Source organism: Nonomuraea sp. NPDC003201, from assembly GCF_053590415.1.
In genome coordinates, this window is record NZ_JBSFTC010000029.1 from 1 (window position 1) to 57,671 (window position 57,671).

Consider the following 57,671-nt stretch of genomic DNA (forward strand, 5'->3'; position numbering starts at 1 on the left):
GGAACGAGATCGCCGAAGGCAAGCGTTTGCTCACCTCCGGCCGGTTCCTGACGCTCACCGGAGTCGGCGGGGTGGGCACGCGGGCCGGCGAGCCGTCGATCGAGCTGGACGGGGTGAGCTTCGCCTACGATGAGCGGCCGCTGCTGCGGGACGTGAGCTTCACCGTCGCGCCCCGCACGGTGACCGCGCTGGTCGGGCCCTCCGGGTCCGGCAAGACCACGCTCACCCGTCTCATCGCCCGCTTCTGGGACGCCTCCGCCGGGTCGGTCCGGGTCTGCGGGAACGACGTGCGCGACTACCCGCCCGAGGACCTGATGGCCCAGCTGTCGATCGTGTTCCAGGACGTGTACCTGTTCGAGGGCACGCTGGAGGACAACATCCGGCTGGGGCGGCCGGACGCCACGGACGAGGAGGTCCGCGAGGCGGGCCGGCTGGCGCGCGTCGAGGAGATCGCCGCGCGGCTGCCCGGCGGCTGGCGGGCGAGGGTCAGCGAGGCCGGGGCGACCCTCTCCGGCGGCGAGCGCCAGCGGGTGTCCATCGCCCGCGCGATCCTCAAGGACGCGCCGATCGTGCTGCTGGACGAGGCCACCGCCGCGCTGGACCCGGAGAACGAGTCCGCTCTGATGGACGCGCTGGCCACGCTCGCCCGCGACCGGACGCTGCTGGTGATCGCGCACCGGCTGACCACGATCGCCGCCGCCGACCAGATCGTCATGCTGGAGGGCGGCGTGATCGCCGAGCGCGGCACCCACCAGGAGCTGCTGGACGCGGGCGGCCGGTACGCTGCGTTCTGGGAAGAACGCGCGCGGGCCCGCGGCTGGCGCCTCGTACGCGCCTGACCGGTGGACGGCCCGGCGCGACATGATCGACGGCGGTAGGGGGCTCGATGGGTGAGGAGACGACGGCGCGGGAGTGGCGCGTGCTGGGCCGCCCGCGGGGCCGCCCGCCGCGCATCACCCGGCCCGACATCGCCGACGCCGCGCTGGCCGTCGGGTTCGACAACCTGACCCTGGCCACCGTGGCCGACCGCCTCCGGGTCGCCCACTCGGCCCTCTACCGCCACGTGGCCGACCGCGAGGAGCTGGTCGTCGTGGCCATCAACCGCGCGATCGGCAAGGCGGACTGGCCGGAGCCGACCGGCGAGTGGCGCTCGGACCTGGAGGGGCAGGCCGGGGCGCTGTGGGCGCTGCTGGAGGCGCATCCCGGCCTGATCAAGGAATTCCTCAAGCTCAGGCGCTTCCCCGACGAGGTGATGCACCGCTTCGGCGCGGCCGTCCAGCGCCTGATCGGCTACGGCTTCGCGGTGGAGGACGCGTTCCTCGCCGTCGACACCGTCTTCGACCTGGCGATCGACGTCTTCGGCAGGGGCCAGCAGCTGGACGCGCCCGCGGGCGCGGCGAAGGTTCGCGACAGCTCGGCCGACGCCTGGGCCGAGGCGGTCGGCCCGGAGGTGGCGCCCGTCATGCGGCGGGCGCTGTCGGAGCCGGCCTCCGTGTGGTTCAACCGCAAGCTCGGCCTCGTCCTGGACGGCATCGCCTCCGGCCTGGCCCCCTAGATCGTCCTTACAACCAGCTGGCGCGGACGGCGGCGGCCGAGGCGTCGTCCGGCGGGGTCGCGAGGGCGCCGGAGTGGACGCCGTCGAGCAGGCGGGCGACGGTCCCGACGATCTCCTCGGCACGCTCGCGCAGGCCGGCCACGTCCGCCGGGCTCACCTCACCGCGGTCCACCCCGACCTCGTCGAGCACGCCTTCCAGGTCGGCCAGCCGTCCGCTCAGCCACTTCAGCGGCTCGCCGGAGAGCTCCTTGTCGAACACCCGCCGCCCCGGCTCCCACCCGTCGATGCCGGGGTGATGGTGGGTGCGGTCGAAGCTGCCGGGTGCGCTGTTGACCGACTCCAGCAGGTCCACCCGCCACAGGGGGCGTTCGACGGTGATGGGCCGGGCCGAGTAGATCGACCCGTTCAGCTCGCCGGGATGCAGCTTCCGCAGCTCCAGGCGCACGCCGCGCTCGGCGCCCTCCTGTCCCCTGATCGGGTCGGGGTCGACGAAGTAGATGTCGCTGACCGCCACGCCGATCCGTTCGAAGCCGAAGACGTAGAGCATGGGGAACCACTCCTTCATGAAAGCCGGGAGTCGGGACCTTCATGGACGTACCCACTTGAAGCCCCGGCGATCGCTCAGTGGAGCCGGTAGTGGATCTGCCCCGCCGGTTCGGCCGGGCCCCTGCTCAGCAGGAGCGTGCCGAGCCAGATGAGCGCCATGCCGACCGGCGTCAGGGCCGGTTCGAGCACCCCTCCGATCAGCACCGCCACGCCCGTGGCCGTGACGGCCGCGCTCAGGACCGTGACCCGCCGGAGCGCGGCGAGCACGGACGCCAGCGCGACCAGGGCGGCGAAGGCGGCCCCGTAGACGAACGGCTCCCACGCCGCGACGCGCGGGCTCTCGAACCTGTTGTAGAGGTCGACGGCGAGACCGACGACGTTGGCGGCCGTGCTGAGCAGCGCCACCGCCGTGGCGGCGTCCGCCGCCGCCCGCCACCCGCCCGTCACGGGCCCCGCCATGCGGCGCAGCGCCAGGAGCATGACGCCGAACATCAGGAACCCGGCCAGCAGGACCGCGTGCGCGGCCGCCCACCACGGCCCGCCGACGGCGTCGGCGCCGGGGAGGCGCGTGAGGAGACTGCCGGCGAGCAGCGCGGCGGGGGCCGCGGTGAAGGAGATCTGGGTGAGGCGGTTCATGAGGCCCACGATGCCTCCTCGGGTCAGGGGCGCTCATCGGTGATCGCCCCTGACTTTCCCCTGATCTCCCCGGTCAGGCGAAGTAGCGCAGCCAGACGTACGCCCAGGCCATCAGCGTGCTGATGACGGTCACGACGATGCCGTACCGGGTGAACTGCCAGAAGGTGATCTTGTGTCCGGAACGCGCGGCGATGCCGAGGGCCACCACGTTCGCGCTGGCCGCCACCGCCGTGCCGTTGCCGCCGAAGTCCGCGCCCAGCGCGAACGCCCACCACAGCGCCTGCCCGGTGCTCGGGTCGGGGATCTGCGCGACCACGCCCTCCACGATCGGGGCGGTCGTGGCGACGTACGGGATGTTGTCGAAGAACGCGCCCAGCACGCCCGAGCCGAACAGCAGCGCCGTCGCGGCGACGAAGTAGTCGTCGCCCAGCGCGCCCAGGGCCCACGTGCCGATCGCCCCGATGACACCCGTGTGGACCAGGCCCGCGACCATGACGAACAGGCCCATGAAGAAGACCAGCGTGGGCCACTCGACCTCGCGCAGCACCTCGTTGACGTCCGTGCGCGAGACCATCAGCATCACCCCGGCCCCCACGAGGGCCACGATCGACGGGTCGACGTGAGCCACCGCGTGCAGCGCGAACCCGGCGATCACCAGGCCCAGCACCACCAGGCAGCGGGTCAGCAGCCGCGGGTCGGTGATGGCCCGCCGCTCGTCCAGCGCCATCACCGCCGCGGCGTGCCCGGCGTCATAGTGGAACGACCCGCGGAACAGCACCCGCGTGAGCAGCACGAACACGGCGAAGACGACCACCACGATCGGCGCCATGTGGACGAGGAAGTCGTTGAACGTCAACCCCGCCCGGCTGCCGATGATGATGTTGGGCGGGTCACCGATGAGGGTCGCTGCGCCGCCAATGTTGGAGGCCAGCACCTCCGCGATGAGGTACGGCTGGGCGGGGATGCGCAGCCGGTCGCACACCATCACGGTGACCGGCGCGACCAGCATGATCGTGGTGACGTTGTCGAGGAAGGGCGAGGCGATGGCGGTGATCGCCATCAGCATGACCATCAGCCGGTACGGCCTGCCCTGCGACCGCTTGGCGGCCCAGATGGCGAGGTAGTCGAAGACCCCCGTCTGCTTGATGATCCCCACGATGATCATCATGCCGAAGAGCAGGAAGATGACGTTCCAGTCGATGCCTTCGTGCTCGGAGAAGAACACCTCCGCGCCGGGGACGAGGCCCAGGACGGCCATCAGCCCGGCGGCGATGAGCACCACCTTGACCTTGTCGGCCTTCTCGGTGGCGATGAAGAAGAACGCGACCAGGAAGATCGCGAGGGCTACGTATGCGCTCATCCGTCAAGCCCCGGCGGCCCGGACCGGGCGGCGGGGCATGACGATACAAGGTGGGATTGGCGGCACACGGCTATCGACCTCCGGAGTCGGAACGGGTTCGGGCTTGGTGAGCCGCCGCTCCAGGATGATCGTCTCGTCGCGCGCGCCGCTTCGAGGACATCCTTCGCGGGCGGCGGCTCCGTCCCAGTCTCGTGGTCCGGGCGGGCCCGGCACCATCGGGTCCAGCACCCATACCGGGAGGGACGGAGCATGTAGGGACGTCCCGCAGGATGGGGGTCAGGCCGGATCGACAACCGGGCCGGGAGACAAAGAGGCTGGTTAAATGACCGAGAGGGCGAAGAGGACGACCGGGAGCCCGGCACAGGCGCTGTTCCGGCGGCTGTTCATGATCAACGGGTTGGTGTTCGCGGTGGCCACGCTCGTCCTCGCGATCTCACCGGCCACCGTGTCCGCGCCTCTCGTGCTGGCCGAGGTGCCGGTGCTGATCGTGGGCCTGGCGCTGATGCTGGCCGCCAACGCGCTGCTCCTGCGCCGCAGCCTGGCCCCGCTGGACGCGCTGACCACGCTCATGCAGCGCGTGGACCTGCTGCGCACCGGCGAGCGGCTGACCGACGGCGGCAACAGCGACCTCACCCACGTGATCGCCACGTTCAACGCGATGCTCGACCGCCTGGAGGCCGAGCGCAGCGCCAGCAGCGGCCACGCTCTGGCCGCCCAGGAGGGCGAGCGGCGGCGCATCGCCCGCGAGCTGCACGACGAGATCGGCCAGAGCCTGACCGTGGTGCTCCTCGGCCTGAAGCGGGTGGTCGACCGCGCGCCGGACGACCTGCGCGAGGACCTGCACGGCGTGCAGGAGACCGTACGCGCCAGCCTCGACGAGGTCCGGCAGGTCGCCCGCCGGCTGCGTCCCGGCGTGCTGGAGGACCTCGGGCTGCACGCCGCCCTGAGCGCCCTGTGCAGCGACGTCTCGCAGATGAGCGGGGTCCAGGTGACCCGCGCCGTCCAGCACGACCTGCCCGAGCTGGGCGCGGACGTCGAGCTCGTGCTGTACCGGATCGCCCAGGAGAGCCTCACGAACATCGCCAGGCACGCCCGCGCCACGCGTGCCGAGCTGTCACTGGCCACGCACGACGGGCGGCTGACCCTGCGCGTCACCGACGACGGGCAGGGCGGCGCGCGCCAGGACGGGGCCGGGATCCGGGGCATGCGCGAGCGCGCCCTGCTGATCGGCGCCCGCCTGACCGTCGACTCCCCGCCGGGGGAAGGCACCCGCGTCCACCTGACCATCCCGAACGATCGGAGCCCAACGCGGTGAGCATTGCCAAGACCAGGATCCTGCTGGCCGACGACCACGCGCTGGTCCGCCGGGGACTCAAGATGATCCTCGACGCGGAGCCCGACCTGGAGGTCGTCGCCGAGGCCGCCGACGGCGCGGAGGCCGTCGCGGCCGCGTCGGAGGACGCGGTGGACCTGGCCATCCTGGACATCGCGATGCCGCGGATGACAGGGCTCCAGGCGGCCCGCGAGATCTCCCGCCGCGCGCCCGGCATCCGCATCCTGATCCTGTCCATGTACGACAACGAGCAGTACTTCTTCGAGGCCCTCAAGGTCGGCGCCTCGGGATACGTGCTCAAGTCGGTCGCCGACCAGGACCTGCTGGAGGCGTGCCGGGCCACGATGCGCGGCGAGCCGTTCCTGTATCCCGGGGCGGTCACCGCGCTCATCCGCGACTACCTGCAGCGTTCGCGCGAGGGCGAGCGCATGCCGGAGAGCATCCTGACGCCCCGGGAGGAGGAGATCGTCAAGCTGATCGCGGAGGGCAACTCGGCCAAGGAGATCGCGGAGACGCTCGTCATCAGCGTGAAGACCGTGGACCGGCACCGGGCGAACATCCTGCAGAAGCTCGGCATGCGCGACCGCCTCGACCTGACCCGCTACGCCATCCGCGCGGGCCTCGTCGAGCCCTGATCAGGGGCGGAACCGTCTCATCCACCGGAGTCCACGCGGCGGCCGTTGATCCAGACGTCGCGCAGCACGAACCCCGTCACCTCGCGTACGACGTCGTCCTCGGCCATCTCCTCGAACACGCTGCCGGCCACCCGCACCCCCTTGATCGGGTTGCCCGGGTTGCCGATCAGGTTGAACGCCCTGGGCGCCCGCCCGGCCCGCAGGCGGCGCACGTCGATGGCGCCCACGTCGGGGAAGTACGGGCCGGTGTCCTTGTTCTCGTAGTTCAGGGCCACCTCGATCACCGCGTCGGCCGCCTGCCCCACCGTGATGTCCCGGAAGTAGACGTCCCTGACGTAGCCGCCGCGGTCGGGGTTGGTCTTGACGCGGATCGCGCGCTCCAGGCGGGGGCTGCTCATCGTGCAGTTCCAGGCGTAGACCCAGCGCACGCCGCCGGTGGTCTCGCTGCCGATCGTCACGCCGCCGTTGCCGTCGCGCATCACGCAGGAGTCCACGAGCACGTTCATGGAGGGCGCGTTCACCCGGCGGCCGTCGGCGTTCTTGCCCGCCTTGATCGCCACGCAGTCGTCGCCGGTGTTGAACTCGCACCGCTCGATGAGCACGTCCACGCAGGACTCGGGGTCGCAGCCGTCGTTGTTGGGGCCGTTCGGGCTGTCCACGGTGACCTCGCGGATGGTCACGTTCGTGCACAGGACCGGGTGGATGTTCCACATGGGGGAGTCCTTGACCGTCACACCCTCGATCAGGACGTTGCGGCAGCGGTAGAGCTGGATGAGGTTGGGGCGCAGGTAGTGGCCCTCGCCGAACACCCGCTCGGCCACCGGCACGCCCTGCTCGGCCATGGCGGCCAGCAGGTTCTTGTCGGGACGCTCGGACGGCGGCGGGTCGCCCGACCAGTCCCACCAGTGCGTGGCGTCGGCCTGGCCGTCGATCGTGCCGCTGCCGGTGATCGCGACGTTCTCCCGCTCGTAGGCGTAGACGAACGGGGAGTAGTTCATCAGCTCGACACCCTCGTAGCGGGTGTGGACGACCGGCAGGTAGTCGGCGGGGTTGCGGCTGAACCGGATGGTGGCGCCCGCCTCCAGGTGCAGTTCGACGTTGTCGGCCAGGTGGATGGCGCCCGTGAGGTACGTCCCCGCGGGCACGAGCACACGCCCGCCGCCCGCCGCCGCGCAGGCCGCGATCGCCTGCCTGAAGGCCTCGGTGCACATCGCGGTCCCGTCGCCGACCGCCCCGTGGCGGGTGACGGGGAAGGTGCGGCGGGGGAAGCGGGGCGGCCTGATCCGCCGCCGGACTCGCGGCACCCTGGCCCAGCCGTCCAGGTCGGGGGCCGCCTCCGCCCGCCCGGCCAGCTGGGGGGCCAGCACGGCGCCGGCCGCCACGGCCAGGAAGCTCCTGCGGGACTTCATGGTGCGCTCCTATCCATGGGCCAGGGAGATGCCGCGCCGCTCGACCAGCGTGTGCTCGCCGACCTGGTACGGCTCGACCCGCCGTACCGCCGTGTAGAAGTGGTGGGGCCGCCCGCCGTGGGAGACGAGCGCGGGCTTGTGCGCGTAGGTGTCGTCGGCCGAGCCCGGCGGGCCCACGTCGATGAGGATCTCGCCGCTCTTGCGCCAGGTACGCAGGTCGCGGGAGACCGCGAAGCTCTCCCTCGCGTGCCCGTCGAACGAGAGCCCGAAGTAGAACATCACCCACCAGTCGCCGTCGCGCAGCACGCACGGGTCGGAGGCGAAGCGCTCGTCGAACTCGCCCGGCCCGCCGTGCGGGACGACCGGGCCGGGCTCCGGGCGCTCCCAGCGTTCGAGGTCGGGGGAGACGGCGTAGCCGATCTGCTCGCGCCAGCCGTCGTAGGTGCGGTTCTTGGCGTTGTAGAAGCAGTAGTAGAGGCCGTCGTGGCGGAGCAGCCACGACTTGTACAGGCCGCCGCGCTCCCACGCGCCGCCGTCCTGCGGCCGCAGCACCGATCCGACGTCCACCCAGGTACGCAGGTCGTCGCTGGCCACGAACCCGATGACCGCCGCCCCCATCTCCATGCCAGCCTCGGGATAGGCGTGGTACGTGCCGACCGCCCGGCCGTCCAGCCGGCTCACCTGGCCGGGGGAGTCGAGGCGGTTGTCGCGCACGATCGACGTGAGCGCCGCGTTGTAGCCCCGGTACGGGTGCGCGGGGTCGCGCGGCAGGATCACCTCGCCCGGCGTCCACGACACGAGGTCCGCCGATCGGCTCAGCGCGGTCTGGTAGCCGGTCCCGTCGAAGCCGACGTACGTCATCAGGTACTCGCCGCCGTCGGAGCACACGAACGGGCAGTCCACGAAGAGGCTGTCGAACCTGCCCGGCTCCCGCGACCCCTCGACCAGCAGCCTGCCGGTCTTGTGCGGGGTCCTGACGCGGGCGGCGTCGTACGTGCCGATCACCTGCCTGCCCCGAACGTCCACCGCCCGGCCGGCACCTCATAGGCGTGGGCCCCGAGCTTGACCGCCGCGTCCGGCACGGCGTGCCGGGCGAGCCCGAGGTCGGGCAGCCGCACCTCGGCCGACGAGCCCGGCGGGACCACCACGTCGAGCGTGAACTCCCCGTCCGCGCGGGTCCAGGACACCTCGACCCCGCCGTACGGGGTCACGGTGCTCGCCCGCACCGACTCCAGGTCGCCGGGGGCGGCGGGCTCGATCAGCAGCCGGCGGAAGCCGTTCGAGCCGGGAGCCTGGCCGATGCCGCCGAGGCCGCGGTAGAACCAGGCGTCGATGGCGCCCAGCATGTAGTGGTTCTGCGACAGGCCCCGCGTCGGCCCGTCCCACGCCTCGGTGAGCGCGGTGGCGCCGTGCCGTACCTGGTAGCCGTAGCTGGGATGGCTCGTCGAGGTGGCGAACGCCCACAGGGCGTCGTGCCGTCCCGCCCGGCCGAGCACCCTGAACAGGGCGGGCAGCGCGATCTCGCCGACCGTGATGCCGCCGCCCGCCACCGCCTCGGAGATCCGGTCCAGCACCAGCTCGTCGGTGATCACGCCCATGTCGAGCGCCAGGATCTCCGACGCCTGGCTGCGGGACCCGGCGAAGGTGCGGGAGAACGCCGCGGTGATCTGCTCGGTCAGGGCCCGGTAGCGCTTGGCGTCGTCGTCGCGGCCCAGCACGCCGGCGGCGCGGGCCAGCGTGCCCGCGGCCCGCCAGTAGCCCCAGGTCGAGACCAGCGGGACGGGCGTCGAGTCGTCCAGGCCGATCCAGTCGCCCAGCCCGTGGCCGAGGATGCCGTCCTCGGCCTTCGACGTGAGGTAGTCCACGTAGCGGCGCATCGCGTCGTAGTGCGTCTCCATCGCCGACGGGTCGCCGTACCAGCGGTAGAGCTGCCACGGGATGCGGACGATCGCGCCGCCCCAGTTGGGGTCGTCCCTGAAAGGGGCGTCGAACACCAGGAACTCCGGCGCGATGTCCGGCACCAGCCCGTCCCCGGTCTGCGCCTCGGCGATGGTGACCAGCAGCTCGCGGTAGTAGGCGGCCACGTCGTAGTTGTAGGCGACGACGTCGAACAGCAGGTGGGTCTGCTCCAGCCAGCCCAGCTTCTCCCGGTGCGGGCAGTCGGTGAGGACGCTGTACATGTTGCCCCGCACCGCGCGGTCGATGATCGTGTGGATGTCGTTGACCAGGGCGTCGGAGGTCTCGAACGAGCCGGTGGGGGTGTTGTCCGCGCGCAGCACGAGCGCGGTCACGGCCTCCGGGCCGACCTGTTCGGGCAGGCCCTGGACCTCGACGTAGCGGAAGCCGTCGTAGCGGAAGCTCGGGTGCCAGGTCTGCGGGCCGTCCTTGGTGACGTACGTGTTGAAGATCGGGGCGCCGGTGGTGGGCTTCGACTGGATGACCCGGCCGTAGTCGTCGAGCTGGTCGCCGGGCACGAGCCGCAGGTGGCGGCCGGCCGGGAGGTCCAGGCTCAGCTCGGCCCAGCCCGCGACGACCGTGCCGACGTCGAAGACCGGCGTGCCGTCGGCGGCGGCCAGCCTGGCGGTCGCGGGCAGCCGTTCGGTGACCCTGATGGGCGGGCAGGCGCGCGACCTGAGCACGTCCTTCGTGCCGGGGACGACGGTGGCGGGCTGCCAGGCGGAGGTGGTGCGGCGGGCGTCGTGGTCCTCGCCGCCGTACCAGTGGGAGCGCACGGTCGGGCCCTCGGCGGCCCGCCAGTCGGGGCCCGTGGCGAACCGGCCGAACGAGCCGTCGGCGTAGTCCAGTTCGAGCTGCGCGATGGCCCGTGGGGCGGCCTTGGAGCCGAAGAACTTCATGTACCGGTCCTGGTGCGGGAAGACGTGCGCGATCCCCGGGCCCAGCTCGACGCCGAGCGTGTTGCGGCCCTCGCGCAGCAGCTCGGTCACGTCGTGGGTGGCGTACACGACGCGCCTGCCGAAGTCTGTGTACGGCGGCTCCAGCACGGCGTCGGTCACCGGCCCGCCGTTCACCGTGGCGACGTAGACGCCGAGGCCCGCCACGTGCAGCCGGGCGCGGACGACCGGCTGGGCCAGGACGAACTCGCCCTTCAGCAGCGGCAGCGGCCTGCCCTCGCCCGCGCGCGGGTTGCCCTCGTCGTGCCAGTCGGGGTGGGTGATCCACGAGGCCGTCCAGTCGTCCGGGCTCAGCAGGCCCAGCTCGAAGCGGGCGGGCGGGCTCCAGCCGGACCACCGGCCGTCGGCGTCGCGGACCCGCACCCGCCAGCGCGCCGCCGTGCGGGAGGTCAGGGGCCGCCCGTCGTACACCACGCGCTGGTCGGCCGACTCGACCTCGCCGGTGTCCCATAAGTCGGGCTCGACCCGTACGTGGTAGCCGGTCTGCGTCGTGGCGCCGGTCAGCTGCCAGCTGAGTGTCGGGCGGGTGATCTCGATGCCGAGAGGGTCGATCAGGTCGCACGTTCGCAGGTTGGTCGCCATGTCAGGGGCTCCAGGTCAGGTGATTTTGAGCATGTACGCGGCCTTCGTGGGTGGCGTCGGGGGCAGGTCGGCATACAGGGCCTCCTCGGCCAGCCGCCAGGCGACGGGGCCGTGGCCCAGGAGCTCGACCCGGGCGGGGCGGCGCTCCAGCAGCCCTTCGCCGGTGCCCAGGCCGGCGATCGCGGCCGTCCCGTCCGCCGGCCAGGCGAGCAGCGTGGCGTACACCGCGTCGCCGCGCCGGGTGAAGCGGATGTCGCCCGGCCGGTAGGCGCGGTCGGCCTCGTTGTAGCCCTCGTAGCCCTTCGTCTCGCCCAGGCCCGTGGCCCCCTCGGCGGCGCGCTTCCACGGTGTCGTGCCGTACACGCCCTCGCCGCAGATCCGCAGCCAGTCGCCCACCTCGCCCAGCAGGGTGCGGGCGTGCGCGTCCACGGTGCCGTCGGCGCGCTGCGGGACGTTGAGCAGCAGGGTGCCGTTCTTGCTGACCACGTCGATCAGCGTGCGCACGACCTGCTGCGACGTCTTGCGCGGGTGGAACATCGGGTCGTCGTCCGAGCAGTCGAACCACTCGCCGTCGCTGGTGTCGAACTGCCAGGGGTACTGCTGCGCCGCGTCGAGCTGGCGGCGTTCGCAGTCGAGGACGACGGCGGTGCGGTCGGCGTCGGGGACGTCCTTGACGGTCACCAGGCCGCCGGTCGGGCAGGTGTTGTAGTAGTGGGCGAGCAGGTCGAGGCCGCGCGTGCTGACCGGCTCCGACTCGACGACGCTGCCCGCGTCGAACGGCAGGCGGCCGTCGTCGAGATAGACCAGGTCGGGGCGGTAGCGGTCGATCGCCTCGCGCACGCGGGCGTAGAAGCGGTCGGCCACCTGGGGCGGGGGCTTGGCGCCCGGGGCGTGCCTGGCCGGGTAGAGCTCGGCCGGGTCGAGGCCCTCCCACCAGGTGCCGGCGCCGTCGCCCTTGGTCAGCCCGCCGTCGTGCGGCTCGCCGGTGGCCGGGTCGGCGCCGTGCGCGACGTCGAGCCAGCGCCAGGTCCAGTTGTTGTGGAAGCTGAGCCCGAACGGCAGCCCGGCCGCGCGGGCCGCCCGCTCCCAGGCGCCGACGATGTCGCGGCGCGGGCCGACGCGGGTGGCGTTCCAGGCGTGCTGCCCGGAGTCCCACAGGTCGAAGTTGTCGCAGTGGGCGGCCAGGGCGACGAAGTAGCGGGCGCCGCTGGAGACGTACAGGTCGATCAGCTCGCCGGGGTCGAAGCGCTCGGCGCGCCAGCGGTGGAAGAGGTCCTTCGCGCCGCCCGCGCCGAAGCGGTCGCGGTGGTGGGCGTGCTGGCGGTCGGCGCGGCGGCGCTCCCAGGGCTCGGAGGCGGGTTGCATGCCGTAGAGGTGGCGGGCGTACCAGTCGCCCGAGCTCGCCACGGACTGCGGGCCCCAGTGCGACCAGATGCCGAACTTGACCTCCCCGAACCACTCGGGGATGCGGTGACGGCGTAACGATTCCCAATCCGGCAGAAACCCTCTCAATGGGCGCACCTACCTTATTGAAACGATTTATGCATGATATATTTATTCAATGTCTGATGTCAATGCATCAGGTGAATTATGTGGGGGTGGTCTTCTCAGGGGTTCGCGTCTAGGGTTAAAACGTTTTGGTCTGGAAGGGGATGGATAGTGGATTTCCACGAAGACCCCGGGCCGGGCTCCGGGCGGCGGGCGGCACGCGCGGACTTCCTCTCCGACGCGCCGCGCCTGTCGCTCAACGGCCAGTGGCGCTTCCGGCTCTCCGGCACGGCCGAGGGCACCGGCCCCTCGTTGCCCGACCCCGCGCTCGACGACACCGGCTGGGAGACGATCCGGGTGCCGTCGCACTGGGTCCTGGAGGGGTACGACCGCCCGCTCTACACCAACACCGCCTACCCGTTCCCCATCGACCCGCCGCACCTGCCCGACGGCAACCCCACGGGCGACTACCGCCTCCGCTTCGACCTGCCCGACGACTGGCCGGGTGGCAAAGCCGTGCTGCGCTTCCAGGGGGTGGACTCCTGCGGCACGGTGTGGCTGAACGGCTCGTTGCTCGGCCACTCGAAGGGGAGCAGGCTGCCGTTCGAGTTCGAGGTCACGGGGCTCGTCCGGCCGCGCGGCAACCTGCTCGCCGTACGCGTGCACCGCTGGTCGTCGGGCAGCTACCTCGAGGACCAGGACATGTGGTGGCTGCCGGGCATCTTCCGCGACGTGGAGCTGCTGGCCCGCCCCTCCGGCGGCATCGACGACTTCACCGTCCGCGCCTCCTATGACGCCTCCGACGGCTCCGGCACCCTCCTCGTCACCGCCGACGCCCCCGGCCTGGTCGAGATCCCCGAGCTGGGTCTCGCGGTCGCCAACGGGGAGGAGGTCACCGTCCCCGGCGTCGAACCGTGGAGCGCGGAGCGCCCGCGCCTCTACGGCGGCACCCTCACGGCGGCCGGGGAGACGATCGACCTCCCGATCGGGTTCAGGACCGTCGAGATCGCCGGCGGGCGGCTGCTGATCAACGGGGCGCCGGTCCTCTTCCGCGGCGTCAACCGGCACGAACACCACCCGGAACGCGGCCGCGCGCTCGACCGCGACACCATGATCCGCGACATCGTGCTGATGAAGCGGAACAACGTCAACGCCGTGCGCACCGCCCACTACCCGCCGCACCCGGAGTTCCTGCGGCTGTGCGACGAGTACGGGCTGTGGGTGGTGGACGAGTGCGACATCGAGACCCACGGGTTCATCTACGCCGGTTGGGAGGGCAACCCGCCGGCCGAGCCGATGTGGCGCGACGCCCTGCTCGACCGGGCCCGGCGCATGGTCGAACGCGACAAGAACCACCCCAGCGTCGTCATCTGGTCGCTGGGCAACGAGAGCGGGAGCGGGCCGGCGTTCGGCGACATCGAGCGGTGGATCCGGGCCCGCGACCCCGGCCGGCCGCTGCACTACGAGCGCGACCCGAGCTACCGGCACTCCGACTTCCACAGCCTCATGTACCCGTCGCTGGACGATCTGGAGCGCATCGGGCGGCGCGAGGAGGACCCGCCGGACGGGGTCGTGCCGGGGTCGGCCGACGACGTGCGCCGTCGCGGGCTGCCGTTCCTGCTGTGCGAGTACGCCCACGCCATGGGGAACGGGCCCGGCTCGCTGGCCGACTACCAGGCGATCCTGGAGTCGTACGAGCGCTTCTGCGGGGCGTTCGTGTGGGAGTGGATCGACCACGGGCTGACGGGGCACGACGCGCAGGGACGCCCGTACTTCCGGCACGGCGGGGACGTCGACCACCAGCCGAACGGCGGCCGGTACTGCCTGGACGGGCTGCTGTTCCCCGACCGCACGCCGTCCCCGGGGCTGGCGGAGCTGCGCAAGGCGATCGAGCCGGTCGGGATCGCTGTCGACGTGGGGGCGGGGGAGGTGGTGGTCGCCAACAAGCACGACCTGATCGACCTCGGGCACCTGGAGTTCCGGTGGTGGGTGGAGGTGGACGGCGTCCCTGCGCCGGGGGGCGGGGTGCTGCGGGTCCCTGGGTGCGGGCCGCGGGAGACGGTGCGGGTGCCGTTGCCGGAGGTGGCGGTCCGCACCCTGGAAGGCGAGACGTGGATCACGATCGAAGCCGCGCTCGCCACCGCGACCCGCTGGGCGCCGGCGGGGCACGTGGTCGCCTTCACCCAGTCCCGCCTCGGCCCCACCCCCCACCACCGTCCGCCCCCTCCGCCCACCGCCCCACCGACCCTCGCGGGGTTGCGGTTGGGTGGGGCGGTGTTCGAGCCCAGGACAGGGCGGCTGGTCCGGCTGCACGGGGTCGAGCTGGACGGGCCGGTGCTGGACGTGTGGCGGGCCCCGACCGAGAACGACCGCGGCCAGGGCCCCAGGAACGCGCTCGCCGCCGACTGGGAGGCCGTGGGGCTCGACCGCTTCCTGCACCGGACCGTCGCCCTCGAAAGGCCGGACGACCGCACGCTCGTCGTCCGGGGCCGGAGCGGCCCGGCCACCCGGACCCTCGGCTTCCGCACCACGTACACCTGGCAGTGGCGCGACGGTGCGCTGCACCTGCGGATCGAGGCCGAGCCCGTCGGGGACTGGCACGACACCGCGTACGGACACCTGAACGTGAGCCCGCCGCGCATGGGCGCCAGGTTCGCCCTGCCCGGCGGCTACACCGACGTCACGTGGTTCGGGCGGGGCCCCGGCGAGTCGTACGCGGACAGCCGGGACGCCGCGCGGGTGGGCCGGTTCGCGCTGGCGATCGACGCGCTCCAGACCCCGTACGTGGTGCCGCAGGAGAACGGCAACCACGTCGAGACCCGCTGGCTGGAGCTGTCCGGCCCGGGGCTGCCGACCCTGCGCGTGGACGGCGAGCCGCACCTGGACTTCACCGCCCGCCGCTGGACCAGCGAGGCGCTGCGGGCGGCGGGCAGGCCGCACGACCTGCGCGACTCCGGACGCGTCTGGCTGAACCTGGACCACGGGCAGCAGGGCCTCGGCAGCGCCTCCTGCGGCCCCGCCCTGCCCGAGCGGTACCGGCTGCCGGTCCGCCGCCACTCCTGGTCGATGACGTTAACCACGTTCAAGGAGATTTGATGACGAAACCGACCAAGTTCGACTTCTGCCCGTGGCTGTTCTGGGACCACGCGACCGAGGAGGACCGCCGCGCCCAGGAGAGCCACCTGGCGGAGCTGCGGGCCGGGTTCGAGCTGGAGGCGGCGGGCAAGGTGTTCGTTTCGCCGCTGGCGGCCGTGTACGCCGACCGCCTGCGCATGGGCGACCACTGCTACATCGCGGCCCACGCGTACGTCACCGACGACGTCGTCATGGGCGACGACTGCACCGTCAACCCGTACGCCGTGGTGCGCGGCAACATCGTGCTCGGCGACGCCGTGCGGATCGGCGCGCACACGTCCCTGCTCGGCTTCAACCACGGCACCGCGCCCGACCGCCCGGTCTTCCGCCAGGCGATCACGTCGAAGGGCATCCGGATCGGCGACGACGTGTGGATCGGCTCGAACGTGGTCGTGCTCGACGGGGTGACCATCGGTGACCACGCCGTCGTCGGCGCGGGCGCGGTGGTCACCAAGGACGTGCCCGCCTGGGCCATGGTCGCGGGCAACCCGGCCCGCCGCATCCGCGACCGCCGGAGCCCAGTGGGCGGAGGGCCATCCGCAGCCGGCCGGCCCTCCGCCACCGGCCCGGGGGACGATCTGGAAGGGCTGCTCGCCGGGTTCGCCGCCCGCGCCAGGGAGCAGGCGGAGGACGTGCTGGGGCGCTGCTGGACGGGGGAGCGGTACGTGGACCGCCCGGACGCCCCGCTGACCGTGCGCGCCTGGTGTGACGCGGTGGAGATCGCCGACCTCCTCCTGGACGGCCCGCCCCCGACCCCGGCGCGGGAGGAGATCGTCGCGTTCCTGCGCGACCGCCAGGACCCGGCCACGGGCCTGGTCCCGGAGCTCGGCGCCTCCGGGCCGCCGGAGCTGGACGGGGTGAGCGCCTATCACGTGCTCTGCGTCGGCTACGCGCTCGACCTGCTCGGCACCCGGTTCCGGCACCCGGTCCACGCCGTCGCGAACGTCACCTCGCAGGACCTGATCGCCTCGCTCGACGCCCTCGACTGGGAGCGCAACGCCTGGACGGCGGGCTCGTGGGTGGACGCGTTCGGCACCGGCCTGCACCGCAACCTCGCCGACTTCGGCGTGCGCGGCGAGACCGAGACCCTGTACGGATGGCTGCTCACCCGCTGCAGCCAGGCCCACGGGATGTGGGGCGAGCCGGACCCGGACGCGGGCTGGCTGCAGGTGGTCAACGGGTTCTACCGGCTGACGCGGGGGACGTTCGCGCAGTCCGGGGTCCCGGTGCCGTACCCGGACCGGGCCGTCGACACCGTGCTCGCGCAGGCCCGCGACCCGCGCTACTTCGGCCCGGACACCGGCAACGCCTGCAACGTGCTCGACGTCATCCACCCGCTGTGGCTGCTGGGCAGGCAGACCCGGCACCGCCGCGAGGAGGGCGCGGCGTGGGCCAGGGAGCACCTCGTCCGGGCGGTCGGCGGCTGGCACGATGGGGCGGGCCTCAGCTTCGCCCTGACCAGGGGGAGTGGCGCGGCCCGCACGCCGGGGCTGCAGGGCACCGAGATGTGGCTGGCCATCATCTGGCTGCTCGCCGACCACCTCGGCGTCTCCGACGCGCTCGGCTACCGCCCCCGGGGCATCCACCGCCCGGAGCCGGCGGCGCGCCTGCCCAGACCTGGCCGCTGACCGGCGGCGTCGAGCAACACGCGCGGTTCGAGCGCGGCGGCCATCGCCCGGTGGCCCGCCGCGCTCGGGTGCAGGTGGTCGCCGCAGTCGTAGCGGGGCAGCAGGCGGCGGGGGTCGGCGGGGTCGCGGAGTGCCGCGTCGAAGTCGGCCGGCCCGTCGAACACGCCGCCCTCCCGTACGAACGCGTTCACCGCCTCCCGAGCCCGCTCGGCCTCGGCCGTGTGGTACTCCGCGCCCGCGAAGGGCGGGAGCGTGCCGCCGATCACGCGTACCCCGGCGGCGTGCGCCCGCTCGACGATGCGCCGGTAGGCGGCGACGAGCGGATCCGCCCGCGCGCCAGCCCCGAGGTCGTTGATGCCGGCCAGCAGGATCACGACGCCGATCCCCGGCTTGGCCAGCACCTCGGCGGCCAGCCGCGCCTCGGCGTCGCGTCCCGTCCCGGCGGCCAGCACCCGGCCGCCGGACACGCCCTCGTTCACCACGGCGAACGGCCACGACTCCAGCAGGGCCCGGTCGGCGAGGAGGTCCGGCCAGCCGTGGCCAGTCTCGGAGCCGACCCCGGTCGTGATCGAGTCCCCGAGCACCGCCACCGCCGACACCGGCTCGGGCGCGGTGACGATCAACGCGTCCAGCCAGTGCCAGACCGCCACCCCCTCGACGTACGCGGCCCCGTCCTCGTCGGCGGCGTGGTCACCGGGGAGCGACCGGTACGCCGCGTCGTCCGGCGGGGCCGTTGCCCGGTTGCGGCCGGTCAGGACGCCGCCGTCGCCTCGCAGGTGCAGGCTGACGGCCAGGCGCTGCCGGGGCGCCACCCGGCCGGGCAGCGGGTCCCCGAGCGCGGTCGTGCCCGGGGCCAGCGTCACCTCCGGCCGCCCGCCGAACGTCACCGTCCGGTTCGACCCCGGCACCAGCGCCGCCCCGGAGCGCGGGACGCCCACGCGGACGTGCCCGAACGTCACCGGCCGGTCCCCGAGCGCGTTGGTCAGCCGTACCCGCAGGCCGGTTCCGCCCGCGCTGGTCCGCACGAGGTTGCGTACGGTGAGATCCCGCAGCCCGGCCCCCGCCCGCTCGGCGGCGGCCGCCCATGTGGTCACCGGACGGCCTCCCCCGGGCTGCTCGGTGGCGGTCGCCCACGTGGTCACCGGGCGGCCGTCCGTCATCGCTCCCACGCCGCGGTGAACTCGTAGCGGCCGGACGCGACCCGGCACACCAGCGCCCCGCCGTTGACCTCGCCGGGCACGGGCGCCACCCGCCACACGAGTGCCCCGCCGGCCACCTCGCCGGGCACGGGAGCGCCGGACTCGCGGACCGACGCCGGATCCGTGGTCGGCACGTGCACCGTGGCCTCGGCCCCCGGCGGGATGCGGACCTCCAGCCGGAGCGTGTTCCCGTCCACCTCCCACCGGCTGCCCAGCCGGCCCAGCGGCGTGTCGTACGAGGCCGCGGCCCACTGGAGCCGGCCGCCGGGCAGCGGCCGGATGAGCGGGCGGCGGAACCCGACGGACCCCTCCTCCTGCCCGATCCCCGCGACCCCGCTGTACAGCCATGCCCCGACGGAGCCCAGCGCGTAGTGGTTGAAGGAGTTCATGGCGACGGGTCCGAAGCCGTCCTCCTCCGTCCACCCGTCCCACCGCTCCCAGATCGTGGTCGCGCCCCGCTTGATCGAGTACCCCCACGACGGGTAGCGGTCGTCGTGCAGCAGGGAGCAGGCCAGGTCGTGGTGGCCGTGCGCGGACAGGACCGGGCCGAGCAGCCCCACCCCGGCGAAGCCGGTGGTCAGGCGTCGCCCACGCCGTTCCAGGTCGGCCACCAGGTGCCCGACGGCCGCCGGGACGAGGGGCTCGGGGATCAGGCCGTGCGCGAGGGCCAGCAGGTAGCCCGTCTGCGTGTCGCCCGTGACCTGGCCGTCCGCCGACACGAACGCCCGGACGAAGGCGTCCCCGATCCTTGAACGCAGCTCGGCATAGTGGGCGGAAGCGGCCACGTCGCCCACCACGGAGGCGGCCTTCGAGGTGAGCTCCGCGCTCAGCGCGAAGTACGCGGTGGCCATCACCTCGCGCGAGGTCCGCACGCCCGCCTGCAACCAGTCGCCGTAGTGGCTGCCGGTCCGGTAGCGCCAGATCAGGTCGGGGTTGTGGCGTTCGACGTGGTCCACCCAGCGTCGCATGCTGGGCAGGCTGTCGCGCAGCACCCGCTCGTCCCCGTACACCCGGTACAGGTGCCACGGGACGACGGTGGCGGCGTCGCCCCAGCCCGGCGTGCCGTGCCGCTCGGTCATGACGTGCGGGATCACGTCCGGCACCGCGCCGTCGCCGGTCTGCGCGTACCGCAGGTCCGCCAGCCAGCCGGTGAAGAACGCGGCCACGTCCGCGTTGTAGCAGGCGGTCGGCAGGAACACCTGCGCGTCGGCGGTCCAACCGAGGCGTTCGTCGCGTTGCGGGCAGTCGGTCGGCACGGAGACGAAGTTGCCGCGCTGGCTCCACCGGATGTTGCTCATCAGCCGCCGCACCATGTCGTCCGAGCACGAGAACTCGCCCGCGACCGGCGTGTCGGAGTGCAGCACCCGCCCCACGACCTCGACGTCCGCGTGCCCGCTGACCTCGACGTACCGGAAGCCGTGCACGGTGAAGCGCGGCTCGAACGTCTCCACCGCCGCCCCGGCCGCCACATAGTGGTCGGTGGCCTCGGCCGAGCGCAGGTTGGCGGTGTAGAGGCCGCCGTCGTCGTCCAGCGCCTCGCCGTGGCGCAGCGTGACCCGGGCGCCCTCGGGGGCGCCGCGCACCACCAGGCGGACCCGGCCGGCGATGTTCTGGCCCAGGTCGACGATGGTACGGCCGTCGCCCCGGCGGACGTCCACCGGCACGAGGTCCTGGGTGACGCGGACGGGTTCGGCGGCGGACGGGACGAGGATGTCGTGCGCGGTGTCCACGACTCCGGCGGGGGCCCAGGAGGCGTCGTCGAATCCGGGCAGGTCCCAGCCGGGCTGTTCGAGGCGCGCGTCGTACCACTCGCCCATGAGCAGGTCGGCGTGGCGCAGCGGCCCCGTGCTCTCCCGCCAGCGCCCGTCGGTGCCGACGACCGTACGGGAGCCGTTCTCGTGCTCGGCGACGATCTGGACCAGCAACTGCGGGCGCCGGCCGTACCGCTGCGCCTGCTGCCGTATGTCCCAGCCGAGGCTGCCGGACCACCAGCCGTCCGCGAGGATCGCCCCCACGCAGACGGGTCCGTCGGCGGCCAGGTCCGTGACGTCGTACACCTGGTACGGCACCCGCCGCCGGTAGTCGGTCCAGCCCGGCGTCAGCTCGCCGTCGCCGGCCCGGTGGCCGTTGACGCGCAGCTCGTACAGCCCCCTGGCGCTGCACGCGATCCGCACGGCGGTCGCCGGGGGCAGGTCGAGCACGCGCCGGAAGTACCGGGGCGCGGGCAGGCCCGCGGTGCGGGCGGAACGCGGCTCGCCCTCGTCGGTGGGCGGCTCGAACGGCGGCTCGGTCTCGGGATCGTGCCCGATCCACGCCGCCACCCACTCGTCCTGGTGCATCACCCCGGTGTCGAACCACGATTCCGCCGCCCCGCCGGGCCCCGTCTCGCTGCGGGCCTCGACCGTCCAGGTGTAGCGGGTGAACGACGCCAGCGGCGCGCCGCCGTAGTCGGCGCTGACGTCCTGGCCCTCGACCCAGCCGCTGTCCCAGACCAGGGCGCCGCGCGCGCGGACCCGGATCCGGTACGCGTCCTGCGCGTCGCCGCGCCGGTCCGAGGCCAGCCGCCAGCTCAGCCGGGGCACCGGCGTGCCGATGCCGAGCGGGGTGCCGCGGTGCTCGCAGCGCAGGTCGTACGGCCGCAGCGAGTCGCCTGCGGGCACCTCGGGGAGAGACCAGTTCACCATGCCCACTCCTTCGCCGGCCGGGCCGGCTCGTAGTCGCGCCGGGGTGCGGTCGGATGGACCTTGCGCCCGCTGTACATCGGCCGGGCGGTCCCCTCCGGGCTGATGCCGATCACGTCGTCCCCCCGCCAGCGCACCCGGTACTCCCGTCCCGCCGCCACCTCGGTGGTCGCCGTCTCGGGCACCGGGAACGTGACCGTGACGCGCTCCCCTCGCCGTGGCGCCGGGATCGACAGGTAGCCGTCCGGCGCCCACGCCCCGGCCTGGGTCCCGTCGAAGCCCCCGCTCTCGCGGGCGACGCGCACCTTGGCGTACCCGGCCCAGTCGGGCACCCGCATCCGCAGCTCGCGCAGGTCCTCGTGGACGTCCAGGTCGACGCGGCCCTCGTGGGGGAGGTGGCTGAGCACGGTGACCTGCCGGGTGGCCCGGGTGAGGAGCAGGTTGACCCGGACGGCCATGGGGTCGGCGGTGACGATCGAGTTCCAGCCCCAGAACAGGCCGCGCAGCCCCGAGCCGACGCAGCACGCCTGCACGTCGGCCGTGTGCCCGCGGCCCAGCTCCACGTCGCAGACGAAGTCGTTGGGCGCGCCGTACCCGGCGAAGGCCCCGCGTACTCGCTCGCCCACCCGCACGTGGGTGACCCAGCCCGGTTCGTCCCCCGAGGTGTCGGGCGCGGACTCCACCCAGCTCAGGTCCAGGAGCTGCGACTCCACGAGGTGGTTGCGCAGGAACCGTTCAACCACGCCCCAGTACGCGGTGTGGCCCGACCCGGCCAGCGTGGTCCCGGTGCCGATCAGGTCCACCAGGGAGCAGCTCTCGTGCTCGTAGCGCTGGTCGGCCAGGTCGCCGGGCGTCCAGCCGAACGCGGTGGCCTGCCCGAGCGCCCAGTCGTAGGCGCGGCGGACGTAGGCGGTCAGCTCGTGGTCGCCGACGTGGCGGGCGTAGCGGGCGAGCCCTTCGAGCGTGCCGAGCCGGGTGTGGAAGTGGGCGCTGCGGTACGCGCGGGCGGGGTTGAAGGAGCCGTCCTCGTTGAAGACCCCGCTCTTGCGCACGATCAGCCGGGCGAACCAGCCGCACAGCTCCAGCGCGTCCTCGTTGCCCGTCGCCTGGTGGTAGCGCAGCAGCGGCATGATGAGCCGGCCGCTGAACGAGGCCGGGTCGGGGGCGAGGTGGAGCGCGATGGCGTTCGGCGAGGGCCAGCCGCCGGGGGTGTACTCGGAGGCGGGGTAGAACCACACGTCCCGCTCCTTGATCGCGATCCGCTTGAGCGCGGCCACGTGCCGGTCGGCCAGCCTTCTGGCCTCGGGGTCGCCGTCGGAGACGTACCAGGTGGTGAGTGAGAGGAGGACCGCCCGCTGGTCGATGAGGTTGGCGTTCGGGGGCCAGCCCACCTCGGGGCGGGCCAGGCGGTAGCTCAGCCCGTCGTCGCCGAAGAAGCCGATCAGCCGCCGCCTGAACCCCTCCTCCACCTCTCGCCAGGTGTCCTTGCCGGTCATCTGCCGGGCGAGCACGCAGGCGTCCAGGAGCCGTCCGTGGCTGGAGCCGTAGTCCCAGTCGCCGTGGCGCAGCGCCGCGGGGCGGGCCAGGAGGTCGGCGCTGAAGTACGGGATGCCGTCCATGTCCTGGTCGGGCAGTCCGGCCACCGCGTTCATGGCCAGCTCGGCCCGCTCTTCCAGCAGCACCGTGTCGGGGATTTCGGGCATGGGCGTCCTTTCGCATAAATATTCATACATGCATAGACGTCCCATCAAGCCTGCGTCGTCCCTCCCGCCCCGTCAAGGTGCACCCCCGCACTTCGGTCGAGGCCCCGTCAAGAGGAGGGGGTGGCCGAGGGTGCGCGCCATCCGACCCCGGGGTGCGCTCGACGGCGGGGGTGGTCGACGGTGACTCGTCGGGGGAGGGGGCTGATGGTGCCCGGTCGCCTGCCCCGCAACGCGCTCGTTGGCGAGGGCGGACGGGTGGAGCGCGCCGTTCCTGCCCACGGCGCGCTTGGCGGCGGCCCTCCTCGCTCCAAGCGGTGGCGACGCACGGCCCCGCTCCAAGCGGCGGCGCACGATGGGCGGTCGGTGGTGGGTGCCGCCACCCCCGATTCCGGCGGGTGTCCTTCCGTCTCCTCCCCCCAAAGGACGGCAACCCCGGTCGGCGGCTTCCGGATGCACAGGGAAGAGTGCATAAATATTCGACCCTTGTTGGATATTTGGCCCTGAGGCACGATGAGCAGTATGAGCGATGATCGGATGTCTTCGGTCGTACGGCCCGGTCCCGACGCGGCCGTGGCCCTGCGTCCCGTGGCGGGCGGGCGGGTCGAGGGCGGGTTCTGGGGGGCGCGGCAGCGGGTCAACCGCGAGGTCACGATCCCGCTGGGCGGCGAGCGGGTACGCGAGTCCGGCGCGTTCGACAACCTCAGGCAGGCGGCCCCGCATCGCGGCAAGGTGTTCGCCGACTCCGACGTCTACAAGTGGCTGGAGGCGCTCGCCTGGGAGCGCGGCCGGGCGGACGACGACGACCTCGCGCGGCCGTACAAGGAGGCGTCCGAGCTGGTCGCGGCCGCCCAGTGCGACGACGGCTACCTGCACACCCACACCCGGCTCACCGGCGCCGAGCGCTACTCCGACCTGGCCTCCAGCCACGAGCTCTACTGCGCGGGCCACCTCATGCAGGCGGCGGTGGCGGGCAGCCGGGCGGTCGGCGACCGTACGCTGCTGGGGGTCGCCACCCGGTTCGCCGACCACCTTGCGGCGGCGCTGCCCACGGACGCGCTCGACGGCCACCCCGAGGTCGAGATGGGCCTGGCCGAGCTGCACCGGGAGACCGGCACGCGCGCGTACCTCGACCTCGCCGCGCGCCAGGTCACCACCCGCGGCCACGCGCTCATCCCGCTCAAGGGCCACCACGGGCCCGGCTACCGGCAGGACCGGGTGCCGGTGCGCGAGGCCGCCACGGTCGAGGGGCACGCCGTACGCGCCATGTACCTGGCCGCGGGAGCGGCCGACGTCGCCGTGGAGACCTCCGATCTCGAGCTGCTCGCCGCCCTGGAACGGCAGTGGCACGACATGGTGGCGACCAAGACGTACCTCACCGGCGGCCTCGGCTCGAACTGGTACGGCGAGGCGTTCGGCGGCCACCACGAGCTGGCCCCGGACACCGCCTACTGCGAGACCTGCGCGGCCATCGGCAGCATCCAGTGGTCGTGGCGGATGCTGCTGGCCACCGGCGCGCCCGGGTTCGCGGACCTGATCGAGCGCACGCTCTACAACGCCGTCCTGCCCGGCGTCTCGCTCGGCGGCGACCGCTTCTTCTACGTCAACGCGCTGCGCGTGCGCGCCGGCGCGGACCCCGACGACCTGCGCTCGCCGGCGCGCGGCCGCCAGGACTGGTACGGCACCGCCTGCTGCCCGCCCAACGTGATGCGCCTGCTCTCCTCCCTCGACCACTACCTCGCCACCAGGGACGGCGACGGCGTCCAGCTCCACCTGTACGCGCCCGGCACCGTGCGGGCGGGCTCCGTGGTGCTGGAGGTGGCGACCGGCTACCCGTGGAGCGGCCGGATCGAGATCACGGTCAGGGAGACCCCCGACCGGCCGTGGACGCTCTCGGCCCGCATCCCGGCCTGGGCCGACGCCGCCGGCGTGGATGACCGGCCGGCCGAGCCCGGCACCTACCACCGAGTCCGCAGGGCCTGGCGGCCCGGCGACCGGATCGTGCTCGACCTCGGGATCCGGCCCCGGCTGACGGTGGCCGTACCCCGCCTGGACGTGGCCCGCGGCCAGGTGGCCGTCGAGCGCGGCCCGCTGGTCTACTGCCTGGAGCAGGCAGACCACCCCGGCGTCATCGTGGACGACCTGTGCGTGGCGGGAGCGGACCTCCGCGACGGGCCCGCCGTCACCGGCCTGCCCGACGAGGTGGTGCCGGTCATCGCGCGCGGCCGGGCCCACGTGCACCGGGAGGAGGACGGCGGCTTCCCCTACCGCACCGCCGCCGCCCCCCGCGAACCGGAGCACGCGGGCCCGGCCGACCTCACGTTCGTGCCGTACTACGCGTGGGCGAACCGGGGGGCGGGCCCGATGACGGTCTGGGCGCCGATGCACGGCTGACACATGATCTCCGGGCGCGCGCGGCTTGACCACGGCCGTCGCCGCGCGCGCCCGGCCATACCACCCAGGGGCCTACTCCTGGGACGCGGCGGTCACCGTGACGCCGGTGACCGACAGGTTCTCGACGTGCTCCGCCACGTCGGCCCGCAGCACCCCGGTGAACGAGCTGTCCCTGATCGTGATCTCCCGTAGCGGCTGCTCGGGATACCCCCGCAGCAGGTACGCGCTGCGCGTCCGGTCGCTGCGCAGCCCCGCGACGTTGATGTTGCGGATGAGCGGCGCCTCGTCGCCGTTGTGCCCGTCGCCGTGGTAGAGGTCGATCGAGACCGCCTCCTTGGTCAGCCCGCTGATCTCGATGTCCTTGACGAAGACGTTCTCCACGAAGCCGCCGCGCACCGAGTTCGTCTTGATGTAGAGCCCGAAGTACAGGCCGGGCCCGCCCCAGCGGCAGCGGCGGACGAAGACGTTGCGGATCCCGCCGGTCGTGTCCGTGCCGATCGCGACCGAGCCGTACCGGTGACGCATGTCGCAGTCCTCGATCAGCACGTCCTCGCACGGCACCCCGACCCGCCGCCCGTCGGGGCCGCGCCCCGCCTTGATCGCGATGCAGTCGTCGCCCACGTCGAACACGCACCCCGAGATCACCACCGAGCGGCACGACTCGGGGTCGCAGCCGTCGTTGTTGGGGCCGCGCGAGTGGATCGTCACGTTCCTGACCAGGACGTTCTCGCAGCGTACGGGGTGGATCTCCCACATGGGGGAGCGGACTATGCGCACGCCCTCGACCAGCACGTTGCGGCACAGGTACGGCTGGATCAGGTTGGGCCGCAGGTAGTGGCCCGCGCCGAACACGCGCTCCTCGACGGGCACGTTCCGCGCGGCCATCCGCTGCAGCGCGGCCCAGTCGTCGGCCTCGTGCGGCGTGCCCGGCCGCCAGCCGAACTCCGGCGTGCCCACCCACGGCCACCAGTGCTCGGGCCCCGCCCCGCCGTCGAGCGTGCCGGCGCCGGTGATCGCGATGTTCTCCTGGCCGTAGGCGTAGATGAAGGGGGAGTAGTTGTAGCACTCGATGGCCGAGAAACGGGTGTAGACGGCGGGGAGGTAGTCGGCGGGGTCGGTGCTGAACAGGATCGTCGCGCCCGCCTCCACGTGCAGGTCCACATTGCTGAGCAGGTGGACGGCGCCGGTGGGGTACGTGCCCGGGGGCACCCGCACGTGGCCGCCGCCCGCCCGGTGGCACGCCTCGATCGCGGCGTGGAACGCCCCCGTCCACGTGCCCCCCGACCCGCCGAACTCCGTGAGGTCGAACCACCGGTCGGGGAACTCCGGCGGCCGCACGCGCTCGCGCAGCTCGTCGGCGTATCGCCACGCCTCTTCCTCGTTCATGGAACCTTCCTCATGCGCAGCGCGTGGTAGAGGGGCAGCGCGATCACCCAGGACGGGTTCCACGTGTTCGCCTCGCCCTTGCGCTGCCAGTTGGTCTGGAAGAACCCCTCGCCCTGCTCGCCGGGCGTCCCGAAGCCCCAGTCGCCGGGTTCGCGGCAGATGCCCTGGCCCATGGCGTGCAGGATCGTCTCGGCCCTGGCCGCGTACCGGGGCCGGCCGGTGAGCAGGCCGAACTCCATCAGCTCGGAGGTCGGGAAGAAGACGTCGAGGTGGTGGTTCTGCACGCTGACCGAGGGCCAGCCGCACGCCTTGAACCCGCGCCGCTCGAACGTGCTGCCCGCGTCGAACTCCGGCGACCACACGTAGACGAACGTCAGCAGCCAGTCCGCCGCCGCCTCCGCCCACCGCGCGTACAGGTCGCGGCCGGTGAGCCGGTAGAGCTCGAAGGCGGCCAGGAAGTAGTACATCCCGGCCTCCTTGTCCTCGCCGGAGGCGTCCAGCGTGGCGTGCGCGAACGGCCGCTCGAACGTGGCCGCGTGCAGCCGGTGATAATGCCCCAGCACCTCCTCGGCCCGCCGCAGCCACATCCGCTCGCCGCCCAGCCGGTACGCGCCCAGCATGGCCTGGACGCAGGCGATGCCGGCCGCGCTGACCATCGCCGAGAACGGCCGCCCGTCCGGCGTCCAGCCGATCGGGATGATGCCCTCCTGGAGCCTGGTCCGCCAGAAGAAGGCGGCGGCCTCCTCCACGGCCTCCTCCCACGCGGGCGGGACCGGAAGCCCCGCCTCCCTGAAGCGCAGCGCGATCCCGGCCAGGTCCGCGACCGTCTCGCCGTGGGCACGGCTGGAGACGAAGTCCGCGCCGTCCTTGCGGAACATCTCCCACCGGCCGTCGTCGAGCAGGTACCGGCCGTGCCGCAGCCCCGGGGTCGGTGTCCGGCTGCCCTCGACGTAGAAGTCCGCCGCCCGGCGGGTCCGCTCCGGGCGGCCGAGCAGGGCGTCGCACAGCGCGAGCTTGAGGCACTGGCCGGTCCAGCCGTACAGGTACGACCGGGGCCGCCCGTGGCGGGTGCCCTCATAGGCGAGGTAGCCGTGGCCGGTCCAGCGCGCGTCCATGGCGCCCGCCTTGAGCCGGACGATGTCCTCCCGGCCGAGCGGGCGGGCGCCCTCGTCCTCCTGGTGGAGCCGCGTATGGACGAGCTTCCTGAAGCCGTGGCCGCGCGGCTCGACCGGGCCCCAGTCGAGCGTGTGCCTGGTGGTGATCGTCTCGCCCGGGGCCAGGGTCCGGTAGCCGATCGGGTTGTCCGCGACCTCCGCCTTGCTGACGTAGCAGACGTCGGGCCTGCCGTCGAACATGATCACGCCGGTCATCGCCGCCACCGTCAGGCCCGGTGACCTGATGAGGCCCAGGGAGTCGTAGGTGACCCTGCCCTCCGCGTCGCGGCGGGGGACGGGGTGGGCGAAGAGGCTGACGTACCGGCCGGACCAGGCGGCGTTGACGGCGGGGATGGGCAGGCGGTCCTGCTCGCACACGAACCCGCCGCCCGGCTCGACGCGGGGGACCTTGCGGTGGGGGTCGGAGGAGGGGTTGCCGTTGTAGAGGACGCCGGGCATGGTGACGTTCGCGTCGTCGGTGGGGAGGGGGAGCAGGAGGCCCGCCGCCGCGTCGGTCACCTCGCGCCCGGAGTCGTTGTGCCAGGTGGCGGTGAGGGTGAGCAGACCGTCGGGGGTGAAGGCCAGCTCCAGCCGGGCCCCGAGCGGGCCCGTCCGCGCCGTCACCACCAGCGCCTCGCCCTGAGGCGCCAGGTGCACGGGGCCCGGGTGCTCGATCCGCCAGGGGCGGCCGGTGGAGGCGGTGAGCAGGCCGCGCAGCGGCGCCCGCAGGTGCGGGCCGTCCGCGTCGCGGTGGCGCAGCCGCACCTCGGGGCCGCCCTCGCCGGGCACCACCTCGACGACCTTCCCGCCGGGCTCGGTGAGGGCGGCGACAACGGCGGACGCCGTCACGCGTGCCTCCTGAGGCGGACGGCCTGCGCCCCGGTGGCCGGCAGCGGGACCGTCAGCGTCCCGCCCTCCTGGACCCCCAGCGAGCCGACCGTCATCTCCCACGTGTCGATCACCTCGACCTCGTACCGTCCGGCCGGCACCTCGTACACCCGCTCCGGAAATCGGTGCTCGCCGCAGTACTCCAGGTAGAACTCCCCGGGCACCTCCAGCATCGGCGCGTCCCGATCCCGGTAACGCGCCTGCGCGGGCGTCTCGGCGATCACCTCCCGCAGCAGCCCCAGCCGCGCCACGGCCGCGCCCGCCAGCGTGCCGCCCGCCTCCGACCAGGTCAGTCCCTCGTCGTCGAGGTACGACTCCCCGTGCGTGACGTACCGGCGCCGCACCGACCCGTCCCAGGCCTGGGCGACGACCTCCTCGGGGGTCAGGCTGTGCCATGGATCGTCCGAGTCCCCCTCGTACCCGCACATGTCCATGAGCACCGGCTTGTGATGGTCGCGCGTCAACACCCAGGCGTCGCGCGGGCTGCGCGCGGCCACGCTCCCGTGCGTGAACGCGCGCCGCCACAGCAGCGGCGAGCCCGCCTCGGCGGTGATCGACAGCGGGTGGCGCCCGGGGTCCTCCTCGGCGACCAGGTCCGCGAGACGTACCCAGTCGTGTTCGGAAATTTCGGGGAAAAGGGTGGGGTCGGTGGCCAGCGACCACCACACGTTCGCGTGCGCGGCCAGCCGAGGCACCACCTCCGCCACCAGGCGGGCCGCCGCATTCACGTCGGTGATGCCGTCGGAGGGGTGCAGCAGGACCAGCTCGGCCGTCACGCCGATCGCGCCCAGCTCCGCCACCCGCTCCTCCAGCGAGTCCAGCGAGCACCGCGTCGCGAACGCCGCCATCCGCACCCGGTCGAACGGTGACGACTCCAGCGTGGCCAGCGTCCGCGCCCGCCGCTTCTCGCCCTGCAGGTGCCAGCCGAGCGCGGTGGTCGCCGGCGAAATCATGATCACACCCTCGTCAGTCGCAGCGCCAGGTACGGCCGGCTTGGCAGCCCGACGCGCACCCGGTCCCGGTGCACCCCGTCCACCGGGGTGATCGTCATGTTCCAGGCGTCGATCAGCTCCACCTCGTAGTCCCCTTCCGGGAGTTCGACGGTCACGGAGGAGGGCCGGCGCCGGCCGAGGTAACGGAGCAGGACGCCGTCGCGGCGGGCCTCCATGACCTCGCGCAGGAACGCGATCCTGGCCGGGCTCTGCCCGCGCAGCTCGCCGCCGTTGCCGACCCACGGCCGGCCCGGCCCGCCGGTCATCACCTCGCCGTGCCCGACGTACCCGCCGCGCACCATGCCCGCCCAGAACCGGTCCACCAGCTCGGGCCCGCTGATGTTGCCCCAGCGTTTGCCGGCGTCCCCCTCGTAGGAGATCTCGTCGATCACCACGGGCTTGGGGCACGTGCGCAGCCACTCGTCCGTCAGCGTGGCGTCCCAGTGCTGCACGCTCTGGTGCGTCACCCACGGCTTGGTGAAGTCGTACAGGGACGCGACCTCGTACATCCGCGTCCCGTTGTGGATCGACCGCAGATGCTCGTACGGGTCCAGCCGCACGACGGCCCGCAGCAGGTCGTCCCAGTCGGCGACGGTCTTGGCGTGGTTGAAGTCGTACTCGTTGGCGACCGACCACCACACGTTGCGGTAGGCCGCCAGGCGGGCGACGACGTGGCGCAGGTACGCGTGATCGGCCTCGCGCCCCATGTCCTCCACCCCGCGCAGACCCTCGTCGTACGGGTGGAAGAGGATCACGTCGGCCTCGACCCCGATGTCCCGCAGGTCCCGGATCCGGGCCTCCAGGTGCCGGAAGAACACCGGGTTGAAGCGCGTCTTGTCCAGCCCGCCGGGATCGTCCCCGGCGAAGGGCACCTCGGGCGGCGACATCCGCCCGGTCGGCAGCACGCACATGCGGAGCTTGTTGAACGGCGAGGCCGCCAGCGTCCGCAGCGTCTCGCGCTCGCGCTCCTCGTCCATGTCGTGCGTCCAGTGGTAGCAGGTCGTCCCGAACGGCAGGTACGGCGACCCGTCGGCGTACGCGAAGCCCGTCCCCACGGCCCGCACGGGACCGTGGTTGCCGGCGGAGGCGGGCGTCACCTCGAAGCCGCCCGCGTGCCCGTCCAGCTCGCTCACGTTGCTGACGGTCGTGAACCGCCACGGACCCACCGCGTCCGGCATGAACCGGACGCGGTAGACACCGTCGCCGTCGTAGAAGCCCTCGGCCTCCACGACGCGGTTGCGGTACCGGTACCGGGCCGACAGGCGCACCTCCGCGAAGGGGTTGCCGCCCGCCGGTCCGGCCAGCTCGATCTCGTGGACGTCCCAGCGCTCCACGGTGTCCGGAAAAATCACCAGTCCTTCCCAGCGGCGGCCTGCGCCTTTATGTAGGCGGGGATGTCCTGCTGCTCGGAGACGGTCAGCGACTGCTCGGCCGTCATGCCGTCCCGCAGCACGTGCTGGCGGAAGACCGAGTACAGCGGCAGGTCCCAGAACTCGGTGTTCTGGTAGTTCGACACGGTGGCGTTCTCGCCCCAGTACACGCCCGAGGTGTCGATGCCGGCCAGCTCGGGGACGCTCTTGCCGAAGTTCGACACGACGTTGTCGGTCTGCAGGACCGCCTTGATGCCCTGCTTGGACAGCTCGGTCTGGGCCTCCTCGGAGACCAGCCACTTGACGATCTGCAGCGCCTGCTCCTTCTTCGCCGAGGACGGCGGGATGAACGCGGCCCGGGTGTTCGGCTGGTAGATCGCCTTGGAGCCCCGCTTGAGCACCGGGATGGAGGTGACCCCGATGTCGACGTTCTTGGCCTGCTCCTTGAACGACTCCTCGTCCCCGTCCTCGATGAACAGCTCGCTGCCGGCGTACATGTTCAGCCGCGACAGCGTCTCGACCGCCATGGCCAGGTGTCCCGGCCGGCTCATGTCGCCCTTGAAGAAGTCGGTGACGGTGGTGAAGTCGTTGCGCGGGATCTCCAGGAAGCGGTACAGGTTCTCCACGTACTGCTTCCAGCCGTTGCCACTGATGCTGACCTTGACCTCTTCGGGCTTCGGCTCCTCGCTCGTGGTGGGCTGGAACGGGTAGAGGCCGAGCTGGTTGAACTCCAGGTACTGGTCGGGGTGCTGCATGTAGCCCTTGTAGTGGTCCAGGCCGTCGTCCCTGGTCAGCTTCTTGGCCAGGTTGTACGCCTCGTCGTACGTCATGCCGAGCTTGGGGTACTTCACCCCGAACTTGTCGAAGATCTTCTTGTTGTAGAGCAGCACGTGCTCGTCGATGAACAGCGGCACGCCGTAGACCCCGCCGTCGGAGCGCGACTTGACCAGCTCCACGCTGGCCTTGTTGAGCTTGCTCAGGTCGATGCCGGCCTTCTGGAGGTCGGGGGTGAGGTCGCCGACCCAGCCCATCGGCTCCAGGTCACGGTCGATGCGGGACTTCGGGTCCTCGATGATGATGTCGGGGGTGACCCCGGCGCTCTTGAGGTTCTCGTAGCGTACGGGGAGGTCCCACGTCGCGTACTTGATCTTCACGCCGGGGAACGCAGCCCGCAGCCTGTTCCCGATGATCTCGTCGAAGACCCTGGTCCCCTGCCTGTTCCCGTCGACGCTCGACTCGAACGGCTTGTAGTTGGCGGCGAAGATGAACAGCTCGTCGTCACAGACGCTGAACGGCTGGTTGTACTTGTTGGGGACGTTCTTACACTCCCCAGTCGATGCGCCCGCCGAGGCGTTCGCGGGGGTGGCGACGACGGTCAGAGCGAGCGCGAGCAGCGCGAGCCCGCGGGTCTTGTGGTTCATTCGGTCTCCCCGTTGGAAGGCGTGTAGCTGCACTGGCGCACGACATTCCGCCGGACGCCGCTCTTGAATTCGGTGATCGTGTGCTCGGGCCAGTTCGACAGCAGGCCCACGGCGTCACGCAGGTAGGACTCGTTGAAGACGACGTGCCGGATGTTGTTGCGGTTGTAGGAATAGACCATGTGGATGAAGCCGTCGCTGCTCTGCGTCATCACCGGATAGGTGAACTGCGGCCCCGACTGCGCCTCCACGTCGACGGAGTTCTCCCAGGTCCGGCCCTTGTCGGGGGACAGCGACAGCCGCATGGGGGAGCGGTGCTCGACCCAGGGGTTGTAGGCCAGCACCAGCTTGCCGTCGTCCAGCTTGAGCGCGGCGATCCGCGAGTTCGGGTTGCCGATGGGCTCGGCCACCGGCGCGCTCCAGGTGCGGGCGAAGTCGGTCGACACGCTCTTGTAGATCGCGCCGTCGCCGGTGCGCAGGTAGGCGACCAGCTTGCCCGGCTCCACCTCGACGACCGTCGGCTGGATCGAGCTCTGGGCCGTCCTGATCCAGCTCGTGTGCTCCTCCGGATACGCCTTCCACGTGCTCATGTCCTGGCTGAAGACGTAGAAGCCGGAGCTGGACCCCGCCTCGTCGTAGATCGGCAGCAGCACCTCGCCGTTCGACATGCGGATCGGGTTGGTGCCGACCATCCACCCCCACTCCTTGCGGATGGAGGTCGGCTGACTCCAGGTGTGGCCGCCGTCGTCCGAGGTGATCAGCCGGATCGGGGCCTGTTCCCAGCCGTGTCCCTCGATCGTCACGAAGAACAGGTAGAGGCGCTTGCCGTCCGACCACAGCACCGGGTTGCCGTCGGCCTTGCCCGGCTCGTCGAACACCACCTCCGGCTTGGACCACGTCTTCTTGCCCACCGCCAGGCGCGACAGGTAGAGCGCCTGGTTGGGCGCTCCCTCCGAGGTGCCGCCGTAGTAGACGGTCAGGATGTCGCCCGCCGGCGCCTGCGCGATCGCGGCCGCGTGGACTTTGGGCACGTCCGGGTCGGGGGCGGCCACGTCCTGGCGGCAGGCGTACGAGCCGGTCGGCTCCACCCGCACCACGCCGCCGCCGTCATCGATGACGTACGACGGGACGGCCACGGCCACGGCCAGCGCGCCGTACAAGATGCTCTGCCTGAATCTCATGGCTGGCTGATCTCCAGATATTTGATGGTCTTCCGCAGGTAGGAAAAGGCGACGTGGAGGCGTCCGCCGCCGCCGTCGATGACGCTCGGGTAGGAGTAGCCGAGCTCGTTCTGCCAGTACTCGGGGTCGGCGTCCTGCAGCACCCGCCGGTGCGGCCACCGGGCGCCGCCGTCCTCCGACACCGCGAGGACCAGCGGGGTGCGCAGCGCCTTCCTGCGCCGCTCCCCGTTCTTGGTCACCCATCTGAACTGGTCGCGCTCCAGGCTCGCGTCGTTGTAGACGAGCGCGAGCCGGCCATCCACCCTCGTGAGCTGGACGGAGGAGTCGTTGTTCGGCAGGTCGGTCCGTTCGGGAGCCGACCACGTACGGCCGTCGGCGGAGGCCGAGGCGTGGACGCGGCCCGCCTTCCGGTCCCTGAACAGCGCGAGCAGCCGGCCGTCCGGCCGCCGCGCGATCGTCATCTGCACCAGGTCGCGGCTGCCGGGGACGGGGTGCTCGGCCCAGGTGCGCCCGCCGTCCGCGCTGACCTCGACGACGCTGCGGTCGCCGGAGACGCCGCAGTGGTAGGCGGGCAGCAGCCAGGTGCCGTCGTCCAAAATCAGCGGCGGGTGCCGCACGAAGATCCCGGGCTCGGCGAGCAGCACCCAGGGTTCGCTCCACGTACGTCCGGCGTCCGCCGAGGTCCTGGCCACGACGTGCGCGCTCTTCTGGTCGTACGGCCCGCTGGAGGTGTGCAGCAGCCAGAGCAGCCCGTCCGCCTCGAACAGCACCGGGTTCTGCTCGCTGCGCTCCGGGTCGGCGGCGATCACCTGGGGCGGTTCCCAGCGGTCGCCGGCCAGCCGCGACAGCACCACGTTCGTGCCGGGGTGGCCCTCCTCGGGGCCGCTGAACCAGGTGCACAGCAGGTCGCCGCCCTGGGTGCGCAGCAGGTTGGCCGCGTGGTTGTCCGGGCCGTGCGGCGCGGGCAGCAGCGCCTCGCGCACGCCCGGAATCGATGGCCTGATGATGCCGTCGAAGCGCGGATCCGTCATGCCTTCACCTCCCGTACGTCTGGATCCGTCATGCCTTCACCTCTCGTACGTCCGGGTCCGGCACGCCGCGCAGCTCCAGCTCCTCGGCCAGGTGGCAGGCCACCCGGCGGCCCCCGACCTCGCGCAGCGGCGGCGGCTCCGTACGGCAGGTGTCCCTGGCGTACACGCAGCGCGGATGGAACGGGCAGCCCGGCGGCACGTGCGCCGGGTCGGCGATGTCGCCCAGCAGCTTGATCCGCTCCCGGTGCCGCTTGGCCGCCGGGTCCGGGTCGGGCACCGCCGACAGCAGCGCCTCGGTGTACGGGTGCAGCGGCCGCGTGTACAGCTCCTCGGTGGGACCCTGCTCGACGACCTTGCCGAGATACATGACCGCGACCACGTCCGAGACGTGCTCGACGATGCCCAGGTCGTGGCTGACGAACAGGTAGGCCAGGCCCGAGTCCTCCTGCAGATCCCTCAGCAGGTTCAGGATCTGGGCGCGGACCGACACGTCCAGCGCGCTCACGGCCTCGTCGGCCACCACCAGCCGGGGCGACAGGGCCAGCGCCCGCGCGATCCCGACCCGCTGCCGCTCGCCGCCGCTGAAGGCGTGCGGGTAGCGGTTGGCGTACTCGGGGCGCAGGCCCACCCGGTCGAGCAGCTCGCCGACGCGCTCGTCGATCTCCTCCTTGGAGCCGTGCCTGTGGGCCCGCATCGGCTCGCCGATGATCTCGCGCAGCGTCTTGCGCGGGTTGAGCGAGGAGTGCGGGTCCTGGAAGATCATCCGCACCTGCGCCCGGTACGGCTTGAGCTCCTTCTCCTTCAGCCCCGCCACGTCGATGACCGAGCCGTCCGGCTGCCGGTAGAGCATGCGCCCGCCGGTCGGGTCGTGCGCCCGCACGATGCACCGGCCGAGCGTGGTCTTGCCGCAGCCGGACTCGCCGACCAGGCCGAGCGTGCTGCCCGGCTCGATGGCCAGGTCGACCTCGTCCACCGCCTTCACCGCGCCGACCTGGCGGCCCAGCAGCCCGCTGCGGATGGGGAAGTGCTTGGTCAGCCCCTCGATGCTGAGCAGGGGTTCCGTGCTCACGCTTCCTCCTCGTAGAGCAGGCAGGAGACCTCGCGGTCGGCCATGGGGACCCGGCGCGGCAGCACGACGTCGCACTTCCCGGCCACGACGGAGTCGCAGCGCGGGTGGAACGGGCAGCCGTCCGGCCGCGCGTACGGCGGGGGCACCATGCCCTTGATGGCCGTCAGCCGGGTCCGCGAGGCCCGCCCGAGCCGGGGCATCGAGCGCAGCAGCGCCCGTGTGTACGGATGCCGGGGCGCGGCCAGCACCTGCTCGGCCACCCCGTACTCCACGACCCGGCCCAGGTACATGACCGCCATGCTGTCGGCCACCTGCGCGGCCACCCCCAGGTCGTGCGTGATCATCATGATCGCCATGCCGAAGTCCGCCTGCAGGTCCCGCAGCAGCTCCAGGATCTGCGCCTGGGTGGTCACGTCCAGCGCCGTCGTCGGCTCGTCGGCGATGAGCAGGCTCGGCCGGCAGGACAGCGCCATCGCGATCATCGCGCGCTGCCGCATTCCGCCGCTCAGCTCGAACGGGTACGCGTCCACCCGGCGCTGCGGCATGGGGATGCCGACCCGGTCGAGCATCTCGATCGCGCGCCGCCGGGCGGCGGCCTTGCCGACGTTCTCGTGCAGCCGGACCGCCTCGACGATCTGGCTGCCGATCGTGTGCACCAGGCTCAGCGAGGCCATCGGCTCCTGGAACACCATCGCGATGTCCCGCCACCTGACCTGCCGCAGCAGCCGGCGGTTCGCGCCGACCAGCTCGACGGGGCCGCCCTCGCGGTGCAGCGTGATCCGCCCGCCCTCGATGTGGCCCGGCGGGTCCACCAGGCGCAGGATCGAGCGGGCCATGACGCTCTTCCCGCAGCCGGACTCGCCGACGATGGCCAGCGTCTCACCCTTGCGCACCCGCAGGTCCACGCCGTCCACCGCGCACACCACGCCGTCGTCGAGCAGGAAGTGGGTACGCAGGTCCTCGATCTCAAGCAGCACGTCGTCTGCGGCCACGCCGAACCCTCCTGTTGCTGTGCCGATGGTCGCGCTCACTGTCGCCCTGCGCGGTTACGCCAGAAGGGCTTCCTTCTCCGGGCTCGGCTCGCCGCTCCGTACGGATCGGCGGCGTCCCGCAAGCCGTCACCGAAGAAGTTCATGGCCACCACGACCACCACCACCGCGACGCCCGGCGCCAGCAGCCAGGGGGCGTTCGCGACCACGCGGATGTTCTGGGCGCCCTCCAGCAGCACGCCCCAGCTCACCGCCGGCGCCTGCAGGCCGAGCCCGAGGAAGCTCAGGCTCGTCTCGCCGAGGATCATGCTCGGGATGGCCAGCGACAGCGACGCGATGATGTGGCTGGCGAACGACGGGATCATGTGCCGGAAGATGATCGACAGCCGGCCCACGCCGTCCAGCCGGGCGGCCATGACGAAGTCCTCCTCGCGCAGCGAGAGGAAGCGTCCGCGCACGTCCCTCGCCAGCCCGGTCCACCCGATCAGCGAGAGGATCACCGTGATGGCGAAATACCTGGTCAGCGGCCCCCAGTCGGTGGGGAGCGCGGCCGAGAGCGCCATCCAGAGCGGCAGTGTCGGGATCGCGATCAGGAACTCGATGACCCGCTGCACGGCGTTGTCCACGCCGCCCCCGAAATATCCGGATATGCCGCCTATGAGCATGCCGAGTAAGAAGCTGGCCGCGACCCCCACCAGGCCGATCGACAGCGACACCCGGGCCCCGTGGATGAGCCTGGACAGCAGGTCGCGCCCGTTCTGGTCGGAGCCCAGCAGGAAGACCGGCTCGCCCTTGGTGACCGGGCCGATCAGGTGGAGGTCCGACGGGATCAGGCCCAGCAGCTCGTACTCGTCGCCGTGCACGAACAGCCCGACGTCGATCCGCTGCCCGGGGTCCTCGGTGTAACGCTGCTCGTACGTCTTCGGGTCGCGCTCGGTGCGGTAGCCGTGCACGTACAGGCCGAGGTCGCCCGAGAAGCGCAGCACCTGCGGCGGCGCGTACGTCATCGACGTGTTCGCGGTCGAGCTGGACATCGGCGCGAAGAACTCCGCGAAGATCGCCACGAAATACACCGGCACCAGGATGGCCATCCCGGCCAGCGCGAGCCGGTGCCTGCGGAACTGCCGCCACATCAGCCGCCACTGCGGCAGCGTTCCCACTTCCTTGGTCGGTCGCCTGAGGAACATGCGGCGCTACTCTCTCTTGTACCTTTTACGGATTCGCGGGTCCCACCACGCCAGCGCCAGGTCGCTCAGCACGGTTCCGATCACGGTCAGCGTGCTGAGGATCATGATGAAGCTGCCGACCAGGTACATGTCCTGGTTCATGACGCCGTTGAGCAGCAGCGGGCCGCCGGTCGGCAGGCTCATGACCACCGACACGATCGTCTCCCCGCCGATCAGGCCGGGCAGCAGCCAGCCGACCGTGCTGAAGAACGGGCTGAGCGACATCCGCACCGGATACTTCAGCAGCAGCTTCCACTCCGGCAGGCCCTTGGCCCTGGCCGTGTGCACGTACGGGCGGTAGAGCTCGTCCAGCAGGTTCGCCCGGGTCACCCGGATCATGCCGGCGGTGCCCGACACGCCGATCACCACGATCGGCACCCAGAGGTGGCCGAGCAGGTCGAGGACCTTGCCCAGGTTCCAGGCGGCGTCCTGGAACTCGGGGGAGAACAGGCCGCCGACGCTCTGGCCGAAGAAGCGGAAGCCGACGTACATGAGGACCAGCGCCAGCATGAACTCCGGCACCGCCATGCCGATGAACCCCAGGAACGAGAAGCCGTAGTCGCCCCACGAGTACTGCTTGACCGCGCTGTAGATGCCGATCGGGAACGCGATCGCCCAGACCATGAGCAGCGAGCTGATCGACAGCACCGCCGACAGCGCGACCCGCTCGCCGATGAGCGTGGAGACCGCCTGGTTCCAGGCAAACGATTGACCAAAATCGCCGTGCAGGAGGATCGCCGTGATCCAGCGCCAGTACTGCAGCAGGAGCGGGTCGTCGAGGCCGTACCGGTGCCTGAGGTTGGCGATCTCCGCCGGGGTGAGGCCCTCGCCGCCCGCCTGCGCGTTGGCCACGAGCGTCGAGACGTAGTCGCCCGGCGGCAGGTTGATGATGACGAACGTGACGATCGAGATCGCCCAGAGCGTCACCACCACGTAGACCAGGCGGCGGCCGAAGTATCCCAGCACGTCGGCTCCTCAGAGGGAGTACTGCTCGGGCTGGGTCGGCCCGGGGCTGGTGAGTGCGTTGGCCATCGAGTCGGGCACGTTCTTGAAGCTGTTCGACACGATGCCGTACTCGTCCGGGTACGTGCTAATCCCGATCGCGTAGAACTGCTGCGCTGCGATCTCGACCACCTTCTTCGCGGACTCGATCGCCTTGGTGGTGTCGTACGCGGTGCGCATCGTGGTGAACGCCTCCAGCTGGTCGCGCACCTCCTTGGGCGGCTCGTCGCCGGCCTTGCCCTTGCTGCCGTACCACTGCGCCCAGCGAATGGCGTAGCGGGCGCTGCCGGAGTTGCTCGGCACGTAGTAGTGGTCGCCGCCGGTGCCCGTGATGATGTCGAAGTCGCTGCACGTGTACGTGGAGGCCTGCGGCTGGTTCGCCATCGTGCGCTCGGTGAACAGCGTGCCCGCCACCGGGTCCACCCGCAGCCCGACCCCGACCGCCTCCCAGCCCTTCTTCACGAACTCCAGCGCCTCGGTGTGGTGCGGGAACTCGGTGCTGGCCATGACCGTGACGATCAGCGGCTTGCCGTCGGGGCCCAGGCGCTTGCCGTCGGCGTCCTTCTTGGTCAGCCCGGCCTTGTCGAGGTGCTCGTTCGCCTTCGCCGCGTCGAACTCCGTGTACTGCTTGCCGAACGCCTCGTTGTGGACCACGTTCCGCTTGGACGGCGCGGCCTGCCACGGCTCGCCCTGGCCCGCGTACACGCCGTCGATGATCTCCTTGCGGTTGATCGCGTACGACAGCCCGATCCTGAAGTCCTTGTTCTGGAACAGCTTGCGCAGCTCGTCGTCCGCGATCGTCTGGTTGAACTGGATGATCATCGTGTTGCTGAGCCGGCTCGGCATGTCGAACAGCCGGTACTTGCCCTTGGCGGCGTTCTGGGAGACCAGCGGCTTGTTCTCCGGGGTGTTGAAGTTGCGCAGCTGCATGCCGATCTCGCCGTTCATGATCTTCAGCAGCTCGACCTGGACGTCGCCCAGCACCTCCGCCCGGTAGCGGTCGATGTACGGGAGCTGGCGCCCCTGCTGGTCGACCTTCCAGTAGTACGGATTGCGCTCGGCCACCAGCGCCGTGCCCTTGCCGATCGGGTTCGTCACCTTCCAGGCGTGCAGCGTGGGCTGGTCGGCGTTGTGCCACGGGTCCTGCTTCAGCATGAACAGCTGCGTCCAGTCCTCGAGCTGCTGGTCCTTCGCGAGCTGGTCGGCCTCCGGGTTGTACTTCTTGTGGAACTGCTTGAGGTAGTGCTTGGGCAGCAGGAACCCGCTCAAACCGGGCCGCTCGAACGTCGCGACCGCGACCTGGAACAGCAACCCCGCCTTCGGCTCCTTGTAGACGTAGCGGACGGTCCGGTCGTCCACCTTCTCGACCTTCACCCGCTCGGTGGTGCTGCCGTTCTCCAGGAAGAGGTCGTAGATGCCGGTGGTGTGCAGGTCGTGGTACGTGGCCACGTCCTCGAAGGCGAACAGCAGGTCGTCGGCGGTGCACGGCTGGCCGTCCGACCACTTGAGGCCCTCGCGGAGGCGGAAGACGTATTCCCGGCCCCCGTCCTTGACCTCGAACTCCGCCACGTTGGCCACGATGTCCTCGGGGCCCTTCTGGCCGTTCGTGCCGGGCTTGAGCCTGACCAGCGGCTCGTACCCGATGGTGTTGATCAGCCAGTCGATGTCGTCGTCGCCGACGATGGCCGAGGCCCAGGTGCCGCCGTACGCGCCCGGTTCCTTGAGCGGCGTGACGACGAGGGGGTTCTTCGGCAGGCGCTGCTCCAGCGGCGGCAGCTTGCCGCTCTTGACCAGCTGCGCCAGCGCCGGGGACTCCTTGGCGGACATGTCGGCGGCCTGGACGGCGCCGCCCGTGTCGGGGCTGGTGTCGAAGAAGCTGCAGCCGGACGCGGTCGTCAGCAGGAGGAGACCGCCGCCGCGGAAGAGGTTCCTCCTCGTCAACGGGTGGTGTGTCATAGGGGGTGCTCCGTTCTAACGATTGACCTTCACCAGGCTGAACCTGGCCGTGGTGTAGGCGTGGACCGCGTTCGCCTCCTGGTTCCCGTCGACGGCGAGGCCGATGTAGAACCGGCCGGTCCGCATCGCGATGCGCTCGTAGCCGATGCGGTCCCAGTTCAGCGAGTTGGACGACAGGAAGGCCTCGAACTCGTTGTCGCCGGTCGGCAGGCTCCGGCAGACCAGGCGCAGCCAGTACGGCTTCTTCGGGTTCAGCGGGTCCTCACCGGCGGCCGGCCAGATGCCGACGCTGGGCTGCTTGCCGTTCGAGGCGACCCTGATGGCCTTGGCGCGCATGCCGGCGCCGTCGTCACCGCTCGCGGACAGACCGATGCCGGCCATCATGAACGGTGAGTTCGGCGCGAGGTCCTGGCGCACCATGATGCCCGCGACGGCGTCGACGTGCCCCATGCTGATGCTGTCCACCCGCGCGGTGATCTCGATGACCTCGCCCCGTTGGCTGAACCCGACGGCCTGGTAGGCGAAGTGGAAGGAGTCCTTCCAACCGGCGATCTTCCCGGACCCCTTCAGCGTGAACACGCCGTCCTTCAGCGCCGTGCTCCCGGGGATGGCCACCTCGCCGATGTCCTTCGCCGTCCACGGCTGGTGGGTCATGGTGCGGGTGACGTGGATCGGCACGAGCGACGAGGTGGTCGCCGACCCTGTGCTGTCGGTCGCGCGCGCCGTCAGGGAGTAGGTGCCGTCGGTCGCGTCCGCCCAGGTCGCCTGGTACGGCGCCGCGGTGGCCTCGCCGATCTTCTTGTCGCCGTGGAAGAACTCGACCTTGGCGATGGACGCGCCGTCGAGGGCCTTGGCGTCGGCCTGGACGACGACGGACTGCTGGTCCGTGGCCGCCGCGAACACCTGGTCGATCTTGGGGGAGACAATCGCCACCTCGGGGCTGCGGGCCCCGGCTCGCTGGATGGAGTTCAGGTAGCGCTCCAGGTTCGTGTACCCGCTGCCGTCCACCGTCTTGGCGTCGTCGGCGTTCTCCGGGTTCAGCCCCTGGGCGGTCTCCCACTCGTCCGGCATGCCGTCGTGGTCGCTGTCGGCGGGAGCGGGCGCCTCGGGCGGCGCTGGCAGCCAGCCGCCCACGTCCTTCTGGGAGTTGATGTGGCGCCCCGTGCCGGTGCGCGCCTCGTTGATCAGCCTGGCGTCGATGGCGTCCCGTCGCGGCAGGATGGCTCCGGCCTGTTCCAGGACCGTCGCGAACGCCTGCGGCGCGGGCTGCTCCGTGATGCCGTTCTCGAACTCCACCGGCCTGGGCCGCAGCGTGATGCCGCCGGTCGGGTAGGTGATGCCGAGCGTGTTGTCGGCCGTGAGGTCGGCGTGGCCCTCGACCGTGTTGCCGCTGACGTGCCACTCGCCGAACCGGCCGGGGGCCACGATCGTTCTGGCGATCGGGGGCAGCGTGTTGGGGCCGGGCTTGTAGTAGTTGCCGATGATGTTGATGCCGTTGGCCCACTCGCCGCCGTAGCAGGTCGTGATCCCGGGGTTGTAGATCACGTTGTTGCGGTGGTCCACCGCCAGGCTCATGCCCTCGGTGAAACTGAAGCGCGGGTTGCGGCCGTTCTCGTGGATGAGCAGGTTGTGGTGGTAGGTGATGGTGTCGCCGCCCCACAGGCCGCCCATGCCGTGCCGGCCCTTGGGGTGCACCGAGTTCACGAGGCCCTCGGAGATGATGCACCACTGGACGGTCACGTTGGTGTTGCCGTAGACGGAGAAGCACTCGTCCACGCCCCAGCTGAAGGAGCAGTGGTCGATGATGACGTCCCGCACGCCACGGGCGCCGAAGGTGTCGATGGCGGTGCCGAGTTCGTCGCCGCCGCGGAAGCGCAGGTGGCGCAGGATGATGTTGCTGCCCTTGATCTGCGTCTCGTTGCCGATGACGGTGATGCCGTGACCGGGGGCGGTCTGGCCGGCGATGGTGAGGTTCGAGCCGGTGATGTCGAGGCCGCCCTTGATCCTGATGTTCCCGGAGACCCGGAAGACGACCGTCCCGTCGGACTTCGCCACCGCCTCACGTAACGACCCGGGGCCGTCGTCGTCGAGGGTGGTCACCTCGTACACGGCGCCGCCCCGGCCGCCGGTGGTGTACATCCCGGCCCCCTCAGCGCCGGGGAAGGCGGGCACACCCTTCGCCCTCACCTTCGGCGCGATGGTGGGGGTGGGGCTCGGGCTGGGCGGTGCCGCCACACCGGAGGTGCCCGCCCATGCCACGGCGGGCGGAACCAACGCCGCGGACCGCACGAAATCCCGGCGACTGAATTCTGATTGCTGGCGATCGAAGCCTTCGGCCTCGCTCATGCGAAACGCTCGCTTTCTGCCCCGAATAGACAGGGCTGTGCCGTCTTTCGGCACGACTCCGGACCACGCTGTCGCTAAGTGAGAATTTTTATTCAGCCATGAATGGAGTGGATTCATCACATCGTGAACGACACCGTTGTGACTGTCAAGAGCGCTTTCCAACCCGCCAGATCCGGCGTCAACCCCCACAACGGGCCCACCCGAACCCGCCCACCCACCTCACACCACCCGCAGCCGCCCACCCCGGCCCGCGCGGCCCGCCCGGCCCCAGGAGTCCGTCAACCTCCGGCTCACAAGCCCGACGGCGTCCGGCCCCACGAGCCTGAGAGCCCTCGCGAGCCCGACGGTCTGCGGCGCCACGAGTCCGACGCCTTTGGGCGCGCACGCCGACGGCCTCCGCCACGCAGGCTCGCCGACCCCCCACCCAAACCCGGCGACCTCCTGCACCTAAGCCCGGCGATCTCCGCCGCCCAGCCCCGGCGACCTGCAGCAGGCAGGCCCGACGAACCCTGCCGCCCATGCCCGGCATCCCCTCCGGCACCCAAGCCCAACGGCGCCGCCGCCCAAGCTCGGCGACCCCTCCGGCATGCAAGCCAGGCGGCCTCCGCCGCGCGACCTACGGCCTTTCCCGCACGCGGCTCGGCGCACGATGCACGGCGCCCAGTTGAAGCGTCCCCCGTGCCCCTGCACTCATCGGCCCCCAGCACGCCACGGGGCCCTCAGCACCTCGTTCGTCCTCAGCAGGCCATGGGGCCCTCAGCACCCCGTGCACCCTCAGCACCAGATGCACCCTCTGCACCCCGTGCATCCTCAGCGCCCTGGGGCCCTCTGCACTCATGGGCGGCCCTCAGCCCTTACCGGACCTAGGGTCCTCGCCGGCCCTCATGCAGCCGCGCCCAACCGGGCCCCAGCAAGACCGCCCCCAGCAAGACCATCCCCCTGACCAGGCGAAGGTCAGTCCTTAAGGAGTTGCTCAGCCACACCCACATCCGTGATGAGCGTGTTCACCCAACCCCCACGCAACGCCGCCCGAATGGCCGCCGTCTTCCGGCGACCCCCCGCGATGGCGATCCGCCGCGGCACCCGCAGCAGATCAGCCGCCGAGATGCCAAGAATGCGCTCCTCGAGCGGCGACGCGATCAGCCGTCCCTCGGCGTCGAAGAAGCGCAGGCACACGTCACCCACCGCCCCCAACTCCCGCAACGTCTCGAAGTCCTCCTCCGAGATGGCGTTCCCGCTGTCACGCAGTAACGGCGACGGATCCAGGCTTCCGATCCCCACCAGCACCGTGGTCAGCCGCGACCAGGCATCCACGACCTGCCGTACGACGTGATCGTCCGAAAGCGCCTGCCGGGCGGCGGCGGACCCGACCAGGCCGGGCGCGGGCAGAAAGACGGGTTCGGCGCCCGTGAGGTCGGCCAGATGGGCGGCCAGGCGGGTGGCCTGGACCTGCGCGGACCCCTTGCCCACCCCGCCGATGAGCTGGACGACCTCCTCCGCCACCTGCACCGGGCGGCGCTGCATGGCCTCCACCGTGGCCAGCAGGCTGGCGCTCCAGGATGAGATGCCCAGGTGCTCACCGCCGATCAGCGTGGCGTCCAGATAAGTGGCGCCGGCCGAGCCCAGCGCGGCCACCACGTCGTGGTTGTCGCCGGTGGCGTCCACGACGATGATCTGCTCCACGCCGTACTTGCGCTCGAGGTCCTCCTCCAGCAACGCGTGCACGCCGCTGGGCACCACGACCACCGTGCGTACGATGCCGATCTCCGCGGCCTCCTTGAGCAGCCGCGACACCCGCGGCTGCGAGATGCGCAGCTGCGCCGCGATCTGCGGCTGGCGCACCCCGTGCTCGTGGTAGAGGCGGGCGACCCGCACCAGGAGCCGCATGCGTTCCGACTCCTGGCCGAGCCGGCGACCGCTGAACCTCATGGGCTCACCGCCGGAGCGGCCCTTCTCGAACTGACTGTCAGCTCCCACGATCGCTGGCCTCCGCTTCGGCTCCGCCGCTCATGCTGGTCCGGTGGCGAGCCCGGGCCACTGCCGAGTGCCATTCTGCTAGCCCGCGGCGACGCTCGCACCACGATGCCCCGGGTACGTGGCACGCGCCACGACCCGCCACCCAGGACAGCACCCGACGGGACCGTACACCGACCGCGCCACCGTCACCTCCACCCGCCAGCCACACCGCCCCAGCATCGTCCCCCCCGCCCGGTCGCCGCAGCCGCCCCAGCACCATCCCCCGCACCCAGCCAACCCAGCATCGCCCCCCCACGCCCAGGTCGCCGTCGCCGGTTCAGCACCACCGAAGGACCCCTTCGACGTGGTCGGTCGAGCGCCGTCGCCCTGCACCCAGGTCGCCGTCGCCCGTCCGGCACCGCGGAAGGCCCCGTTCGCCGTCGCCGGCCGACCGCCGTCGGCCCGCGCCCAGGTCGCCGTCGCTCGTCCATCACCACCGCAGGACCCGTTCGACGTCGCCGCTCCAGCACCATCTGCCCGCCGCCCGTTCGACCTGGTCGGCGTCGCGCCGAGGCGGCCAAACGACCCCAGCACCGTGTGCAGCCCACTCCTACGGCCCAGGGTCGCGAGCCGGGCGAGCCCCACCCGAGCCGCAGACCGCCGGCGGGGTGTCCGACCGCCCCGCTCCGGCCGCCGCTCCCGTTCCCGCTCCCGAACGTCAGCGAGCCCACATCGCACCCCTCCCTCCGGCCATCACGCCTACCGCCGGGCGAAGGCCTGCAGCTTCGCGAAAAAGTCCTCGAAGATGAACCGCGCGTCGATCGAGTCGTACGTACGGATCGCCCGGTTTTCGAGAGAGAAGTCGTACGACCCGTCATGGCGGAAGTTCGGGGCGGGGCGCTCCACCCACGTCCCGCAGTCGGGGTGGAGCATCAGCCCGATCGCGGGCGAATCGCCGAGCGCGCGGAACTCGATCGACGGCCCGCTGTGCTGCTCGTTCCACTCGACGAGCTGGCGCACGAGGTACTCGCCGATCTCGCCGTACGGCGCCACCTTCGCGTCGAGCTCGGCGTATCCGACCGCCGTCATCCGGTACGTCGGCGCCGGGACCTGCCAGACCTTGACCGCCGAGGAGAACACGACATTGGCCGCCACGATGTCGTTGGACAGGTTGAACTCCGGCCGGGCGGGCAGGCCGCCGCGCCCGTCGTACCCGTTGCCGCCGATCCAGATCACGGTCACGTCCCGCTCGGCGATGCGCGGCTCCAGGAGCAGGGCCGAGGCCATGTCGGTCAGCGGGCCGAGGAAGGCCACGTACAGCGGCTCGGGAACGTCCCGCATGGCCTCTTCGATGATCAGGTCCGCGCCGGGCGACGGGACCGGGGTGACCACGTCGGGCAGCGCGTACGGGGCGCCGTCCTCGACCCTGACCGTGCCGTCGAGCTTCATCAACCGCAGCAGCAGGTCGATTTCCGCACGGCTTTCCTCCAGGCTCGACCGGGTGCGGCGATTGCCGAAATGCGCCGCGATCAGCCCGCGAATATCGAGGCTCGGCGAGAGCAGGGCGTGCACGATGGCGAATTGGTCGTCCGCCTCGTTTTTGGCGTCGGTGTTGACGATCACTCTGCGCCGGTGGGAAAAGGTACGGCCCGCCATGCACACCCTTCCAGCTATCTTGAATATCTATTCAAGTACGTATCTATATTCCGATATTATGTTGTGACATTTGTGGTGTCAAGGTCCCAGAGGATGACGGACAGCGCGAACGGCGAGATGGTGTGGTCGTCGTGCGTGGCGTCCTCAAGGAGATCCCACCGTCCGTGCTCGGGCCGCCCGCCGGCGAGCAGCGCCACCCGGTCGCGTACCGGGGTCTGGTAGACGCGGTGCCCGACCCCGTTGAAGCAGCACTCGTCGAACCGGTTGAGGATCTGCACCTGCCCGCGCCCCGGACCGACGGACGCCAGCACGTACATGTCGAGGAAGTCGTCGGAGGCGGCGGCGTAGAAGCCGGGCAGCGCCTCCTTGGTCTGCTCCCAGTCGCCGGTCGTGGGGCGCGGCTTCGGCGAGGCGGGACGCAGGAAGAACGGCAGTGACCCGGCCGTGGGATAGCTGCGGGTGACGCGCGGGTCGAGCGCCGCGAACACCGTCGTCGTCCAGCCCCCGCCCGACAGGCCGATCATCTCGACGGAGGCCGGCCGGTACGTGGCCTGCGCGTAGTTGAGGGTGACCGTGAGCGGTTCGAGGAAGAAGGTCAGGGCGGAGAACTCGGTGCTCTCCCAGGGCGGGAGCTCGCGGTGGGAGGGGTTCGGCAGCAGCTTCGCCGGGTCCTTGGGGTCGGCGATCTGCTGCTGGTTCCAGTGCTGGAACGGCATCGCGTACGCCATCACCCGATAACCGCGGTCGAGCAGGGCCTGGACGGTGCGGAGCATGGTGTCGAACGGCTCGCCGTGGCCGTTGTGGTAGAGCGCGAGGCGCCGGTTCCAGGCGCGGCGCGGGACGATGTCGTACACCTTGGCCGAAACCTGATAGCCCAGGGGCACCGTCAGCCGGTCGATCCGGCGAACACCCGTCAGGGAGGCGAAGTCGGGAGCCGACACGTCGGTCTCGACGGTGGGGAGCGTCTTCGGCTGCCCCGCGCCCTTCCAGATGTAGTCGATCATGCCCTTGCGTTTGGCGGCGATGTCGGCGGCCGACGCGATTCCGATCAGCGGCTCGATGTCGACGCCGGCGACGGCGGCCGGCAGCGTCTTGTATTCGGGCCCGAACCTGGCCGCCACCTCCTGATTGACCGGCGCCACCGGCCGCGGCACCCCCTTCCCCCCGCGCACCCCCTCATCCAGCCCACCTGCTCCCGCTGCACTTCCGCTCCCGGCCGCACTCCCGCTCCCGGCGCGGCCCACGACCCCGGCCCCCGCACCGGTACGACTGGCCGCCTCGGCCGGCCCCGCGACGACGGCCGCCCCGACGCCACCCAGCACCCCGCCCAGCAGGGCCCGCCTACTCGCCAACCTGTCCATTTGATCCATTCCTTCCGCTTAGCGGGACCGGGGGTTCCAGCCGCCCAGGACGAACGACGGGTCGCTCCACTTCTCCGCCTCGGCGGTCGTCAGTTGGCGGGAGCAGGGCAGCCGTTGCGCGGTGTCGGTGGGGCGGCCCGTGGTGAGGTCGGTGCTGCCGTACTCCCAGAAGGAGAGCGTCTGTGCCTGCGCGCAGTCGTTCGGGTCGATGGCCCAGCCGACAGGGGCGATGTGGCCGTCCATCTCGGTGTCGATGAACACCGCCTGGCTGTGCGTGAACCGCCACACGGCGCTGCGGCTCAGCACCACCGAGCCGTCCGGTACGCCGGGGGCGCGCGTCAGCCTGGTGCGGACGAACACCGCGCCCGGCCTGGTGGCGTCGTTACGGCTCTGCGAGATGTAGCCGGCGTCCGTCGACTCCAGCACCGAGTCCTGGATGAACACCGTGCCGGTGCCCCACACGAAGTCGGTGTCGCCGCTGATCCGGCTGTCGGTGACGAACCCCTTGCCCTGCAGGCGCAGGGTGTCCTGGTGGCTGCGCAGGTCCACGCGTTCGAGTGCGATCCGCTCGTTGTTGCCCCGGAACGCCTCCGCCTGCGAGCCGCCGTCGGGGGTCGTGTTGTGAAGTGTGAGGTTCTGAATCCGGAAGTCCGCCGCGTCCACCCCGAACATGGCCCGCCAGCAGTTGTGCAGGTCCGAGGTCTCCAGCACGCGGCGCGGGCACACATCGGCGGGGCCGCCCTGGCGCAGTGCGGCGTCGCCGTTGCGCAGATCGTTGTTGGCGTACTGGATCACGGTCCGGCCCGCGCCCGCCCCGCGCACGGTGATGTGCGGCCGGTCCTCGCGTACGTAGACGATCTCGGTGTAGACACCCGGCCGGACGTCGATCGTCACAGGCGACTGATTACCGGTCGGCACGGCGTCGACGGCGCCCTGCACGGTGCAGAAGTCCCCGGTCCCGCCAGCGGAAACCGTCAGATGCCGAGTCTGAACCCTTTGCTTCCTGGTTTTGAACCTCCATCCTTCAGGCTCCTGCACGCCGGCGAACCCCGCGAACACCTCGGGGTCCACGGTGACGTAGTACTCCTGCCCGTACTCGAGTTGCCGGTGCAGGTGCACGCTGGCCGTGTTGCCCTCGATCATGATCGATTCGTACGAGAAGTCGTGCGGCAGCCCTCCGTCCGAGACCGCCGCGCCGATGTTCTTCTTGTCGGCCTTGGCGTTGACGGCCTGTACGCGATCGGCCAGCGTCCCGTCGGCGCGGCGCACCTCGATCGCGCCTGACGAGCCGAGCGTGGGAGGCGACGGGAAGGTGATCTTCAGTGGCGCGTCGACGCAGGTCCCCCTCGCCGGCCCCGGCACCGAGAACCGCACCCCCGCCAGATCGGCCCTGTCCGCTCCGCCGGTGGTTGCGGATTCGTTGGTGGTCCAGGCCGCCTGGGTGGTGCTTGAACTCGCTGTGGCGAGGGGTGTGGTGCCGGCTCGGGGGGTCGTTCCTGGGGAGGTGAAGGGTGGGGGAGTGGGGGATAAGGCGAGCGCTGCGGTGAGGAGCGCGGTGATCGGGGCCTTCACATTCACCTCTCTAGGAGCGAATGGATAGTTGGCTTTGAATATATATGTAGACGTCCCGACAAGATCGGTCAAGAGTGGGAGGTCTTGTCGGTTCGTGGGGGTTCGTGGCATGCTGGGCGGCCATCGTGGATGTGACACGTGTAGAGTCGGCGCTTGACCTGGTCAGCGGCCGGAAGGCTTGAAGGAGCAAAGCCATGAAGAAGAGCCTGGCCCTGGTGAGCCTCCTGGCCGTGCTGGCGGCCGGGTGCGGATCCGGAGGAGGCGGGGGCGGGGGAGATTCGGCGTCGAAGACGCTGCGGTTCGTCGGGCCCGAAGATCCCAAGACGTTCCAGCCGGTCATCGACGGGTTCCAGGCCAAGAACCCCGGCGTGAAGGTCGCGTACACGCAGATCCCCTTCGACCAGCTCAACAGCACGCTGCAGCAGCGGCTGGCCGCCAAGGACGACTCGATCGACGTTTACACCGTCGACCAGCCGCGCGTCGCGGCGCTGGCCACCCGGGGGTTCCTGGTCGACCTGAGCGACTGGAAGGACCGGGTCAAGCAGGCGGCCCTGCCCGCCCAGTACGAGGTCAACGAGCACAACGGCAAGCTCTGGTCCGTCCCCATCTGGACCTCCGACCAGTTCCTCTTCTACAACAAGACCCTGCTGAAGAAGGCCGGGATCACCCCGCCGCCGAGCGACCCCGCCAAGCGCTGGACGTGGGAGCAGACGATCGAGGCGGGCAAGAAGGCGCAGGCCGAGGGCGGCGCCCAGTGGGCGTTCATCCCCGAGCAGATCGAGCAGTACTACCAGCTCCAGAGCCTGGCCGAGTCGCTCGGCGGCGGCTCCGGGATCACCGGGCCCGACATGCTCACGCCCGACCTGACCACCGACGGCTGGGTGAAGGCGATGACCTGGTACCGCGACCTGTTCGCGAACAAGCTGGCGCCGCGCGGGGTCGGCTCGTTCCAGACCTCGCCGCTGTTCGGCGAGGGCAAGGTGGCCTTCTTCGCGGGCGGCCCCTGGGACGTGGGCGTCTTCTCGGGGGCCAAGGACCTCGACTGGGGCGTGGCGCCGTACCCCTACTTCAAGGGCGGCAAGCAGGTGACGCCGACCGGCTCGTGGTCCTGGGGCATCAACCCGGCCTCGGAGAGCCAGCCGCTCGCGCGCAAGTTCCTCGAGTATGCCTCGCTCGACCCCGAGGGCAACCTGCTGACCACGAAGGCCACCACGATCATCCCCTCGAACCGGGCCGCCTTCGAGAAGTACGTCCCCACCCTCGACGCGCTGGGCGGTGACAAGAGCAAGGGGGTCGGCGAGATCCTCACGTACGACGCCGAGCACACGGCGGTCGCGCGGCCCAGGTCGGTGGGGTACATCCAGTTCGAGGACATCATGACCAAGGCGTTCGCCGACATCCGGAACGGCGCCGAGCCCAAGGCCCGGCTCGAACAGGCCACGCAGGAGGTCAAGACGGCCTGGGCCCAGCTGCGATGAGCGGCCGGTCGCGGACCGGGGTCGGGCGGCCGGTGCTGGTGTCGCTGGCGTTCCTGGCGCCCGCCCTGGTCGCGCTCCTCGTCCTCCGCCTGATCCCCGCCGTCATGGCGTTCGCCAGCAGCCTGAGCCACACCAGCCTGGTCACCGGCGAGACCGCGTTCGTCGGCCTGGGCAACTACGCCACGCTCTTCGCCGACCCGACGTTCCTCCAGAGCGTGCGCGTCACGCTCGTGTTCAGCCTGATCGTCAACCCGCTGCAGATCGCCGCCGCCCTGGCCCTCGCGGTCCTGTTCACCCGCCGCTTCGCGGGCGTCCGGTTCCTGCGGGTGCTGGTGATCCTGCCGATCGCGGTGCCCCCGGCGGTCTCGGCGGCCATCTGGAGCGTCGCGTACCGGCCGGACGGCCTGCTCAACTCGGTGCTGAGCGTGCTGGGCATCCCGCCGCAGCCGTTCCTCACCTCGCCGGGCCAGGCCCTGTGGTCGCTGATCGTGCTGCTGTCGTGGATCGGCGTCGGCTACTGGATGATGTTCCTCATCGCGGGGCTCCAGGACATCCCCACCTCCCTGTACGAGGCCGCCGCGATCGACGGCGCGTCGGCCTGGGCGCGCTTCTGGCACGTCACGCTGCCACTGTTGCGCAGGCCGCTGGCGTTCGTGCTGGTGGCAGACACTGTCTCGAACTTCCTCGTCTTCGCCCCCGTACAGATGCTGACCAACGGCGGCCCGCAGGGCTCCACCAACGTCACCATGTTCGACATCTTCACCCGCGCCTACTCCGTGGGCGACCTGAACCTCGCCCAGGCCGAGGTGATGCTGCTGGTGCTGCTCGTGCTGGCCGTGGTGATCGTGCAGTTCCGGCTGCTGCGGGGGAGGGACTGACCCGTGTCCAGACGTCTGTACGCCCTGCTGGGCACGATCATCGGCCTGGCCTTCGCGCTGCCCCTGCTCTGGGCCCTGTCCAGCTCGTTGCGCGGCGGCTCGGAGATCTTCCGGCACATCTCGCGGCTGTCGTGGGAGACGCTCGTACCGGCCGATCCCACCCTCGGCAACTACGCGAGCCTGGTCACCGGCGACTTCGGCCGCGCGATACTCAACTCCCTGCTCGTGGCGCTGGCCACCGTGGCCGTGGGCCTGCTGATCTCGGCGGCGGCCGCGTTCGGGCTGTCGGCGGTGCGGTTCAGGGGTCAGGGAGCGCTGTTCGCGATCGTGGTGCTCAGCTTCCTCATCCCCTTCGACGCGATCGCGATCCCGCTCGCCACGCTGTTCCGCGACTGGGACCTGACGAACACGTACGCCGGGCTCATCCTCCCGGGCCTGGGCCACGGCCTGGCCATCTTCCTGCTGCGCCAGTTCTTCCTGGCCATCCCCAAGGACCTGGTGGAGGCGGCGCGCATCGACGGGCTCGGCTGGTTCGGCGTGTTCGCCAGGATCTACCTGCCGCTCTCGCGTCCCGCCCTGGTGAGCGCGGGCCTGACGCTGTTCATCTTCCAGTGGCAGTCGTACGTCTGGCCGCTGCTCATCGGCACCGACGCCGAGCACCAGCTCGGCCCGATCGCCTTGGCGAACATGCGCGGCCAGTTCACCATCGACTACGGGCAACTGTTCGCGGGCTCGATCGTGCTGACGGTCATCCCGCTGCTGATCATCCTGCGCTTCCAGCGTCACTTCACGCAGTCCATCGCCACCACAGGTCTCAAATAACCACCGAGAACAACCTCCGAGAAGGGTCTCCATGAGTTCTTCGACCATGCGCGTCATCTTCGACACCGACATCGGCTCCGACGTGGACGACGCGCTGGCGCTCGCCGTCCTGCTCGGCTCGCCGGAGGTGGACCTGGTCGGCTGCACGACCGTCTACGGTGACACGTTGCTGCGGGCGCGCCTGGCCAAGCGGCTGGTACGTCTCGCGGACCGGTCCCTGACCGTCATCCCGGGGGCGGCCAAGACCCTGACGGACCGGCCCGTCTGGTGGGCGGGTCACGAGGGCAGGCTCTTCACCGATCTGGAGACCGAGGCGGTCGACCCCGGGGACGCGGCGGCGTACCTGGTGGACCAGGTGAGCCGCGCGCCCGGCCAGGTGGACGTCGTGGCGGTCGGGCCCCTCACCAACCTCGCCAACGCCCTGACGGCGTCGCCGTCGTTCGCCCGGGACGTCCGGCACCTGTGGATCATGGGTGGCCGCTTCAACGACCCCGAGCCGGAGCACAACCTGCGCTGCGACCCGGAGGCGGCGGCCATCGTCTTCGGCTCGGGGGCGCCGATCACGGTGACCGGCCTGGAGATCACCACCACGGTCCGGATGGACGCCGCCGACGTGGCCGCCGTCGCGGGGGCCGGGGCGCTGGGGGAGGCGCTGAAGGCGGAGATCGAGCAGTGGTGGCGGTTCTGGAACGAGGAGTGGAACAGCCCACACGACCCGATCACGGTGCTGAGCATGCTGGCGCCGGACCTGTTCGCCTTCAGCCCGGAGGGCCGGGTGGAGGTGGGGGCGGACGGCTCCAGCACGTTCGTGCCCGGGGGCGGCCGGACCCGGGTCACCGTCTCGGGCTCGCCGGAGCCCATCGCCCAGGAGATCGTCCGCCGCATCGTGGCCGCCGCCGCGAAGGCATGATCATCATGACAGCCGGCAGCCCGTCTCCTGCGAATACGCGAACTGAGGCTCCTCGGCGACCGCCTCGCGGCCCTGATACTTCCACTGGCACACCGCCGTCGCGGTGATGGGCTTGGTGTTCATGCCGAAGCACGACAGGGAGCTCCAGTTTCCGGCGGCCATGCTGTAGCCCTGCGCTTTGCAGTATTCATGGGCGTCGTTGAAGGTGATCGAGCCCTGGGAGGGCGCGGGCGGGCTGCTCGGGGGCGGTGTGGTTCTGGTCGGCCTGGTCGTGGGCTTGCGGGTCGGCTTCCTGGTCGGCTTCTGGGTGGGCTCGACGACCGGGGCTTTCGTACGCGGCGCCCTGCGGGTCGGGCTCGACGTGCCGCGCGGGACGGCGCTCGTACTGGGCACGGCCTCGGCCGCCGACGACCGCTCGATCTCCGCCGGTGCGGGTGTGTCCTGCGTGGTCGGCGTGGTCGGCGTTTCAGGCGCGCTGGAGGAAGGCAAGGCCACGGGCACCGACGCCACGGCGGTCGCCGGGGTCGCCGGGGTCGTCCCGGTCGCCTTGCTGCCGGACGCGGCGGGCACGAGCGCGAAGTAGCCGGCCGCCGCGGCGGCGACGAGCAGGGTCGCGCCCGCCGTACCCATGATCAGGCCGCGCCGCCGGCCGTCCACCTTCTGCACGGCGACGGCCGGGCGTCCCGGCCGGCTCACCGGAACGGTGTTCCAGACCGGGGACGGCAGAGCGCGCAGGCGTTCGATCACCTGAGCGGCGGTGGGCCGCCGGGCCGGGACCTTGGACAGGCACTCCTCCAGCAGCGCCCGCACCGCCCCGTCCAGCCCGCCGAGGTCCGGCTCGCCGTGCAGGATCGTGTGCAGGACGGCGGGGATCGACTCGCCGGTGAAGGCGTGCTGCCCGGTGGCCGCGTAGACCATGGTCGCGCCCCAGGCGAACAGGTCGCTCGCGGGCCCGACGTCGCCGCCGGAGATCTGCTCGGGCGCCATGTAGGCGGGGCTGCCGATGGCCTGGCTGCTGACGACCGACTGGCTGAGGTCCAGCGCCCGGGCGATGCCGAAGTCGATGACGACCGGCCCCTCGGGCCCGAGCAGCACGTTGCCGGGCTTGAAGTCGCGGTGCACCACGCCGGCCTCGTGGATGGCCATCAGGGCGGTCGCGGTGTTGATCGCCAGCCGCTGCAGGGCGGCGGCCCCGCGCGGCCCGTTGTCGCGTACGGCGTCATGCAGCGACGGCCCGTCCACGAACTCGCTGACGATGTACGGCCTGCCCCCGAGAAACCCGCAGTCGAGGATCTGGGCCGTGCAGAAGGGCGCCACCCGCCTGGCGGTCTCCACCTCGTGCAGGAACCGTTTCTGCTCCCGGTGGTCGGCCATCAGGTGCGGGTGCAGGAGCTTGACCGCCACCGGGCCGCCGTCGCCGCCGCGCCCCAGGTAGACGGTGCCCTGCCCGCCCACCCCGAGTCGCCCTTCCAGGCGGTGGGGTCCCACCGTCCTGGGATCCTCGGCCAACAGGGCCAACACTTCGGCCACCAAGCCTCCAGCCCGTCAGTGGGCCAAGATCGTATCAGAGCACCGCGATGGTCAGTTAAGTGACGAGTCAGACACTCAGCGCAAAATTTGTTCCACGCGCGAGGTCGGGGTTGCCCATGATTCGGTACAAGGTCCAGATATGCCCGTTGACCAGGCATATCGTCCGGGTCATCAGCGCCCGTCATGGGCATATGTTGGTTATATCGGCTCTTGGTTGCGTACGGTGACCCACTCGCTGGAGCCGATGCGAGGCATCGATGACCATTGCCACGTTGCGCGCCTCGGCGCAGACGTACGCCGGCGGTCTGCCCGCTGAGGTGACCAGTTTCATCGGGCGTCGGCACGAAGTAGCGGCGATCAAGCGCTTGCTCTCCGAGGCCCGGATGGTCACCCTCACCGGTCCGGGCGGCGTCGGCAAGACCCGGTTGGCCCTGCGCGTCGCCACCGACCTGCGGCGGGCCTTCCCCGACGGGGTCTGGCTGGTCGAACTCGCCGAACTGGACAATCCTGCACTGCTGCCCCAGGCCACGATCGCCGCGCTGAAGATCCAGAGCCACACCGCCCGGCCACCCCTCCAGGTGCTCACCGAGCACCTGCGCGAGCGGCGGACGCTGGTCGTCCTGGACAACTGCGAGCACGTCCTCGACGAGTCCACCATGATGGCCCAGGCGCTGCTGCGTTGCGCCCCGGACCTGCGCATCCTGGCCACCAGCCGGCAGCCGCTGGGAGCCGTCGGCGAGCAGGCGTTCCCCGTGCCGACGTTGCCGCTGCCGGGCGGCGACTCCCAGCCTGACACGACGTCCGCCATGTCCGACGCGGTACGGCTCTTCGCCGAGCGAGCCACGGCCGTGCTGCCCGATTTCACCGTCACGAGCGAGAACCAGGACATGATCGAGCAGATCTGCCGCCGCCTGGACGGTCTGCCGCTCGGCATCGAGCTCGCCGTCGTACGGCTGCGCGTGCTCTCGCTCCACCAGCTGCTCGACCGGCTGGACGATCTGTTCGGGCTGCTCAACACGGGGCCGAGCGCCACGGTGTCCCGTCACCGGACGCTCCGCGCCCTGATCGACTGGAGTCACGGGCTCTGCACCGAGGACGAACGCCGGCTGTGGGCGAGCCTGTCGGTGTTCACCGGCAGCCTGGATCTGGAGGGGGTCGAAGCGGTCTGCGCCGGGGCCGGCATCGCCCATGACGAGATCCTCGATCTGATGATCGGCCTGGTGGAGAAGTCCGTCCTGATCCGCGAGGAACATCCGTACGGAGTGCGATTCCGGCTGCTGGACACGATCCGGCAGTACGGGCGCGAGCGCCTCGTGGCCTCCGGGCAGGAGCAGGAGCTGAAACGCCGGTATCGCGACTACTACCGGCGGCTCTCGCGTGAGGCGCAGGCGCAGCTGTTCGGCCCGGCGCAGGCGCGGCTGCTGACCCGGCTGCGCGTCGAGCACCCCAACCTGCGCACCGCCCTGGAGTACTGCCAGGCCGAGCGTGCCGGGCTCTGCATCGACATGGCGAGCGACCTGCTCGACCACTGGATCACCAGCAGCCACCTGGGCGAAGGCCGCGACTGGCTCGAACAGGGACTCGCGCAGCCCGCCGCCCGGTCCGAGGTCAGGGCCCGGGCGCTGTGGGCATGCGGCTCGCTCGCCATCATCCAGGGCGATCAGGCCTCGGCCGTCGGGTTGCTGGCCAAGAGCAGGACGCTCGGCGAGAAACTCGGGCTGGAACCGGTGCTCGGCTACGTCGCGCTCTACTCCGGAATGGTCGCCATGCACGCGGGAGACACCGAGTCGGCCGTCAAGTTCTTCGAGGAGGCGGTGACCCATCATCGCTCCGGTGGGGACCCGGCGGGCCAGGTCCAGGGGCTGACCTGGCTCTGTCTCGCGCACTCGTTCCTCGGCGGCTCGGACAGCGCCGTCGCCGCCGCCGAGGAGGGCATCGCCATCTGCGACGCCCACGGCGAGGGCTGGCACCGGGCGTACACGATGACGGCGCTCGGCATCGAACGCTGGCGCCAGGGCGACGGGCGGTGCGCGACCGCCTTGGAGCAGGAGGGCCTGCGTGTCTTCCACGCCCTGGACGACTCGGTCGGGGTCGGGCTCACGATCGAGGTGCTGGCCTGGATCGCCGCCGCGCAGGAGGAGTACCCGCGGGCCGGCGCGTTGCTGGGCGTTCTGCGCAACGTCTGGGAGGCGATCGGCACGCCCCTGCTGGGATTCGGCCACCTCGTCCGGTATCACGACGAGTGCGAGGACCGTACCCGCCGGGCTCTTGGCGAACCGGCCTTCCAGACGGCCGTCAAGCGCGGAG

At 71.4% G+C, this 57,671-nt stretch carries 40 protein-coding genes (1 of these 40 running past the window's edge); 12 read left to right on the plus strand and 28 right to left on the minus strand.

The genetic code is table 11. The features are described 5' to 3' along the window. Positions 1 to 839: ABC transporter ATP-binding protein (locus ACWDX9_RS14130; protein ID WP_449953196.1), on the plus strand; the 839-nt coding region annotated here is incomplete at its 5' end. 47 nt (positions 840 to 886) lie between these two features. Beyond that, positions 887 to 1,555, plus strand: coding sequence for a TetR/AcrR family transcriptional regulator (locus ACWDX9_RS14135; protein ID WP_449953198.1), 669 nt, complete (start codon positions 887 to 889; stop codon positions 1,553 to 1,555). A gap of 7 nt (positions 1,556 to 1,562) precedes the next feature. Here ACWDX9_RS14135 and ACWDX9_RS14140 read toward each other — a convergent pair whose 3' ends face one another. The 3 genes from ACWDX9_RS14140 to ACWDX9_RS14150 all read right to left on the minus strand — a co-directional run bounded on the left by ACWDX9_RS14140 (position 1,563) and on the right by ACWDX9_RS14150 (position 4,097). Next, positions 1,563 to 2,102: a hypothetical protein gene (locus tag ACWDX9_RS14140; protein WP_449953201.1), complete on the minus strand. Its 540-nt coding sequence runs from the start codon at positions 2,100 to 2,102 to the stop codon at positions 1,563 to 1,565. A 74-nt stretch (positions 2,103 to 2,176) separates the two neighbouring features. Further along, positions 2,177 to 2,737, minus strand: a complete 561-nt coding sequence (locus ACWDX9_RS14145) for a hypothetical protein (protein ID WP_449953204.1) — start codon at positions 2,735 to 2,737, stop codon at positions 2,177 to 2,179. Between the two features lie 73 nt (positions 2,738 to 2,810). Beyond that, on the minus strand, positions 2,811 to 4,097 hold the full coding sequence (locus ACWDX9_RS14150; protein WP_449953207.1) for an SLC13 family permease: 1,287 nt from the start codon (positions 4,095 to 4,097) through the stop codon (positions 2,811 to 2,813). A gap of 322 nt (positions 4,098 to 4,419) precedes the next feature. Between ACWDX9_RS14150 and ACWDX9_RS14155 the strand changes: the two genes are divergently transcribed. Continuing rightward, positions 4,420 to 5,412, plus strand: a complete 993-nt coding sequence (locus ACWDX9_RS14155; RefSeq protein WP_350733871.1) for a HAMP domain-containing sensor histidine kinase — start codon at positions 4,420 to 4,422, stop codon at positions 5,410 to 5,412. Further along, positions 5,409 to 6,065, plus strand: coding sequence for a response regulator (locus tag ACWDX9_RS14160; RefSeq protein WP_449953211.1), 657 nt, complete (start codon positions 5,409 to 5,411; stop codon positions 6,063 to 6,065). Before ACWDX9_RS14155 ends, ACWDX9_RS14160 begins: the two co-directional genes overlap by 4 nt. Before the next feature lie 17 nt (positions 6,066 to 6,082). Here ACWDX9_RS14160 and ACWDX9_RS14165 read toward each other — a convergent pair whose 3' ends face one another. From ACWDX9_RS14165 to ACWDX9_RS14180, 4 genes are read right to left on the minus strand one after another with little or no spacing between them, the layout of a single operon-like run. Further along, positions 6,083 to 7,474, minus strand: a complete 1,392-nt coding sequence (locus tag ACWDX9_RS14165; protein ID WP_449953214.1) for a glycoside hydrolase family 28 protein — start codon at positions 7,472 to 7,474, stop codon at positions 6,083 to 6,085. A gap of 9 nt (positions 7,475 to 7,483) precedes the next feature. Beyond that, positions 7,484 to 8,500, minus strand: coding sequence for a hypothetical protein (locus ACWDX9_RS14170; RefSeq protein ID WP_449953217.1), 1,017 nt, complete (start codon positions 8,498 to 8,500; stop codon positions 7,484 to 7,486). Beyond that, a complete protein-coding gene (locus tag ACWDX9_RS14175) occupies positions 8,476 to 10,968 on the minus strand; it encodes a family 78 glycoside hydrolase catalytic domain (protein WP_449953220.1) in 2,493 nt (830 codons plus the stop codon). Before ACWDX9_RS14175 ends, ACWDX9_RS14170 begins: the two co-directional genes overlap by 25 nt. A 15-nt stretch (positions 10,969 to 10,983) precedes the next feature. Then, complete coding sequence (locus ACWDX9_RS14180) at positions 10,984 to 12,480, minus strand: alpha-L-fucosidase (RefSeq protein ID WP_449953223.1); 1,497 nt, start codon at positions 12,478 to 12,480, stop codon at positions 10,984 to 10,986. Positions 12,481 to 12,627: 147 nt separating this feature from the next. Here ACWDX9_RS14180 and ACWDX9_RS14185 point away from each other — a divergent pair, with 147 nt between their 5' ends. Then, a complete protein-coding gene (locus ACWDX9_RS14185) occupies positions 12,628 to 15,552 on the plus strand; it encodes a glycoside hydrolase family 2 TIM barrel-domain containing protein (RefSeq protein WP_449953226.1) in 2,925 nt (974 codons plus the stop codon). Then, the gene (locus ACWDX9_RS14190) at positions 15,552 to 17,219 is read left to right on the plus strand and encodes an acyltransferase (protein WP_449953229.1); all 1,668 of its coding nucleotides are present in this window, start codon (positions 15,552 to 15,554) and stop codon (positions 17,217 to 17,219) included. Before ACWDX9_RS14185 ends, ACWDX9_RS14190 begins: the two co-directional genes overlap by 1 nt. On the opposite strand, the gene ACWDX9_RS14195 is transcribed toward ACWDX9_RS14190, so the two are convergent. The 3 genes from ACWDX9_RS14195 to ACWDX9_RS14205 are packed head-to-tail and all read right to left on the minus strand — an operon-like array spanning position 17,156 to position 22,802. Beyond that, entirely contained in the window at positions 17,156 to 18,379 is a 1,224-nt protein-coding gene (locus ACWDX9_RS14195) for a GDSL-type esterase/lipase family protein (protein WP_449953232.1), read from the minus strand. The two genes, ACWDX9_RS14190 and ACWDX9_RS14195, sit on opposite strands and share 64 nt — an antisense overlap. Further along, the gene (locus tag ACWDX9_RS14200) at positions 18,376 to 21,102 is read right to left on the minus strand and encodes a family 78 glycoside hydrolase catalytic domain (RefSeq protein WP_449953234.1); all 2,727 of its coding nucleotides are present in this window, start codon (positions 21,100 to 21,102) and stop codon (positions 18,376 to 18,378) included. Before ACWDX9_RS14200 ends, ACWDX9_RS14195 begins: the two co-directional genes overlap by 4 nt. Next, positions 21,096 to 22,802 carry a hypothetical protein gene (locus ACWDX9_RS14205; RefSeq protein ID WP_449953236.1) on the minus strand — a complete coding sequence of 569 codons (1,707 nt, stop codon included), beginning with the start codon at positions 22,800 to 22,802 and terminating at the stop codon, positions 21,096 to 21,098. Before ACWDX9_RS14205 ends, ACWDX9_RS14200 begins: the two co-directional genes overlap by 7 nt. A 519-nt stretch (positions 22,803 to 23,321) precedes the next feature. Here ACWDX9_RS14205 and ACWDX9_RS14210 point away from each other — a divergent pair. Next, entirely contained in the window at positions 23,322 to 25,193 is a 1,872-nt protein-coding gene (locus tag ACWDX9_RS14210) for a glycoside hydrolase family 127 protein (RefSeq protein ID WP_449953239.1), read from the plus strand. Positions 25,194 to 25,265: 72 nt separating this feature from the next. Here ACWDX9_RS14210 and ACWDX9_RS14215 read toward each other — a convergent pair whose 3' ends face one another. From ACWDX9_RS14215 to ACWDX9_RS14295, 17 genes are all read right to left on the minus strand, one after another. Further along, positions 25,266 to 26,579 (minus strand): glycoside hydrolase family 28 protein, encoded by a 1,314-nt coding sequence (locus ACWDX9_RS14215; RefSeq protein WP_449953242.1) that lies wholly within the window; start codon positions 26,577 to 26,579, stop codon positions 25,266 to 25,268. Then, entirely contained in the window at positions 26,576 to 28,582 is a 2,007-nt protein-coding gene (locus tag ACWDX9_RS14220) for a hypothetical protein (RefSeq protein ID WP_449953245.1), read from the minus strand. The genes ACWDX9_RS14215 and ACWDX9_RS14220 overlap by 4 nt, the downstream gene beginning before the upstream one ends. Continuing rightward, positions 28,579 to 29,574: a DUF5605 domain-containing protein gene (locus tag ACWDX9_RS14225; protein WP_449953248.1), complete on the minus strand. Its 996-nt coding sequence runs from the start codon at positions 29,572 to 29,574 to the stop codon at positions 28,579 to 28,581. Before ACWDX9_RS14225 ends, ACWDX9_RS14220 begins: the two co-directional genes overlap by 4 nt. Before the next feature lie 2 nt (positions 29,575 to 29,576). Continuing rightward, the gene (locus ACWDX9_RS14230) at positions 29,577 to 30,965 is read right to left on the minus strand and encodes a DUF5060 domain-containing protein (RefSeq protein ID WP_449953251.1); all 1,389 of its coding nucleotides are present in this window, start codon (positions 30,963 to 30,965) and stop codon (positions 29,577 to 29,579) included. Further along, positions 30,962 to 32,404, minus strand: a complete 1,443-nt coding sequence (locus ACWDX9_RS14235; protein WP_449953253.1) for an ABC transporter substrate-binding protein — start codon at positions 32,402 to 32,404, stop codon at positions 30,962 to 30,964. Before ACWDX9_RS14235 ends, ACWDX9_RS14230 begins: the two co-directional genes overlap by 4 nt. Further along, on the minus strand, positions 32,401 to 33,582 hold the full coding sequence (locus tag ACWDX9_RS14240; RefSeq protein WP_449953255.1) for a sialidase family protein: 1,182 nt from the start codon (positions 33,580 to 33,582) through the stop codon (positions 32,401 to 32,403). Before ACWDX9_RS14240 ends, ACWDX9_RS14235 begins: the two co-directional genes overlap by 4 nt. Then, the gene (locus ACWDX9_RS14245) at positions 33,579 to 34,613 is read right to left on the minus strand and encodes a sialidase family protein (protein ID WP_449953257.1); all 1,035 of its coding nucleotides are present in this window, start codon (positions 34,611 to 34,613) and stop codon (positions 33,579 to 33,581) included. Before ACWDX9_RS14245 ends, ACWDX9_RS14240 begins: the two co-directional genes overlap by 4 nt. 28 nt (positions 34,614 to 34,641) lie before the next feature. After that, positions 34,642 to 35,682, minus strand: coding sequence for an ABC transporter ATP-binding protein (locus ACWDX9_RS14250; RefSeq protein WP_449953259.1), 1,041 nt, complete (start codon positions 35,680 to 35,682; stop codon positions 34,642 to 34,644). Then, entirely contained in the window at positions 35,679 to 36,674 is a 996-nt protein-coding gene (locus ACWDX9_RS14255; protein ID WP_449953261.1) for an ABC transporter ATP-binding protein, read from the minus strand. Before ACWDX9_RS14255 ends, ACWDX9_RS14250 begins: the two co-directional genes overlap by 4 nt. A gap of 35 nt (positions 36,675 to 36,709) precedes the next feature. Then, positions 36,710 to 37,858: an ABC transporter permease gene (locus ACWDX9_RS14260; protein ID WP_449953264.1), complete on the minus strand. Its 1,149-nt coding sequence runs from the start codon at positions 37,856 to 37,858 to the stop codon at positions 36,710 to 36,712. Positions 37,859 to 37,864: 6 nt separating this feature from the next. Further along, positions 37,865 to 38,863, minus strand: coding sequence for an ABC transporter permease (locus ACWDX9_RS14265; RefSeq protein WP_449953266.1), 999 nt, complete (start codon positions 38,861 to 38,863; stop codon positions 37,865 to 37,867). A gap of 9 nt (positions 38,864 to 38,872) precedes the next feature. Next, on the minus strand, positions 38,873 to 40,855 hold the full coding sequence (locus ACWDX9_RS14270) for an ABC transporter substrate-binding protein (RefSeq protein ID WP_449953269.1): 1,983 nt from the start codon (positions 40,853 to 40,855) through the stop codon (positions 38,873 to 38,875). A 15-nt stretch (positions 40,856 to 40,870) separates the two neighbouring features. Then, positions 40,871 to 43,042 (minus strand): Ig-like domain-containing protein, encoded by a 2,172-nt coding sequence (locus ACWDX9_RS14275; RefSeq protein ID WP_449953272.1) that lies wholly within the window; start codon positions 43,040 to 43,042, stop codon positions 40,871 to 40,873. Between the two features lie 1,113 nt (positions 43,043 to 44,155). Next, a complete protein-coding gene (locus tag ACWDX9_RS14280; RefSeq protein WP_449953274.1) occupies positions 44,156 to 45,178 on the minus strand; it encodes a sugar-binding transcriptional regulator in 1,023 nt (340 codons plus the stop codon). Positions 45,179 to 45,916: 738 nt separating this feature from the next. Beyond that, the gene (locus tag ACWDX9_RS14285; protein WP_449953276.1) at positions 45,917 to 46,813 is read right to left on the minus strand and encodes a nucleoside hydrolase; all 897 of its coding nucleotides are present in this window, start codon (positions 46,811 to 46,813) and stop codon (positions 45,917 to 45,919) included. Between the two features lie 56 nt (positions 46,814 to 46,869). Then, positions 46,870 to 48,174, minus strand: a complete 1,305-nt coding sequence (locus tag ACWDX9_RS14290) for a hypothetical protein (RefSeq protein WP_449953278.1) — start codon at positions 48,172 to 48,174, stop codon at positions 46,870 to 46,872. An 18-nt stretch (positions 48,175 to 48,192) separates the two neighbouring features. Further along, on the minus strand, positions 48,193 to 49,746 hold the full coding sequence (locus tag ACWDX9_RS14295) for a pectinesterase family protein (protein WP_449953281.1): 1,554 nt from the start codon (positions 49,744 to 49,746) through the stop codon (positions 48,193 to 48,195). Between the two features lie 194 nt (positions 49,747 to 49,940). On the opposite strand from ACWDX9_RS14295, the gene ACWDX9_RS14300 reads away from it, so the two are divergent. The 4 genes from ACWDX9_RS14300 to ACWDX9_RS14315 are packed head-to-tail and all read left to right on the plus strand — an operon-like array spanning position 49,941 to position 53,834. Next, on the plus strand, positions 49,941 to 51,224 hold the full coding sequence (locus ACWDX9_RS14300) for an ABC transporter substrate-binding protein (protein WP_449953284.1): 1,284 nt from the start codon (positions 49,941 to 49,943) through the stop codon (positions 51,222 to 51,224). Beyond that, positions 51,221 to 52,102 carry a carbohydrate ABC transporter permease gene (locus ACWDX9_RS14305; RefSeq protein WP_449953286.1) on the plus strand — a complete coding sequence of 294 codons (882 nt, stop codon included), beginning with the start codon at positions 51,221 to 51,223 and terminating at the stop codon, positions 52,100 to 52,102. The genes ACWDX9_RS14300 and ACWDX9_RS14305 overlap by 4 nt, the downstream gene beginning before the upstream one ends. A 3-nt stretch (positions 52,103 to 52,105) precedes the next feature. Then, positions 52,106 to 52,924 (plus strand): carbohydrate ABC transporter permease, encoded by an 819-nt coding sequence (locus tag ACWDX9_RS14310; protein WP_364255120.1) that lies wholly within the window; start codon positions 52,106 to 52,108, stop codon positions 52,922 to 52,924. A 31-nt stretch (positions 52,925 to 52,955) separates the two neighbouring features. After that, the gene (locus tag ACWDX9_RS14315; protein ID WP_449953289.1) at positions 52,956 to 53,834 is read left to right on the plus strand and encodes a nucleoside hydrolase; all 879 of its coding nucleotides are present in this window, start codon (positions 52,956 to 52,958) and stop codon (positions 53,832 to 53,834) included. 3 nt (positions 53,835 to 53,837) lie between these two features. On the opposite strand, the gene ACWDX9_RS14320 is transcribed toward ACWDX9_RS14315, so the two are convergent. Continuing rightward, on the minus strand, positions 53,838 to 55,364 hold the full coding sequence (locus tag ACWDX9_RS14320) for a serine/threonine-protein kinase (protein WP_449953292.1): 1,527 nt from the start codon (positions 55,362 to 55,364) through the stop codon (positions 53,838 to 53,840). 257 nt (positions 55,365 to 55,621) lie between these two features. Here ACWDX9_RS14320 and ACWDX9_RS14325 point away from each other — a divergent pair, with 257 nt between their 5' ends. After that, a protein-coding gene (locus tag ACWDX9_RS14325) for an ATP-binding protein (RefSeq protein WP_449953295.1) crosses the window boundary here: on the plus strand, positions 55,622 to 57,671 show its 5' portion. It continues 305 nt past the right edge of the window; only the first 2,050 of its 2,355 coding nucleotides appear in the window; the start codon lies at positions 55,622 to 55,624; its stop codon lies off the right edge, out of view.

What these genes read in the sequence shown, in the direction of transcription:
- ACWDX9_RS14190 (WP_449953229.1), top strand. Translation starts at nt 15,552, where the DNA reads ATGACGAAACCGACCAAGTTCGACTTCTGCCCGTGGCTGTTCTGGGAC.
- ACWDX9_RS14225 (WP_449953248.1), bottom strand. Translation starts at nt 29,574, where the DNA reads ATGATTTCGCCGGCGACCACCGCGCTCGGCTGGCACCTGCAGGGCGAG.
- ACWDX9_RS14235 (WP_449953253.1), bottom strand. Translation starts at nt 32,404, where the DNA reads ATGAACCACAAGACCCGCGGGCTCGCGCTGCTCGCGCTCGCTCTGACC.
- ACWDX9_RS14290 (WP_449953278.1), bottom strand. Translation starts at nt 48,174, where the DNA reads ATGGACAGGTTGGCGAGTAGGCGGGCCCTGCTGGGCGGGGTGCTGGGT.
- ACWDX9_RS14175 (WP_449953220.1), bottom strand. Translation starts at nt 10,968, where the DNA reads ATGGCGACCAACCTGCGAACGTGCGACCTGATCGACCCTCTCGGCATC.
- ACWDX9_RS14260 (WP_449953264.1), bottom strand. Translation starts at nt 37,858, where the DNA reads ATGTTCCTCAGGCGACCGACCAAGGAAGTGGGAACGCTGCCGCAGTGG.
- ACWDX9_RS14140 (WP_449953201.1), bottom strand. Translation starts at nt 2,102, where the DNA reads ATGCTCTACGTCTTCGGCTTCGAACGGATCGGCGTGGCGGTCAGCGAC.
- ACWDX9_RS14300 (WP_449953284.1), top strand. Translation starts at nt 49,941, where the DNA reads ATGAAGAAGAGCCTGGCCCTGGTGAGCCTCCTGGCCGTGCTGGCGGCC.
- ACWDX9_RS14240 (WP_449953255.1), bottom strand. Translation starts at nt 33,582, where the DNA reads ATGAGATTCAGGCAGAGCATCTTGTACGGCGCGCTGGCCGTGGCCGTG.
- ACWDX9_RS14270 (WP_449953269.1), bottom strand. Translation starts at nt 40,855, where the DNA reads ATGACACACCACCCGTTGACGAGGAGGAACCTCTTCCGCGGCGGCGGT.
- ACWDX9_RS14200 (WP_449953234.1), bottom strand. Translation starts at nt 21,102, where the DNA reads ATGGTGAACTGGTCTCTCCCCGAGGTGCCCGCAGGCGACTCGCTGCGG.
- ACWDX9_RS14205 (WP_449953236.1), bottom strand. Translation starts at nt 22,802, where the DNA reads ATGCCCGAAATCCCCGACACGGTGCTGCTGGAAGAGCGGGCCGAGCTG.
- ACWDX9_RS14305 (WP_449953286.1), top strand. Translation starts at nt 51,221, where the DNA reads ATGAGCGGCCGGTCGCGGACCGGGGTCGGGCGGCCGGTGCTGGTGTCG.
- ACWDX9_RS14285 (WP_449953276.1), bottom strand. Translation starts at nt 46,813, where the DNA reads ATGGCGGGCCGTACCTTTTCCCACCGGCGCAGAGTGATCGTCAACACC.
- ACWDX9_RS14150 (WP_449953207.1), bottom strand. Translation starts at nt 4,097, where the DNA reads ATGAGCGCATACGTAGCCCTCGCGATCTTCCTGGTCGCGTTCTTCTTC.
- ACWDX9_RS14145 (WP_449953204.1), bottom strand. Translation starts at nt 2,737, where the DNA reads ATGAACCGCCTCACCCAGATCTCCTTCACCGCGGCCCCCGCCGCGCTG.
- ACWDX9_RS14195 (WP_449953232.1), bottom strand. Translation starts at nt 18,379, where the DNA reads ATGACGGACGGCCGCCCGGTGACCACGTGGGCGACCGCCACCGAGCAG.
- ACWDX9_RS14215 (WP_449953242.1), bottom strand. Translation starts at nt 26,579, where the DNA reads ATGAACGAGGAAGAGGCGTGGCGATACGCCGACGAGCTGCGCGAGCGC.
- ACWDX9_RS14245 (WP_449953257.1), bottom strand. Translation starts at nt 34,613, where the DNA reads ATGACGGATCCGCGCTTCGACGGCATCATCAGGCCATCGATTCCGGGC.
- ACWDX9_RS14315 (WP_449953289.1), top strand. Translation starts at nt 52,956, where the DNA reads ATGAGTTCTTCGACCATGCGCGTCATCTTCGACACCGACATCGGCTCC.
- ACWDX9_RS14155 (WP_350733871.1), top strand. Translation starts at nt 4,420, where the DNA reads ATGACCGAGAGGGCGAAGAGGACGACCGGGAGCCCGGCACAGGCGCTG.
- ACWDX9_RS14135 (WP_449953198.1), top strand. Translation starts at nt 887, where the DNA reads ATGGGTGAGGAGACGACGGCGCGGGAGTGGCGCGTGCTGGGCCGCCCG.
- ACWDX9_RS14210 (WP_449953239.1), top strand. Translation starts at nt 23,322, where the DNA reads ATGAGCGATGATCGGATGTCTTCGGTCGTACGGCCCGGTCCCGACGCG.
- ACWDX9_RS14165 (WP_449953214.1), bottom strand. Translation starts at nt 7,474, where the DNA reads ATGAAGTCCCGCAGGAGCTTCCTGGCCGTGGCGGCCGGCGCCGTGCTG.